The following is a 54,673-nucleotide window of genomic DNA, read 5'->3' on the forward strand; positions in this document are numbered from 1 at the left end:
GATAGCTGGAGACCCACCGGCGCAGCAGACTGACGTCGATACCGAAACGCTGGGCTACTTTTCGGAAGCCATCGCTACCATCTAGGTAGGCTGAGATGGCTGTGAGTTTGAACTGCTCTGTGTATTTGCCCATCGGTCCCCCCAAGGGTTGGATTTTTTGTCCAACTTCTTGGGGGCAGTCCATTTGTTTCGGGCCAGTCCCTTCTGGGAAGTCACCGCTGCCCGCCTTGTTGGTTCCATTTGATATCGAGGGTTACGCAACTGCGGTTCCTCGATTTGCAGCCATGCACCAAGGCTGTAACCCACCTGACACAGAAGTAATTGGCCCGAAACAGATGTGGGAGCGGGCTTGCCCCGCGAAGCGCCGCGCGGGCGGCGCTCGATATCCGCAACACCACAAAAACCAAGGCAGGCACTTGGTCGCCTCAACGCGGCCTTCTGTCAATCAAGGCAACAAGACAGTCGACCCCACAGTCCGCCGCGCCGACAACTCCGCCTGCGCCTTGGCCGCCTCACCCAACGGATACCGTTGCTGGATATCCACAACCACCTTGCCACTCGCGATCACCGCAAACAGGTCATCGGCCATGGCCTGGGTGTTCTCGGCATTGTTGGCATAACTGGCCAAGGTCGGCCGGGTGACATACAGCGAACCCTTCTGCGCCAGGATCCCCAGGTTCACCCCGCTCACCGCGCCGGAGGCATTGCCAAAGCTCACCATCAACCCGCGCGGTTGCAGGCAATCGAGCGAGGTCAGCCAGGTGTCGGCACCCACACCGTCATACACCACCGGGCATTTCTTGCCGTCGGTCAGCTCCAGCACCCGCTTGGCCACGTCTTCACGGCTGTAGTCGATGGTTGCCCATGCCCCCAGCGCCTTGGCCCGCTCGGCTTTCTCGACAGAGCTGACGGTACCGATCAGCTTGGCCCCGAGCGCGTTGGCCCACTGGCAAGCCAGGGAACCCACGCCACCCGCAGCGGCATGGAACAGGATCACGTCGCCCGGCTGCACGGCATAGGTCTGCTTGAGCAAGTATTGCACGGTCAGCCCCTTGAGCATCACCGCCGCCGCCTGCTCGAAACTGATGTTGTCCGGCAGCTTGACCAGGTTGGCCTCCGGCAGCGTATGCACCTCGCTGTAGGCACCCAGCGGCCCGCCGCCATAGGCTACGCGGTCACCCACTTTCAGGCGGGTAACGCCCTCGCCCACCGTCTCGACCACGCCTGCACCCTCGGTGCCCAGGCCTGACGGCAGTGCAGGCGGCGCGTACAGGCCATTGCGGAAATAGGTATCGATGAAGTTCAGGCCGATCGCATGGTTACGCACGCGGACCTGCTGTGGCCCGGGCGGGGCGGGTTCGAACTCTACAAGCTGCAGAACTTCCGGGCCGCCATGCTGGCTGAACTGGATACGCTTGGCCATCTCGCACTCCTGTTGTCGGGATTGGTAACAGCCCTCTATCGGACGCCTTTGCTTGATCGCCGTCAACTGCGGCGCGTCGGCCGCCGGTGGTATGCTACGCGGCGAATTCTTCTCTGCCCGCTCCAGGTGACCCGATGACCAGCCGCACCGAGGCCGTGAAAGCCTACCTGCTCGACCTGCAAGACCGCATCTGCTCCGCCCTCGAAACCGAGGACGGCGGCGCCCGCTTCGTCGAGGATGCCTGGACGCGCGAAGCCGGTGGCGGGGGCCGTACGCGGGTGATCGGTGACGGCAAGTTGATCGAAAAAGGCGGGGTCAACTTCTCTCACGTGTTCGGTACCGGCCTGCCGCCTTCGGCCAGTGCCCACCGCCCGGAACTGGCTGGCCGTGGCTTCGAGGCCCTGGGCGTGTCGCTGGTGATCCACCCGCACAACCCGCACGTGCCCACCTCTCACGCCAATGTGCGGTTCTTCATCGCCGAAAAAGAGGATGAAGAGGCCGTGTGGTGGTTCGGCGGCGGCTTCGACCTGACCCCGTACTATGGCAATGAAGAAGACTGCATCCACTGGCACCGCGTGGCCGAGCAGGCCTGTGCGCCGTTTGGCGCCGACGTTTATCCGCGCTACAAAGCCTGGTGCGACCGCTATTTCCACCTCAAGCACCGTGGCGAACCGCGTGGCATCGGCGGGCTGTTCTTCGATGACCTGAACGAGTGGGACTTCGACACCTGCTTTGCGTTCATCCGCGCCATCGGCGACGCCTACGTCGAGGCCTACCTGCCGATCGTCCAGCGCCGCAAGGACACGCCCTACACCGCCGAGCAGCGTGAGTTCCAGGAGTACCGCCGCGGCCGCTACGTGGAGTTCAACCTGGTCTATGACCGGGGCACCTTGTTCGGCCTGCAATCGGGTGGGCGTACCGAGTCGATCCTCATGTCGCTGCCACCGCAGGTACGCTGGGGCTACGACTGGAAGGCCGCGCCCGGTAGCGAAGAAGCGCGCCTGACCGAGTACTACCTGCAAGATCGCGACTGGCTCGCCCAGTAAGCCTGTGGATAACCGAGGAACCCACCATGGACCAGTACGTCGTTTTCGGTAACCCCATCGGCCACAGCAAGTCGCCGCTGATTCACCGCCTGTTCGCCGAACAGACCGGCCAGGACCTGGAGTACGCCACCCTGTTGGCGCCGCTGGACGAGTTCAGCGATTGTGCCTACGGCTTCTTCAAACAAGGCAGAGGCGGCAACGTCACCGTGCCGTTCAAGGAAGAAGCCTACCGCCTGTGCGACAGCCTGACCCCACGTGCCCAGCGGGCGGGGGCGGTGAATACCCTGAGCAAGCTGGCTGACGGCACGCTGCAGGGTGACAACACCGACGGTGCCGGCCTGGTACGCGACCTGACGGTGAATGCCGGCGTGCAGCTGGCGGGCAAGCGGATTCTCATCCTTGGCGCGGGTGGCGCGGTGCGTGGCGTGCTGGAGCCGATCCTGGCGCACGGCCCCGAGTCGCTGGTGATTGCCAACCGCACGGTGGAAAAGGCCGAGCTGCTGGCCCACGAGTTCGATGAGCTCGGGCCGGTGGTGGCCAGTGGGTTTGCCTGGCTGCAGGAACCGGTGGACGTGATCATCAACGCCACCTCGGCAAGCCTGGCGGGCGAGATGCCGCCGATTGCCGCAAGCCTGGTCGAGGCGGGGCGTACGGTTTGCTATGACATGATGTATGGCAAGGAGCCTACGCCGTTTTGCCAATGGGCCACCGACTTGGGGGCGGCCAAGGTGCTGGACGGGCTGGGGATGCTGGCTGAACAGGCGGCGGAAGCGTTCTTTATCTGGCGTGGCGTGAGGCCGGATACGGCGCCGGTGTTGGCTGAACTGCGCCGGCAGCTTGCTCGGGGTTGACGCCTTCGGGGCCGCTTCGCGGCCCATCGCAGGCAAGCCAGCGCCTACAAGTACAGCGCCGACCTCGGGCCTTGTGATATTCCTGTATGAGCTGGCTTGCCTGCGATGGGCTGCAAAGCAGCCCCAAGATCTCAACCCAACCTCACTCTTCAAACCTGATCGGACACAACTTCACCCCTTCCAGCTTCTGCAATTCCTCGACCACCTGCGGCCGCGCCCGCTGCAAGGTCAAACTGCCCCCCGCTCGCCGCAACCGCCTCGCCTCCCTGTGCAACATATCCACACCCGAATAATCGATAAAATTCACCTGCCGTGCATCGATCACCACATGCGGCCCCTGGCAGCGTTGCAGGCGCACCTGCAGGTAATGCGCCGCGCCGAAGAAGATCGACCCGCCCACCCGCAGCACATCGGCCTGCCCTTCCCGGCTCTGCTGCACCCGTGGCCGTGAAGTGCGCTTGAGGTAGAAGAACAGCGAAGCCAGCACCCCGGCGTAGATCGCCGTCTGCAGTTCCAGCAGCAAGGTCGCGGCGGCGGTCAGGGCCATGACCAGGAATTCCGAGCGGCTGACCCGGAACAGCGCGCGAATACCCCGGTGATCCACCAACCCCCAACAGATCAGCAGAATGCTGCCCGCCATGGCCGGGATCGGCAGATGGGCGATCAGCCCCGCGCCTGCGACGGCAAACACCGCGACCCACAGCGCCGAGAACACCCCCGCCATAGGCGACCTGGCACCTGCGTCGTAGCTCAGGCCCGAGCGGGTGAAAGAGCCTGACGAAAGGTAGCCGGAGAACCACGCACCGACGATGTTCGACAGGCCTTGGGCGCGGATCTCCTGGTCGGCGTCGATCAGCTGTTCGGAGCGCGAAGATAGCGACCTGGCGATCGACAGGCTGGTGACCAGGCCGAGCATACCCACGGCCACTGCGGTCGGCAGCAGCCGCAGCATCAGCTCAAGGTCCAGCAACGGCAGCGGGCTCAAGGGCGGTAACTGGCCGGTGAAGGCCGGCACCCTCGGCACGTGGCCAAAGAAGCCAGGCAGCAACCAGGCCAGCAGGCTGACCAGGATCAGGCTGATCAACAAGCTTGGCCAGCGCGGCCGCCAGAGCTTGAAGCCCACGCCGATGAGCACCGTGGCCAGGCCCAGCATCAGCGATGGCAGGTCAACCTCACCGGCGTGGCTGGCCAGGTCCTGGACTGTTTTCAAGGCCGTGGCCTGGCTGGGCAGGTCCATGCCCAGCAGGTTGGGTAACTGCCCGAGGGCGATGACGATGGCGGCGCCCAAGGTGAAGCCGAGCACCACCGAGTGGGAGACGAAATTGACCAGCGCGCCGAACCGTAGCAGGCCGAGCAAAAGCTGGAAGATGCCAGCAATGAAGGTCAGCAGCAGAACCAGCGTGACGTAGTCGGCACTGCCGGGCACCGCCAAGGGGCTGACACTGGCATACAGGACAATGGAAATGGCGGCAGTCGGGCCGCAGATCAGGTGCCAGGAAGAGCCCCACAGGCAGGCGATGAGCACCGGGACGATGGCGGCGAACAGGCCGTATTCGGCAGGCAGGCCGGCAATCAGGGCGTAGGCGATGGATTGTGGCAAGGCAAGGATGGCACCGCTCAGGCCCACCAGCAGGTCCTGACGCAGACTGCGGCCCGATTGGCGGGGCAGCCAGGTGAGGAAGGGCAGCAGGCGGTGAAGACGGTGCATGACTTATTCAAATCCCCGGGTTGTACCCGCCCTGTCGGAGCGGGTGAGTGTGGTTGTCTGAATTACAATTTGGCTTTGACGGCCTCTTTCGCATCGCCACCGGCCTTGCTGGTTACCCCGGCCAGCCACGCTTCCAGAACCTCGGGATGCGCTTTGACCCACGCCTTGGAAGCCTCATCGAAGCTGACTTTCTTATCCACAGCTTCGGCCATGATGCTGTTTTCCATGTCCAGGGTAAATCTCAGGTTACCCAGCAGCTTCGCGGTATTCGGGCACGCCTGTGCATAACCTTTGCGAGTCAGGGTATAGACCTCGCCTTTGCTGCCAAACCACTGCTCGCCGCCCGTGAGGTAGTGCATCTTCAGCTTCACGTTCATCGGGTGCGGTGTCCAGCCGAGGAAGGTGATGAACTGCTGTTTCTTCACGGCGCGGTCCACCTGCGCGAGCATCGCCTGTTCACTCGACTCCACCAGCTTCCACTGGCCGAGGTTGAACGCATTCTTGTCGATGATCTCCTTGAGCGACAGGTTAGCCGGGGCTCCCGAGCCGATTCCGTAGAGCTTCTTGTCGAACTGTTCGGCATGCGCTTGCAGGTCGGCGAAATTCTTCACCCCGGCATTCCACACATAGTCGGGCACCGCGAGGGTGAACTCGGTACCTTCGAGGTTGCGGGCCAGCTGCTGCACATCACCGGTGGCGACGAACTTGTCATGAAACCCCTGGTGCGCCGGCATCCAGTTGCCAAGGAAGGCATCGACTCGCCCATCCTTGAGGCCACCGTAGATGATCGGCACGGCCAGGCTGTCGATCTTCACCTGGTAGCCGAGGCTTTCCAGCAGCAGGCGGGTGATGGCGTTGGTGGTGGCGATGTCGCTCCAGCCGGGGTCGGCCAGCTTCACGGTGTTGCATTGCGCGTCTTCGGCGTGCGTCGAGGCAGCGCCCAGGCTCAAGGCCAGGGCGAGCACGGCGGTAGAGAACTTTTGCATGGCGGACTCTCTTCTCAATCCCTAGGTGCGGGCTGTGGATAACGGGCCTTGCGCTCGAGGTCGTCGAGATCGATGTGGTTGCGCATGTACTGTTGGCTGGCGTCCACCAGCGGTTGGTGGTCCCAGCTCTTCAGCTTGCCGATGGCCAGGGCCTCGGCCACTAGGCGGCGGCGGCGCTGGCTGGCCAGCACCTGCTGGCGCAGGGTGGGGATGTCCCAACGTTGCCGGGCTTCATCGACAAATGCCTGCAGCAGCACCTGATGGTCCGGGCTGCCGGTGAGGTTCTCCCGCTCGTACGGGTCGCGGCTCAGGTCATAGAGTAGCCATGGGTCGTCTTCGCTGTACACGAACTTGTACGGGCCGCGGCGGATCATCATCAGCGGGCCGACCGTGCCCTCGGCCATGTATTCACCGATCACTTCGTCGTGGCCGCCCTGCCCTTTCAGGTGGCCAAGCAGCGAGCGTCCGTCCAGGTGCAGCGAGTTGTCCACAGTACCGCCGGCCAGTTCGACCAAGGTGGGCAGCAGGTCGCAGGTCGAGACCGAGGCGCTTACCCGTGCCGCTGCAAAGCGTTTGGGCGCGTGAATAAGCAGTGGCACCCGCGCCGACATTTCGAACCAGTGCATCTTGTACCAGAGGCCGCGTTCGCCAAGCATGTCGCCGTGGTCGCCGGAGAACACGATCAACGTGTCCTCTGCCAGGCCGCATTGCTCAAGGGTTTGCAGCAATTGGCCAATGTTGTCGTCGATGTAGCTGCAGGCGCCGAAGTAGGCACGCCGGGCATCGCGGATCTTGTCCACAGGCAGCGGCTTGTCCCACAGGTCGTAGACCTTGAGCAGGCGTTGCGAATGCGGGTCCTGCTCGTGCTGGGCGAACTCGGCGCGGGGCATGGGGATATCCACACCCTCGTAGCGGTCCCAGTAGCGCTTGGGGATGGTGTAGGGGTCGTGGGGGTGGGTCATGGACACGGTCAGGCAGAACGGCCGGCCATCGTTTTCGCGCACATGGTCGTAGAGGTACTGGCGGGCCTTGAACACCACCTCTTCGTCGAAATCCAGTTGGTTGGTGCGCACGCAGGGGCCGGCCTGCAGTACTGAAGACATGTTGTGGTACCAGCTCGGGCGCTCGTCGGGTGCATCCCAGTTCACCGTCCAGCCGTAGTCGGCCGGGTAGATATCGCTGGTCAGCCGTTCTTCATAGCCATGCAACTGGTCCGGGCCGCAGAAGTGCATCTTGCCGGACAACGCGGTGCGGTAGCCCAGACGACGCAGGTAGTGGGCGTAGGTTGGCACATCGGCAGGGAAGTCGGCGGCGTTGTCGTAGGCGCCGATGCGGCTGGGCAACTGGCCGCTGACCAGGGTGAAGCGCGAGGGTGCGCACAGCGGGCTGTTGCAGTAGGCCGAGTCGAACACCACCGCCTGCGCGGCGAGGCGGGCGAGGTGTGGCATCTGGAGGGGCGAAGGGGCGTAGATCGGCAGCAGGGGCGCGGCCATCTGGTCGGCCATGATGAACAGGATATTCGGGCGCGTCATGGTTGGCTTCCATCGTTGAAGGTTATGCGAACCGCTTGCCTATCAAGATGCGACTGTGGATAACATGGGTAAAGCCCATGGCGGGCAATGACTGGGATTAGCTGAGCTTATGTTTGAGCGCCTTGCCGAGCTGTCGCTCGATACCCTGCGCGTGTTCGAGGCTGCGGCACGCTTGCGTGGTTTTACTGCCGCCGCGCTGGAGCTGGGCACCACGCAGCCGGCGGTGAGCCAGCAGGTGAAGCGCCTGGAGGCTCAGCTGGGTACCCGGCTGTTCGACCGGATCTACCGGGGTATCGCGCTGACCGATGCCGGCCAGGTGCTGTTCGAGCAGGTGCACCAAGGGCTGCAGGCCATGGACGACGGCCTTGCCCTGGCCAGTGGCCGGGGCCAGCGTGAGGTGCTGCAAGTGGCCACCGACTTTGCCTTCGCTGCGTTCTGGCTGATGCCCAGGCTGCAACGTTTTCACGAGGCTTATCCACAGGTGGATGTCAGCTTGGTGACGGGTGAGCGCAGCCAGGCGATGTTGCGGCCGGACATTGATGTGGCCGTGCTGTTTGGCGATGGGCGTTTTCATCAGGGCGAGAGCCGGTGGTTGTTCGATGAAGAGGTATTTCCGGTCTGCAGCCCCCGGCTGACTCATGGCAAACCCTTGTCAGCCGTGGCTTTGCAGCGTTTGCCCTTGCTTCACCTGCGCGGCGAACAAGCCAGCCGCTGGTTCGACTGGGCGGGGGTGTTTCGTGGGTTTGGCGTGGACAGCCCGCCACCGCCGGGGCAGCTGCGTTTCGATAACTACACCCTGTTGATCCAGGCGGCGATTGCCGGCCAAGGGGTGGCGATTGGCTGGGGGCACCTGGTCGATGGGCTGGTGGAGCAGGGCCTGCTGTGTCGGCCACTGGAGGGCAGTTTGCGTTCGGCGCGGGGGTATTACGTGGTGTTGCCGCCACGCAAGCGGCGCGGGGCGTTGATCGAGCGGTTTGTGGGTTGGCTGGAAGATGAGCGCAATGCTTGAGGGGCTCTTCGCGGGGCAAGCCCGCTCCCACAGATACTGCACACCAATCTCCGTGGGAGCGGGCTTGACCCGCGAAGAGGCCTCAGGATACGAAGTTCAAATGCTCGCCCCGATGCAAATCCAGGTCGAGCATATCCACCATCCCCGCCGCAACGTTCTCCAAATCTGCCAACTGCTGCGGCGCATTGATCAGCGTCCAGTGCAGCGCACTGCGCTGTAGCGCATCGACCACATGGTCCACACCCTCGCGCTGTTCATCGGTGTAATGGCCTGGCCTGTCCAGCACATCGAAATCGCCCACCAGCAACAGCCGGCGTATAGTCGTACGCGCAAGCCCAGCGATCAGCGCCTCGCTCATCCGCCATTGCGCGGGCAGGTCAGCGGGTGCCAGCGCTGACACCAGCGCAACCACCGCCGAGCCCCCCGCAGCGCCCTGCTCTGCCTGGTCGGCATCGCCCAGCCCGCCTATCTTGAAATGCAGGCCAGGGCGTGGCGCATGGCGGTTGAGGTCGTCGACCACGGCGGTAACCTCATGCTGGCGCGCCAGCAGCTCGGCGATCAGCGCACTGCCAAGGCTAGACTCGGCCCCGAACAGCACCAGCTTGAACACGGGGGTTTCGGCATTTTTCACTGCATCACCTCCTTTGCGGTGGTGATGGTTGGACCGCAATCAGGAGTTATCGTGCAGAGGATCAAGGGCTATCACGCCCACGTGTACTACGACGCATCGACCATCGAGCACGCGCGGGCATTGTGCGAAGAGGCGGCGCGGCTGTTCCCCGTGACCATGGGGCGCATGCACCAGCAACCGGTGGGGCCGCACCCGGACTGGAGCTGCCAGTTGGCGTTCGGGCCGGAGGTGGTGGGGGTGGTGTTGCCGTGGCTGGCGTTGTATCGCAAGGGGTTGGTGGTGTTTCTGCACCCGCTGACCGGGGATGAGCTGGCCGATCACCGTGATCATGCGATCTGGATGGGGGCTGTGCGGCCTTTGAAGCTGTCGATTTTTGGCGGGTAGATGGGGGCCGCCATGCGGCCCATTCGCGGGGCGAGCCCGCTCCCACAGGTCGAGTGCTTTCTGACAGATTGCAGTGAACCTGTGGGAGCGGGCTTGCCCCGCAAAGAAGGCAACGCCAATCAGCGTCGAGCGCCGCGCACACCTTCAGCCAGCGCCGAGCACAAGCTCAATACATCGTTAACAGCCTGATCCGCATCTTTGGCCTGGGCGATCTTGTCGACCAGTGCCGAGCCCACCACCACACCATCGGCCAGGCGCGCAATCGCCGCCGCCTGCTCTGGCGTGCGAATGCCAAACCCTACGCTGATCGGCAGGGCGGTATGCCGACGCAGGCGGGCAATCGCCTCGCTCACGTGCTGGGTTGTCGCAGACCCTGCACCGGTTACACCCGCCACCGACACGTAATAGACAAACCCGGAGCTGCGCTCCAGCACACGCGGCAGGCGCGCGTCGTCGGTGGTCGGTGTGGTCAGGCGGATGAAGTCGATGCCCGAAGCCTGGGCCGGGGTCGCTAGCTCGGCGTCGTGCTCAGGCGGTAGGTCGACGATGATCAGGCCATCGACGCCCGCATCCTTGGCCTCGGCCACGAACTTTTCCACGCCAAAGCGGTGGATCGGGTTGTAGTAACCCATCAGTACGATCGGCGTAGCCTGGTTGCCCACGCGGAATTCGCGAACCATCTGCAGGGTCTTGGCCAAGGTCTGGCCGGCTTCCAGCGCACGCAGGGTGGCCAGCTGGATGGCGACGCCATCGGCCATCGGGTCGGTGAACGGCATGCCCAGTTCGATCACGTCGGCGCCAGCCGCAGGCAGGCCCTTGAGAATCTGCAGCGAGGCGTCGTAGCCGGGGTCACCCGCAGTTACGAAGGTGACCAGTGCCGCACGGCCTTCGGCCGCAAGTTCGGCGAAGCGTTGTTCAAGACGGCTCATGCCTGTTTCTCCTGGGCGGCCATGTGGTTCATCACGGTTTGCATGTCTTTGTCGCCGCGCCCGGACAGGCACACGACCATCAAGTGGTCCTTGGGCAGGTTCGGCGCGCGCTTGATCGCCTCGGCCAATGCGTGGGCGCTTTCCAGGGCCGGGATGATGCCTTCCAGGCGGCAGGTGGCGTGGAACGCATCCAAGGCTTCGTCGTCGGTGATGCTGACGTACTCGACGCGCTTCACTTCGTGCAGGTAGGCGTGCTCGGGGCCGATACCTGGGTAGTCCAGGCCAGCGGAAATCGAGTGGGCGTCGGTGATCTGGCCGTCAGCGTCTTGCAGCAGGTAGGTGCGGTTGCCGTGCAGGACACCCGGTACGCCACCGTTCAGGCTGGCAGCGTGCTTGTCGGTATGCACGCCGTGGCCGCCGGCTTCGACGCCGATGATCTGCACGCTTGGTTCTTCAAGGAATGCGTGGAACAGGCCCATGGCGTTGGAGCCGCCGCCGACGCAGGCGACCAGGCTGTCGGGCAGGCGCCCTTCCTTCTCTTGCAGCTGGACGCGGGTTTCCTTGCCGATGATCGACTGGAAGTCGCGGACCATGGCTGGGTACGGGTGCGGGCCGGCCACGGTGCCGATCAGGTAGAAGGTGTCTTCGACGTTGGTGACCCAGTCGCGCAGGGCTTCGTTCATGGCGTCTTTGAGGGTGCCGGTGCCAGCGGTGACCGGGACGATTTCGGCGCCCAGCAAGCGCATGCGGAACACGTTCGCCTGCTGGCGCTCGATGTCGGTGGCACCCATGTAGATCACGCAAGGCAGGCCGAAACGGGCTGCAACGGTGGCGGTGGCCACGCCGTGCATGCCGGCGCCGGTTTCGGCGATCAGGCGTTTTTTGCCCATGCGCTTGGCCAGCAGCACCTGGCCGATGCAGTTGTTCACCTTGTGCGCGCCGGTGTGGTTGAGCTCTTCACGCTTGAAGAAGATTTTTGCGCCGCCGCAGTGCTCGGTCAGGCGCTCGGCGAAGTACAGCGGGTTCGGGCGGCCGATATAGTCACGCTGGAAGTAGGCCAGCTCTTCGAGAAACGCGGGGTCCGCCTTGGCCGCTTCGTATTCGCGGGCCAGGTCCAGCACCAGCGGCATCAGGGTTTCTGCCACGTAGCGGCCGCCGAACGAGCCGAACAGGCCGTTGGCGTCTGGGCCAGGGCGGTATTGAGTCTGGGTCATGGGGCGCTCCAAGGCGTACTGAATGAGTGATGGGCTTTACTCTAACCACGCAACGCCCGTCTGAAAACCGATAAGATTGCGCAAACCTGTCAGGAAAACTCACAAGACAATGGCCCAGGACCTTCCCCCTCTCAATGCCCTTCGGGCCTTTGAGGCCGCTGCCCGGCTGAACAGTGTCAGCCAGGCTGCCGAGGCGCTGCACGTGACGCACGGGGCAGTCAGCCGGCAGATCAAGGTACTCGAAGAACACTTGGGCGTTGCCCTGTTCGTCAAGGATGGGCGTGGCATCAAACTCACAGATGCCGGCGTGCGCCTGCGCGATGCCAGTGGTGAGGCGTTCGATAGGTTGCGGGGGGTGTGTGCCGAGCTGAGCCGGGATAACCGCGAGGCACCATTCGTGCTCGGGTGCTCCGGCAGCCTGCTGGCGCGTTGGTTTATCCCTCGGCTCGGGCGGCTCAAAGCCGACTTGCCCGAGCTGCGCCTGCACCTCTCCGCCGGGGAAGGCGACCTGGACCCCAGGCGCCCGGGGCTGGATGCCTTGCTGGTGTTTGCCGAACCGCCGTGGCCGGCGGACATGCAAGTACACGTGCTGGCCGAAGAGCGCATCGGGCCTGTGCTAAGCCCGCACTTTACCGGGTTCGAACGCTTGCGCGGGGCAGCGCCCGACGCCTTGCTGGGCGAGGCGTTGCTGCATACCACGTCTCGTCCGCAGGCTTGGCCGGCCTGGGCCGGGCAGCACGGGCTGGATGCGGGGGCCTTGCAGTTCGGCCAGGCATTCGAACACCTGTACTACCTGCTGGAGGCCGCAGTGGCCGGGCTGGGTGTGGCGATCGCGCCGCAACAGCTGGTGGCGGACGATTTACGTGCTGGAAGGTTGGCGGCACCTTGGGGTTTCTCACCCACGCGTGCCGCGCTGGCGCTGTGGGTGCCCCGACGCGCCGCAGATGGGCGCGCCGAGCAACTGGCGCAATGGCTGCGCCAGGAACTGCAGCTGCAAATCGCTTAGTTGCGCTTGTACAGCAGCCAGGCCGCCAGCAGGCCCAGTGCCCCAACGGCTACCCCGGCGGTGGTGATGGGGTGCTCCTGGGCATAGTCACGGGTGGCGATGCCGGTCTGGCGGGTGCGGGTCTTCACTTCCTCGTAGGCGTCGCTCAGCAGGCTGCGCGAATGTTTGAGAGCGCTTTCGGCATTGCTGCGGATGGCCTTTACCGACTTCTGGGACTCCTCCGATGCATCGTGCTTGAGGTTTTCCAGCGACTTCAGAAGGCTTTCGATCTCGGCTTCCATGCTTTCCAGGGATGTTTTACGCAGCGAGTTGCGATGCATGTTGAATCTCCTTCGGGGGTGGGCTGTAAGGATTGCGACTGCGCAGGGCTGCGAAAGTGCGATCGAACTTTTGCCCAAGGCGACGGCTCGCAGGTAAACCAGGCCTGCGCTGCTAGGCTCAAGCAGACTGTCATCCAAGGAGAGTGCACATGTCCGATCATCACACGTACAAGAAGATCGAACTGGTAGGGTCGTCGCCCACCAGCATCGAGGACGCGATCAACAATGCCCTGGCCGAAGCGGCCAAGAGCATCAAGCACCTGGAGTGGTTCGAAGTGATCGATACCCGGGGCCACCTGCGTGACAACAAGGTCGAGCATTTTCAGGTCACGCTCAAAGTCGGCTTCCGTATTGCCAACAGCTGAAACAGTGCCGGGGTAGCTGGCGCTGGCAAGATGGGGTAATACAGAGGGGGCGCCTTAGCCGGCGCCCCCTTTGATTTTCATCTGTACAAGGAAAGCGAACGATGAAGAAAATGATTCTGGCGGCAGGCCTTATGGCGTTGGCGGGTGGTGCGCTGGCGGCGGGCAAGCCGTGTGAAGAGCTCAAGGCAGAGATTGCCGCCAAGCTGGATGCCAAGGGCGTAAATGGCTACACGCTGGAGATCGTCAAGAAAGGCGAGCCGGCGGGCAAGGTAGTTGGCAGCTGTGAAGCTGGCACCAAGGAAATTGTCTACCGGCGTGGTTGAGTGACGGCCTCTTCGCGGGGTTGCCCGCGAAGAGGGTTACTCGGCCTTCAAAGCCTGCGCCAGCAGCTCATAGGACCTGACCCGGTCCGCATGCTCATACAGGTCACAGGTAAAGATCAGTTCATCCGCCCCGGTCTGCTCCAGCAGCACCTCCACCTTGGCCCGTACCTTCTGCGGGCTGCCAATCATCGCCAGGCCCAGGAAGCTCATCACCGCGTCGCGTTCGTGAGGTAGCCACAGCCCCTCCATGCTCTCAACGGGCGGGCGCTGCATCAGGCTCTGCCCGCGAATCAGGGCAAGGATGCGTTGGTACACCGAAGTAGCCAGGTATTCGGCCTTTTCGTCGGTTTCGGCCACCACCATCGGAATGCCGAGCATCACATAGGGTTTGTCGAGCGTGGTGGAGGGCTTGAAGTGGTTGCGGTAGACGCGGATCGCCTCGTGCATGAAGCGCGGCGCGAAATGCGAGGCGAACGCGTAGGGCATGCCGCGCATGCCGGCCAGTTGGGCGCTGAACAGGCTTGAGCCGAGCAGCCACATCGGCACCTCGGTGTCATGCCCAGGCACGGCGATCACTTTTTGATCATCGGTGCGCGGGCCGAGGTAGCGTGACAGTTCCTCGACATCGTCGGGGAAGTCGTCCGCGCTGCCGGAGCGCTCGCGGCGCAGGGCGCGGGCGGTCATCTGGTCGGAGCCGGGGGCGCGGCCCAGGCCCAGGTCGATACGGCCGGGGTAGAGGCTGGCCAAGGTGCCGAACTGCTCGGCGATCACCAGCGGTGCGTGGTTGGGCAGCATCACACCGCCGGAGCCAACGCGGATGCTCGAGGTGCCACCCGCCAGGTAGCCGAGCAGCACGGAAGTCGCGGAACTGGCAATGCCATCCATGTTGTGATGCTCGGCGACCCAGAAGCGGTTGTAGCCGAAGCGTTCTACGTGCTGGGCCAGGTCCAGCGAGTTATGCAGCGACTGAGCCGGCCCGCCGTCGGCGCGCACAGGCACCAGGTCGAGGGTTGAAATTTTCAGGTCACGCAGCTGCGTCATCGGAGCCTCCTTGAACGTGGTTGGCCAGAGGCCTTTTAAACTCTGTATGGGCACATTCGGTGGATTCAATGCTTACGGTCAGATTGATCTGAACTTGCCGTGGGCGGCCGGCCTCTGAACCCATAAGCATGTCACCCCAAGATATGTAAATGCAGCGACCAGGAGGCATCATGAAAAAGACAGCATCGGCGATCTGGCAAGGTGGCCTGAAGGATGGCAAGGGCCTGCTTTCTACTGAAAGCGGCGCGCTCAAGCAGAACCCCTACGGCTTCAACACCCGTTTTGAAGGCTCACCTGGGACCAACCCGGAAGAACTGATCGGCGCAGCCCATGCCGGCTGCTTCTCGATGGCGCTGTCGATGATGCTCGGCGAGGCGGGCCTGACCCCAGAGCGCATCGATACCATTGCCGAGGTGACCCTGGACAAGCAGCCCGATGGTTTCGCCATCACCGCCGTGCACCTGATTCTGAAGGCCAAGGTGCCTGGGGCCAGCGAGGCGCAGTTCCTCGAGATTGCCAACAAGGCCAAGGCCGGGTGCCCGGTATCGAAGGTGCTCAATGCCACCATCAGCCTGGATGCCTCACTGGTGGGCTAGGCGGCGCAACGGGGGCGGTTTGCTGTAGTCTAAACAGCAACGGCAGCACGACTGCCCTTTCAGGAGCCATTCCATGATCCGCGTAGCAATCGCCGTGCTGGCCTCGCTGCTCGCCACGTCCGCCCTGGCGGCAGTGAAGCCGTGCGAAGAATTGAAAACCGAGATCGAGGCCAAGATCCAGGCACAGGGCGTGACGTCCTACACCCTGGAGATCGTGCCCAACAGCGAGGTCAAGGACCAGAACATGGTCGTGGGCAGCTGCGAGGGTGGTACCAAGAAGATCATCTATCAGAAGAATGATCGCTAGGGTTTAATTTGGTTGGGGGCGCAAAGCGCCCCCAACTGTCACGGAATACAAAACACGTTACTTGGCTCGTTAACCACCACCGTGCGGCTGGCGTCGTACAGCAGCACCTGCGGCTCCATCACCGGCGCGCGGGCCTCGAGGCGATAGCGCTCGCCCGCTTTGAAATTGTCATAGCGCACGGTCAGGTAGCAGGTACGGTCCCTTGGCTGGGACATCATGCCGCCGCCATAAATCTCATAATCGAAACGCACCACCAGTTCATGCTTGCCAGGCGTTACCTGAAAGTAGCGGCCATCCTCCAGGCGCTTGCCGTCAAGGCGATCAGCCATGATGACTCTGCCGGGGGTGATGGTAGAAAGCTCGACCCAGGCCTGCTTGGGGTCGACGGGCGGCAAGGGGCTGGCGCAAGCCCCCAGTGCACTGAGGGCGATCAGCATCATGGGCTGGCGCATGGCAAAACTCCCACTTGCGATATACACGTTACAAGCATAGCGCCGATTGCGCGGCTCAGGTGCGTTGACAGCCTGCGGGCAAGCCTTGGCCAAGCAGTTTTTGCTGGTGGTCGTAGAGTTTGACCCAAGGCCGGAAGCCAATGCTGCCCGCCTGCAACTGGTAGCGCTGCCCGGCGCTGAAGTCCTTGAAGGTCAGGTTGAGCTGGCAATCGCGCCACAGCGGCTCGTTTACCGGGCCTATATTGCTCGGGGTGACCGGAAACTGGTAGCGCACCGTCAATTCGTGGCTGCCGGGGGCGACCTCGAAGTAGCGCGTGTCGGCCCAGTCGCGTTCGTCTACCTGCACCGCATGCAGTGACGTTTCGTCCAGGGGTGTGAGGTCGACCCACGCCTGGTTCGGATCGGGGTCCGGCAGGGTCGAGCAAGCGGACAACAGCATGAGTGTGCTGGCGGCAAACAATGGACGCATGGCGAAACTCCCCCCTGGCGAGATAGTCTTGGAGCGAATTGGCCGTGAGCGAGTCAGACAGTCCCAGATGCTTCGACTATTTCTTTTTCAGCGCTCAGGCCCTGGGCCACTCGACCGCGTTTTCACCCGCTTTGTTCCCCTGCTGGTGGCTGTTCTGCTGAACGGTTGTAGCAGTGTTGGCTATTACGGGCAGTTGGCGCAGGGCCAATGGCAGCTGTTGCGCGCGCGCCAGCCGGTGGAACAGGTAATGGCAGATCCGGCCAGCAGCCCGCAACTGCGGGCGCGCTTGCAACATGCCGAACAGGCCCGAGTGTTCGCCAGCCAGCAGCTGAAACTGCCGGACAACCGCAGCTACCGGGTTTACGCCGACCTTGGCCGCCCTTATGTGGTGTGGAACGTGTTTGCCACGCCGGAGTTGTCGTTGCAGCCGGTGACGCATTGTTTCCCGATCGCGGGCTGCGTGGCCTACCGTGGTTACTACCGCCAAGGTGCGGCGCGTGGCGCGGCGGCGTTGATGCGCCAGGCAGGCATGGATGTGTATGTGGGCGGTGTCGAGGCTTACTCGACTCTGGGCTGGTTCGACGACCCACTGTTGTCTTCGATGGCCGGCTGGGGGGACGAACGGCTGGCCTCGCTGATCTTCCACGAGTTGGCCCATCAGCGCTTCTATGTGCAGGACGACACGGCGTTCAACGAGTCGTTTGCCACCTTCGTCGAGCAGGAAGGCGCGCGGCAATGGCGCGCGGCACGCGGGCTTGCAGCGATAGAGGATGATCAGGCCGGGCAGCGTGACCAGTTCATTCGGCTGGTGCTGGCCAGCCGCGAACGGCTTCAGGGGATCTACGCCGGCCCCTTGGATGATGCGCACAAGCGGGCGGCGAAGCAGGCCGAGTTCGAGCGGTTGCGGCGCGAGTACCGGCAGGTGCGTGATGGCCAGTGGGGTGGGGACACGCGTTATGACGCTTGGATGTATGGGCCGATGAACAATGCCAAGCTGCTGCCGTTTGGGCTGTATGACCAGTGGGTGCCGGCGTTTGCGGCGCTGTTCCGGAAGGTTGACGGGGATTGGGCGCGGTTTTATCAGCGGGTCGAGGCGCTGGGGCGGCTGTCGGGTGAGGCGCGCAAAGCCGCGTTGGAGCGGCTTGTCGTTAGCCAATGAGATTTTCGGGCCGCTGCGCGGCCCCATTCCATTTCAGGCCTTGATGAAGGCCTGATGCATCTCGGCCAGGGTGGCGAAATGGAAGGCTGGCGTCTCGGCCTTCAACTCTTCCTCGCTACCAAACCCGTACCCCACCGCCACCGCCTGCAGCCCATTGCTGCGGGCGCCGATCAGGTCATGCTTGCGATCGCCGATCATCAGCGTCTGCGCCGGGTCCAGCCCTTCTTCGTCCAGCAAGTGGCGAATCAGCTCGACCTTGTTGGTGCGGGTGCCATCCAGCTCGCTGCCATAAATCACCTTGAAGTGGTGATCGAAGGCGAAATGCCGGGCGATCTCGCGGGCGAACTCCCAAGGCTTGGACGTTGCCACATACAGCGTGCGCCCCTGGCCAGTGAGGGCTTCGAGCAACGCCGGCACCCCTTCGAACACCTGGTTTTCATAAAGGCCGGTGACGCGGAAGCGCTCGCGATAGAAATTCACCGCCTCCCACGCCTTGGCTTCGTCAAAGCTGTAAAACTGCATGAACGCCTGCAGCAAGGGCGGGCCGATGAAGTGTTCGAGGCGGGTCAGGTCCGGCTCGTCGATACCCAGTTTGGCCAACGCATACTGGATGGAGCGGGTGATGCCCAGCCGTGGGTCGGTCAGGGTGCCGTCGAGGTCGAAGAGGATGTTCTGCTGGTGCATGTAAGCGGTTCCACTCAAGTCATTCGGGTTGGTCGTAGCCTTCGGCCAAGTGCTGGTCCTTGAGCTTGACGTAGTTGCCGGCGCTGTAGGGGAAGAACGCGCGCTCCTTGTCGGTCAGCGGCCGGGCCTGTTTCACCGGGCTGCCAACATACAGGAAGCCGCTGAGCAGGCGCTTGCCGGGCGGTACCAGGCTGCCGGCGCCGATGATCACCTCGTCCTCGACGATGGCGCCATCCATGATTGTGCTGCCCATGCCGACCAGGATGCGATTGCCCAGGGTACAGCCGTGCAGCATCACCTTGTGGCCGATGGTCACCTCATCACCGATGATCAGCGGGAAGCCGTCGGGGTTGAAAGGGCCGGCATGGGTGATGTGCAGCACGCTACCGTCCTGCACGCTGGTGCGGGCGCCGATGCGGATGCGGTGCATGTCGCCGCGTACTACAGTCAAAGGCCAGACCGAGCTGTCTTCACCAATCTCTACATCGCCCAGCACTACCGCCGAGCGGTCGATGAAGGCCCGTGGTCCAACTTTCGGAGTGTGTTGCTGGAAGCTTCGGATGGCCATGATAGGGTCTCTCATCTGTGCCGATAGGCAGGCTGCCTGCTGCGGTCGGCGTCGATTGTAATTAAGATGGTCCAGTGTTTCTTCTGCCAAGGTATCCAAACCGTGAGTGCGAACAACCCGCTTCTGCAGCCCTACGATCTGCCGCCCTTCTCGGCGATCCGTGCCGAACACGTGCTGCCGGCCATCGAAGAGATCCTGGCCGACAACCGCAAAGCCATTGCCGAGATTCTCGAACAGCAAGGCAAGACCCCTTCCTGGGCAGGCCTGGTGCTGGCCATGGACGAACTCAATGACCGCCTGGGCGCTGCCTGGAGCCCGGTCAGCCACCTCAATGCCGTGTGCAACAGCAAGGAACTGCGCGAGGCCTACGAGTCTTGCCTGCCGGCGCTGAGTGCCTACTCTACCGAACTGGGCCAGAACCGTGCGCTGTTCGACGCCTACCAGGCCCTGGCCAACAGCCCGGAGGCGGCTGGCTTCGATGTGGCGCAAAAGACCATCCTCGAACATGCCCTGCGTGATTTCCGCCTTTCGGGCATCGACCTGCCTGCCGACAAGCAGCAGCGCTACGCCGAAGTGCAGAGCAAGCTCAGCGAACTGGGCAGCCGCTTCTCCAACCAGCTGCTCGATGCCACCCAGGCCTGGACCAAGCACGTCACCGACGAAGCCGCGCTGGACGGCTTGACTGACTCGGCCAAGGCGCAGATGGCCGCCGCCGCCCAGGCAAAAGCGCTCGACGGCTGGCTGATCACCCTGGAGTTCCCCAGCTACTACGCGGTGATGACCTACGCCACCGATCGCGCCCTGCGCGAAGAGCTGTATGCCGCCTACTGCACCCGCGCTTCGGACCAAGGCCCCAATGCCGGCCAGTTCGACAATGGCCCGGTGATGCAGGAAATCCTCGACCTGCGCCAAGAGCTGGCCACACTGCTGGGCTACCCGAACTACGCCGAGTTGAGCCTGGCCACCAAGATGGCCGAGTCCAGCGACCAGGTGCTGAGCTTCCTGCGTGACCTGGCCAAGCGTTCCAAGCCGTTCGCTGCCCAGGACCTGGAGCAGCTCAAGGCCTATGCCGCCGAGCAGGGCTGCCCGCAACTGGCCAGCTGGGATGCCGGTTACTTCGGCGAGAAGCTGCGCGAGCAACGCTACAGCGTGTCGCAGGAAGCCCTGCGTGCCTACTTCCCGATCGACAAGGTGTTGTCTGGCCTGTTCAGCATCGTCCAGCGCCTATATGGCATCGAAATCGCCGAACTCAAAGGCTTCGACAGCTGGCACCCGGACGTGCGCCTGTTCGAAATCAAGGAAAACGGCCAGCACGTCGGCCGTTTCTTCTTCGACCTCTATGCCCGCGCCAACAAGCGTGGCGGCGCCTGGATGGACGGTGCGCGCGACCGTCGCCGTACCGTCGATGGCGTGCTGCAGAGCCCGGTGGCCAACCTGGTGTGCAACTTCAACCCGGCCGCGCCAGGCAAGCCTGCGCTGTTGACCCACGATGAAGTCACCACCCTGTTTCACGAGTTCGGCCACGGCCTGCACCACCTGCTGACCCGCATCGAACACGCGGGTGTGTCTGGCATCAACGGCGTAGCCTGGGATGCAGTCGAGCTGCCGAGCCAGTTCATGGAAAACTGGTGCTGGGAGCCGGAAGGCCTGGCGCTGATCTCCGGCCATTACGAAAGCGGCGCTGCCCTGCCCCAGGACCTGCTGGACAAGATGCTGGCCGCCAAGAACTTCCAGTCCGGCATGATGATGGTGCGCCAGCTGGAGTTCTCGCTGTTCGACTTCGAGCTGCACGCCACCCATGGCGATGGCCGCAGCGTGCTGCAGGTGCTCGAAGGCGTGCGCGACGAGGTGACGGTCATGCGCCCACCGGCGTACAACCGCTTCCCCAACAGCTTCGCGCACATCTTCGCGGGCGGTTACGCGGCGGGCTACTACAGCTACAAATGGGCCGAGGTATTGTCGGCTGACGCCTTCTCCCGCTTCGAAGAAGAAGGCGTGCTCAATGCCGACACTGGCCGTGCCTTCCGCGAGGCGATCCTGGCCCGAGGCGGATCGCGTGAGCCTATGGTGCTGTTCGTCGACTTCCGTGGCCGTGAACCTTCCATCGATGCATTGCTGCGCCATTGCGGGCTGAGCGAGGACGCAGCGGCATGAGTGAGGTAGCTGTGAACAAGACCAAGAAACGCTTCATCGCCGGGGCCGTGTGCCCGGCGTGCAGCGAGCCGGACAAGTTGATGATGTGGAACGAGGACGGTGTACCGCACCGTGAGTGCGTGGCCTGTGGTTTCACCGATACCTTGAATGAACAAGGCCTGTCGGTACCGTCGGAGCTCGGTACCCGGGTCAACCACCTGGCGCCCAAGGCGGCGCCGGCCAAGGTGCAGACGGTGCAGTTCTTCCCCAACCCCAAATTGAAGAAACCGTCTGAGTGAAGCCGTCTTGCCACCCGGGCCTTGGCCTGGGTGGCAGGTTCCAGCTCGACCCTGGGTGTTAGATAGTCAGGCCAGCGCCTGCCCGCTGGTGGCGCATGCTCGCTTGCTCCAATCAGAGCAAGGTAAACAGCGATGGACACCCGCAACCCCCTTCTGCAACCCAGCAACGTACCTGTCGATTACGACGCGGTGACGCTGGATAACCTGCGTGCAGCGTTCGACTACGCGCTATCGGCTCATCAACAAGGTATCGCCCAAGCCCTCCTGGCTCAGCAGTCCATGCCGACCTGGGATGACCTGGTCATGGCGATCGATGACCTGGATGCACAACTGCTGGCGGTGCTGTATGCGGCTTCACCGCTGATGTACAAGGGTGCGCCATGGGTCGAACTGGTTGAAGAGTTGTACGGCGCCATGCTTGAGCGCTTCGAGCAGAAGATGGCCGACCCTACCTTGCAAGCGTTGTATGAGCGCCTGGCCAACAGCGCCATTGGCAAGCATTTGGACGCGCACAAGCAAGCGACCCTGCGCTGGTACCGTCACAACTTCGCCTTGCACGGTGCCTTGCTCGATGCCCCAGGCCGCATGCAACTTGCGGCCATCAATGCCCAGGTACGCGAGCTTGCCGGGCGGTTTGCCCAGAACATGGCGCGCCCGGGCACGCTCATCCTCGACGCCGGGCAATTGCAAGGCCTTGCTCCACGGTTGTTGGGCGAGCTGCAAGCCCAAGCGCTGCAGGTTGGGCAAGCCGGCTGGTTGATACCCGCAGACCAATACGTGACCAACACGGTCCTTGAACATGCCGCGAACCGTAGCCTTCGGGAGCAGATCTACCGCCACCAGCACAGCCGTGGGGTCAGCGCCGAGGTGCAGCATGACAATGGTCAGCTCTTGCTGCAGTTGGCCCAGGCGCGTGAACAGAAGGCACATCTGCTGGGCTATGCCGACTACCCGTCACTAAGCCTGCACTCGAAAAGTGCCGGCGGCCTTGCCCAGGTTCTGCGCTTTCTGCACGGCCTGGCAGCGCGCGTCAAACCGGTCATGGAAAAGCACCGTGTGCACGTGCAAGCGCTTGCTGACAAGCACGGCCTGGACACGGCGCAGCCATGGGACAGGCGCTACCTGCATCGGCTCGAAAACCCGGCTGGGCAGGCGCTCTCCATGGACAGCTTGCGAGCGTACTTTGCCCTGGACAACGTGATCGAGGCGTTGCTGACGCTTGCGCAACGGCTGTTTGGCCTGGTCTTGGTCCGCAAGTCACTGGCGACATGGCATGCCAGCGTCCAGGCGTACGAAGTCTGGCTGGACAATGCACTGACTGGCTTCCTTTACTTGGATGTCGTGCAATACCCAGGCAAGCAGCCGGGCCAGGTCGAAACCCGTTACATCCGTAACCGTCGGGTCGATGCCGAAGGGCGTTTCCACCCGGCCACCGTGGCGGTCTTCAGCGATATTCCCTCGACCATTGATGGTACCCCGCCCTTGCTGGACCACATGGCGCTGCGCAAGCTGTTCCATGAGTTCGGGCATGCCTTGCACCATCTGCTGGTGCGCACCAACAATCAGGTGCTTTCCAATGTCAGCGCGCTTGGCGCCGATGGTGTCGAGGTGTTCGGCAAGCTGTTCGAGCGCTGGGCGTGGGATGCTGGCTACCTGGCTGGCATTTCTGCGAACGCAGAGGCTGGACAGCTGGACGCGCAGCAGTTGGCCGCCTGCCTGGATGGCCTTCGCCAAGGGGCTGTCACGGACACTGCCGAGACCCTGGCGATGGCGCTGTTCGATCTGGATTTGCATGCCACGCCGAATGACGGCAGGCGCGTGCGGCAGCGCCTGGAGGATGCCCGGGCGCAGTGTGGGTACTGGCCGCTGGAAGCATACGAGCATCCGGCCCATGCATTCGATTACCTGCTGGATTACTACGACGCTGGCTACTACGCCTACCTGTGGTCTGATGTGCTCGCATTCGATCTGTTCTCGCGTTTTCAAGCCAGCGGCCTGCTAGACCGGGCAACGGGGCGTGATTTGCAAATGGCGTTGCTTGAGCCTGGCGCTTCCCGACCATTGCTTGAAGGTATGCACGCATTTTTGGGCCGCGCGGTGAGTCACGAACCTTTCCTGCGCTGGCATGGCCTGATTTGAGCCTGTACTGACCAGAGGTGCTGGCATGGATGCCCGCTTCTTTGTACTGTGTATAAACACAGTACAGGGGCGCGCCATGTTACCTCCAGCACCGCAAAAAGGCCGTGGTACGGCGCACAATCCGCACAACCGCTTCGCCCCCAACCGCTCGGTGGTGGAGGATGACGGCTGGTACCAGGAGGTGCCGATCAGCCAAGGCACCGAGGTGCGAATCGAGACGGCAAAGACGGTCATCAGCCGCAACACCTCGCCCGATCTGCCATTCGACCGCTCCATCAACCCCTACCGAGGTTGCGAGCATGGCTGCATCTACTGCTACGCCCGCCCCTCACACGCGTATTGGGACCTTTCCCCAGGGCTGGATTTCGAAACCAAGCTGATCGCCAAGACCAACGCGGCCGAAGTGCTCGAACAACAGCTGAGCAAGCCGGGTTACGTCTGCGCGCCCATCAACCTGGGCTCCAATACCGACCCCTACCAGCCCATCGAGCGTGATCACCTGCTGACCCGTCGCTTGCTGGAGGTACTCCTGCGCTTCCGGCACCCGGTGACCATCGTCACCAAGGGTTCGCTGGTACTGCGTGATCTGGACTTGTTGGCCGAGATGGCCAGCCAGCGCCTGGCGTGGGTGATGATCAGCCTGACGACACTGGATGACGACTTGAAGCGGGTGCTGGAACCGCGGGCGGCTTCGCCCAAGGCGCGGTTGCGGGCGATCCGGGTGCTGCGCGAGGCGGGGGTGCCGGTGGGGGTCTTGTGTTCGCCGATGATTCCGATGATCAACGACAGCGAACTGGAGCGCTTGCTCGAGGCCGCCAAGGAAGCGGGTGCCCAGAGCGCAGCCTACATGATGTTGCGCCTGCCGCTGGAAGTGGCGCCGCTGTTCGAGCAATGGTTGCAGGACCATTATCCCCAGCGTGCGGCCCATGTGTTGAGCCTGATTCGCCAGAGCCGCGGCGGTGAGCTGTATGACAGCCGCTTTGGTAAACGGATGCGTGGCGAGGGCATTTTTGCCGAGCTGCTGGCTCAGCGCTTCGCCAAGGCCGCGCGCAAACTGGCATTCGAAGGGCGTGAAGCACAGGCGCTCGATTGCTCCAGGTTCTGCCCGCCTGGTGGCCAGTTGGCATTGTTCTGAAATGTGTTTTGAAGATGCAAAGGTGGCACGGGGTATATCAATATGACATCCAATTGCCATCACTCAGTGATACTTCAGCGCGTGCAGTGAAGTGTCGACGCAGGCAGGGCGAAATACAGGTTTATCCTACTTCCAGCTGCTGGAGTTTAGGTAAGAATACGTCGCGTGCGAGTGTGAACTGTGTCTAATTTTGCGCGCCATTTCATACTGGCAAACATAGTGGCAATTAAATATCAAATTAATATTTCATGGACGATCAAGTGTGGACATTGCAGAAACTGCCAGCCTGAAAGAGCGCGCCAAAAAGAAACTGGAGCGTGATGCCGGCCCCCTCATCATCGATGCGCTTAACGATCTCTTCGGGTGGCGGTTCGTCCGAGTCATCTTCTGGCGGTGAGTCTGCAGGTGCAGCGCCCAGCGGCGCTCAATCTGACTCATCCAGCGGGTCATCCGGTGCAGCGGGTGCCTCAGGTGCCTCTGCAGGAGGTGGTGGTGAGACGGGGTCTGCCGAGACCTCAGCCAGTGGCGGTGGCTCAACCAGCGGCAGTTCGGGTTCGCAGGGTGGCACGGGTGCCAAAGGTGGTAATGCCGAAGGGGCTGGCAACTCAACCTCCAGCAGGGCAGGCACCGCAGGTCGCATAGCCCTGCAAATGGGCGCCAACCTCATGTCGGGGATGGGGCGGGCGGTGCAGTCACGCATCGACAATTCCCTCGCCGGGCGGGTTGCCATGGAAGTTTTCGAACCCGGTTCCACCCGCCGTTCAAACTTGGACACCCGGTCGTCCCGGGTCAGCGGCCTCGCATTGGTCGAGGAAGGACTGGCGGGCGTCCGAGGTCTGGCTCAGTTGATCTTGCCCTTCCTCTTCTTGACGATGCTGAAGTAGTCATTGACCGGGTCGCTGCAGTTATCGACCACACCCGCCCCCTTCAGCTTGCCCCACATGCACAGGACGCAATGACCGCGGCGACTTGTGGACGCGAGTAGCGAATTACCACTCGCGCACTCCCGCCATCAATGCACGCCGCCAACAGATCATGCGCCGCGCCGCCTACTGGGCCGATTGGCTGGACGCACGTTTTGCCACGCAGCAGGTAGCGCAGAGTGCGGTATTCTCCGACGCGCCGGTAAATGCCTCCGTGGTTGCGGTCGAAACTGCGCCGGCGGTGAAGGCGGAAATCGTGCACCAGCCGGTCACACAGCAACCTGCGCCCACGTCAGGCTATGTGCCCCGGGGGCTGGTGATGGGGAGCAAATGATGGATTCGCTGGTCACAGTAGCCGCATCTCGAAACGATACAGGGACCCGCCGCGAGGCGGATGCAAGGAGAGAAAGATTGAACCTACCCCCTCTCGGTATGGGCACTGCCGTTACCGACAAGGCATCGCGCCGCCCCTGCCGCCTCTGGCCGCGGCTGCGCCTTGGCGCGCTCGTACCCCTCGTGCTGGGAGCCTGCATGCTCCTGCCTGCCGCCTCTTCTGAACTTCAAGCCAAGGAGCTTTCCATGCAAGACAATCAAGGCCAGTACCAGCCCTACACCCCGGGCATGAAACTTCCCGAAGGCGTGTTCCCGCCGATGAAGGGTTATACCCATGAGGACTTGATTGGCGCTGCTGCCCTACCCGTAGAAGCGGTGATGAAGGCTGAGGGAATAGACCCCACCCTGATCAAGGAATCGCTCTTCGCCCTGGCCAAACACCTCAATGAGGCACTGGAGGCGCAGAACGTCGAGTATCAGATTTCGACCTGGTACCAGAAGCCTTACGACAATCCCGCTGACCGCACCAAGAGTGTTGCCGCCATGGGCGAGAGCTTTGGTGCTTTGGCGATCCGTGCTGCAGGGCAGTCGCTGCGAGGGTCCCCACTCTTGAACATGGGCGAAGCATTCTTCGAACGCTACACCCGAAGCGCCGGTGATGGTGTGCACGATCTGATCGTGACCCTAAACAAACCGGGTGCCTGATACGGGTTCGAGAATGTCTCGGAGTGTTCGTCCTGTCCTGGCGGCGGGATGATCCATAGGGATATGAAATGAGCGATGCAATGCGTTTTACGGTGTAGGCAGCGACGAGGTGCTGATGCTCTCCGATTACAGCCGCTTGTCGTTTGATGGCCGTTATTTCTGGGCCGTGCCGCAAGGGCAATTGGGCGAAGTGGTCGAACCTTGGCTGGTGGCGAAAAACGCCGTTGTAATCCAGTAGCTCGGTCGGGCCGTTGTAGGGGCAGCACAAGGCTGCTCCTTCAGCTAACCCTAGTACCACTAATCCAAGTGAATAATTACAGTAATGGTACTAGGCAACTGATGTTTTTTTGCTATTATTCAGACCCCGCCTTATCTATCTGGAACGCCTGTTCTAGAGCCTCCGAATTAAGTTTCAGTTAAGTTTTCCCCGTTAGCGTAGGCAATCAGTCAACGAAGACTGTGATTTGTGGCCTGTGCGTGTCATCTAAATCCCTGCATAGCCAGAATCTTTCACCGGTAAAATGGACTTACCTACACACCGCCAAGAGGATGAATCATGCCCGTCAAGGACCCATCCAAGGTCGCTCCGGATGTACCCGCCGAGGGCGCCGATGCCGCTCTGAAGCACATCGTCGACGGCTTCCTGCGCTTTCATCATGACGTCTTCCCCGAGCAGCAAGAGCTGTTCAAGAAGCTCGCCACCGCGCAAACGCCACGCGCGATGTTCATCACCTGCGCCGACTCGCGTATCGTCCCCGAGCTGATTACCCAAAGCTCGCCCGGCGACCTGTTCGTGACCCGTAACGTCGGTAACGTAGTGCCCCCGTATGGCCAGATGAACGGCGGCGTTTCCAGCGCCATCGAATACGCCGTACTGGCTTTGGGCGTGCACCACATCATTGTCTGCGGCCACTCCGACTGCGGCGCGATGCGTGCGGTACTCAACCCGCAATCGCTGACCAAGATGCCGACCGTTTCCGCCTGGCTGCGCCACGCTGAAGTGGCACGCACCGTGGTCGAGAACAACTGCTCTTGCGGCAGCGAGCACGAGACCATGCAGGTGCTGACCAAGGAAAACGTCATCGCCCAGCTGCATCACCTGCGCACGCACCCATCGGTTGCCTCGCGCCTGGCGGCCGGTGAGCTGTACATCCACGGTTGGGTCTACGACATCGAGACCAGCAAGATCGAAGCCTATGATGCTGCCAGCGACAGCTTCCTGCCCCTGGCGGCGGGCGAGCCGGTGCCCTGCGCTACTCCGAGAGGCCGCTACTAAGCGACCCTGACACCGTCAAAACCTTGATAGCCGGCTGCACCCTCTGGGGTGTGGCGCGGCCTTCGGCTGCCTTGAAATCCCTGACTGCCCTGCCGGCATGCTCGCTGGCGGCCCGCGCCTGCGCGCCTTTCAGGGGCCAACGTGCCCACGGCCAGAGGAATGGCCGTGCAACAGAAAATGGAGAAACAGGGTGAACATTACACAGTTGAAAGCGGCCTTGCCGCGAGAGTTGTTAGCGTCGGTGGTGGTATTTCTGGTTGCCCTGCCCTTGTGCATGGGCATCGCCATCGCATCGGGCATGCCGCCCGCCAAAGGCCTGATCACCGGCATCATCGGCGGGCTGGTGGTGGGCTTTCTGGCGGGTTCGCCGCTGCAGGTCAGTGGCCCGGCCGCGGGCCTGGCGGTGCTGGTGTTCGAGCTGGTGCGCCAGCACGGCGTGGCCATGCTCGGGCCGATCCTGCTGCTGGCCGGGCTGCTGCAGTTGTTGGCCGGGCGCTTTCGCCTGGGCTGCTGGTTCCGCGTCACTGCACCGGCAGTGGTGTACGGCATGCTGGCGGGTATCGGCGTGCTGATCGTGTTGTCACAGGTGCATGTGATGTTCGACACATCGCCGCAGCCTTCGGGCCTGCAGAACCTATTGGCGTTTCCTTCGACGCTGGCGGCTGCCCTGCCGATGGAAAGCGCAGGCGCGGGCTGGCAAGCCGGTGCGCTTGGCCTGGGCACCATTGCGGTGATGTGGGGCTGGGAGCGCTTGCGGCCACAGAAGCTGCGCTTTATCCCCGGTGCCTTGCTGGGCGTGGCGGCAATGACGGCCATCAGCATGTGGCTGGCCCTGCCGGTGAATCGGGTGCAGGTACCGGCAGACCTTTCCGAGGCCATCGACTGGATCCGCCTGGATGACCTGATGAAACTGGCCGACCCTACCCTGCTGGTAGCTGCATTCGCCCTGGCCTTCATCGCCAGTGCCGAGACCTTGCTGTCGGCTGCCGCGGTTGACCGCATGCACAGCGGCCAGCGCTCGGACTTCGACCGTGAGCTGTCGGCCCAGGGCATCGGCAACATGCTCTGCGGTGTGCTGGGCGCCTTGCCGATGACCGGGGTGATCGTGCGCAGTTCGGCGAATGTCCAGGCCGGCGCACAAACCCGTGCCTCGGCGATCTTCCACGGCCTGTGGCTGTTGGCGTTCGTCGTGGTGTTGAGCAGCGTGCTGCAGCAGATCCCGGTGGCCAGCCTGGCGGGCGTGTTGGTATTTACCGGCGTCAAGCTGGTGGACTTCAAGGCGTTTCGTGGGTTGGGCAGGTACGGCCGGATGCCGATGTTCACCTATGCAGCGACCGCCTTGGCGATCATTTTTACCGACCTGCTGACCGGCGTGCTGCTGGGCTTTGCCTTGACCCTGCTGAAGCTGGCGTTCAAGGCGGCGCGGCTGAAGATCAACCTGGTGAGCCTGGCCAAGCCTGGGCACATGGAATTGCGCCTGAGTGGCGCAGCAACCTTCCTCAAGGTGCCGGCATTGACCCAGGTGCTGGATACGGTGCCGGCGGGGACCACCTTGCATGTGCCGTTGGGCAACCTCAGCTACATCGACCACTCGTGCCTGGAACTGCTTGAGGACTGGAGCCGCAGCAATGCAGCCAATGGCTCGCGGTTGCTGATCGAGCAGCGGCGGTTGAAGCGGCGCATCGAGGGGCGCTTGCGGACGACGGCGGGGGTGGGCGCTTAGTATTCAGCTGTTGTGTTGCCTGAGCGGGCCTCTTCGCGGGGCAAGCCCGCTCCCACAGTGGGTAGCAATCCACCTTGTGGGAGCGGGCTTGCCCCGCGAAGAGGCCAGATCAGACTGCATCAATGCTGGATTCAGGCCGGCTGGCCCAGCTCCACACCCAGCTGGCGCGACAGGCATGGCCAACGTTTCCAGGCAGCGCCCGTCTCGGCGCTGCACAAGGTATCGCGATAGGCCTCTACCGATTCCTTGGCAAAGCTCGCTTCATTGAGCATTTCGTCAACCGAATGGTGCACCACTTCATCGAGCTGGTTGGCGAACGTCTCGCCGATCAGCTGATGGGCAATCAGGTTGGCCATGGTGGTATCGAACGGAATCAGCGGCTGCTTGAAGTGCTGGATATACAGGTCGTTGACCTCTTCCACCAGGCGATGCGCCAGGTACGCTTCATCCAGCAGGCAGTCCAGGCCCACGTGCCCTTGCATCACGCTGGGCGGCTGCATGAAATAAGCTTCGGCAATTTTCAGCACCGGCTTGATCTGCGATTCGATGCCTGCTTCGCGGGCCACCTCGTGGGCAGCCTCCAGCAGCTCTGGCACCTGGTCGATGTAGGCGCTGACGAAACGCGCCAAAGTACCCTGGGCGTCCTGCTCAGGCAGGTGGATCGAAGGGTGCAAATGCGGCAGTTGTTGCTCGAGGCGCGCTTTCAGTTGGTTGGTCTGGCGCTCGTGTTGATGGGCTTGGCTAATCTGCTCGCGTACAGCAGCGATGTTCATGACAACTCCAGGGACATTACGTTTCAAACGGAAGACACTAAATTAGCTCGGTATACAGAATACCTAAGACGCATTTGTTATAACCCGCGCAAACGTGTGCACGCTGTGGCATATCGGAATGCCATTATTGGGCCACATCCTATCAAGCACGCGGCTTTCAAGGCATTCGGCAAATTCATGAAGTTCATTTCACTGGTGTCATTGCGTGCCATTGGTCGCTGTCTATACTCCCGTTGAACGTGATTCGTTGATGAGGCCCGACTGCTTTTGCAGGGGCTCGGTCGTCGAAGCCAGGCAGTCTTGACCGCCGTTCCCTCTTGCCGCAGGCCACGCCTCCGGGACAACAAGAATTAGAAGGGGAACCCGCAATGATGCGACATCCACCTGTCTGGATGGGCCTCCTGTTGTGGACAGTTTTCGGTCAGGCCAACGCCGCCTGGACCGTGAACATGGCGCCAGGGGCGACGGAAGTCTCCAACGCCGTCTTCGACCTGCACATGACCATTTTCTGGATCTGCGTGATCATCGGCATCGTGGTGTTTGGCGCGATGTTCTGGTCCATGGTCGTGCACCGCCGTTCAACCGGCCAGCAAGCTGCGCATTTTCACGAGCACACCTGGGTCGAAATCATGTGGACCGTGGTGCCGTTCCTGATTCTGGTGGTCATGGCCATCCCCGCCACCAAGACCCTGATCGACATCTACGACGCCAGTGAATCGGACATCGACATACAGGTCACCGGCTACCAGTGGAAGTGGCACTACAAATACCTGGGCCAGGACGTGGAGTTTTTCAGCAACCTGGCCACCCCCGCCGACCAGATCCATAACAAGGCCCCCAAGGACGAGCACTACCTGCTCGAAGTCGACCAGCCGCTGGTGCTGCCGGTGGGTGCGAAAGTGCGCTTTCTGGTGACCGCCGCCGACGTGATCCATTCCTGGTGGGTGCCGGCCTTCGCGGTCAAGCGTGATGCCATCCCCGGCTTCGTCAACGAGGCCTGGACGCGTATCGAGAAGCCCGGCATCTACCGCGGCCAGTGCACCGAGCTGTGTGGCAAGGACCACGGCTTCATGCCGGTGGTGGTCGAGGTCAAGTCCAAGGCCGACTACGACACCTGGCTCGGCGAGCGCCAGGCCGAGGCCGCCAAGCTCAAGGAGCTGACCAGCAAGGAGTGGACCCTCGAAGAGCTGGTCGAGCGTGGCGACAAGGTCTACCACACCACCTGCGTGGCCTGTCACCAGGCCGAAGGCCAGGGCCTGCCGCCGATGTTCCCTGCACTCAAGGGCTCGAAAATCGCTACCGGTCCGAAGGAAGACCACCTCGGCATCGTCTTCCACGGCAAGCCCGGCACGGCCATGGCCGCGTTCGGCAAGCAGCTCTCGGAAGTGGATATCGCCGCCGTGGTCACCTACGAGCGCAACGCCTGGGGCAATAACAAGGGCGACATGGTCACGCCGAAGGATGTGCTGGCGCTCAAGCAGGCAGAAGCGCAATGAACCGGGTTACTCGCGGCAATCAATGGATTGCAGGAGACAGGACATGAGTGCAGTGATCGACGACCACGGCCACGGCCATGAGCACGCCCACGGCCCGGCCAAGGGCCTGATGCGCTGGGTGCTGACCACCAACCACAAAGACATCGGCACGATGTACCTGTGGTTCGCCTTCATCATGTTCCTGCTCGGTGGCTCGTTCGCCATGGTGATCCGCGCCGAGCTGTTCCAGCCCGGGCTGCAGATCGTCGAGCCTGCGTTCTTCAACCAGATGACCACCATGCATGGGCTGATCATGGTGTTCGGCGCCGTGATGCCGGCGTTCGTCGGCCTGGCCAACTGGATGATCCCGCTGATGATCGGCGCGCCAGACATGGCCCTGCCACGGATGAACAACTTCAGCTTCTGGTTGCTGCCGGCGGCCTTCCTGCTGCTGGTCTCGACCCTGTTCAGCCCCGGCGGCGGGCCCAACTTCGGCTGGACGTTCTACGCCCCGCTGTCGACCACCTATGCCCCGGCCAGCGTGACCTTCTTCATCTTTGCCATCCACCTGATGGGCATCAGTTCGATCATGGGCGCGATCAACGTGATCGCCACCATCCTCAACCTGCGTGCGCCGGGCATGACCTTGATGAAAATGCCGCTGTTCGTCTGGACCTGGCTGATCACCGCGTTCCTGCTGATTGCGGTGATGCCGGTACTGGCCGGCGTGGTGACCATGATGCTGATGGACATCCACTTCGGCACCAGCTTCTTCAGCGCCGCCGGCGGTGGCGACCCGGTGCTGTTCCAGCATGTGTTCTGGTTCTTCGGCCACCCCGAGGTGTACATCATGATCCTGCCGGCGTTCGGCGCGGTCAGCTCGATCATCCCGGCGTTCTCGCGCAAGCCGCTGTTTGGCTACACCTCGATGGTGTATGCCACCGGGGCGATCGCCTTCCTGTCGTTCATCGTCTGGGCGCACCACATGTTCGTGGTCGGTATCCCGGTGGTGGGCGAGCTGTTCTTCATGTATGCCACCATGCTCATCGCCGTGCCCACCGGGGTGAAGGTGTTCAACTGGGTCAGCACCATGTGGGAAGGGTCGCTGACCTTCGAAACGCCGATGCTGTTCGCCATCGCCTTCGTCATCCTGTTCACCATCGGCGGTTTCTCGGGGTTGATGCTGGCCATCGCGCCCGCGGACTTCCAGTACCACGACACTTACTTCGTGGTCGCGCACTTCCACTACGTGCTGGTGCCCGGGGCGATCTTCGGCATCTTCGCCTCGGCCTACTACTGGCTGCCGAAATGGACCGGGCACATGTATGACGAAACCCTCGGCAAGCTGCACTTCTGGCTGTCGTTCATCGGCATGAACATGGCCTTCTTCCCCATGCACTTCGTCGGCCTGGCGGGCATGCCGCGGCGCATTCCGGACTACAACCTGCAGTTCGCCGATTTCAACATGGTCTCCTCGATCGGCGCCTTCATGTTCGGCGCCACGCAGATCTTCTTCCTGTTCATCGTCATCAAGTGCATCCGTGGCGGTGCTCCAGCGCCGGCAAAACCCTGGGATGGCGCCGAAGGCCTGGAGTGGTCGGTCCCCTCGCCTGCGCCTTACCACACCTTCCAGACCCCACCGGACGTGAAGTAGAGGAGCGCCCATGAACGGCCTGTCGCTCAAACGCCTGGTCTTGCGCCTGCTGATGCTGACGGTGGTGATGTTCGCCTTCGGTTTCGCCCTGGTGCCGATCTATGACGTGATGTGCAAGGCCTTCGGCATCAATGGCAAGACTGGCGGCCAGTACGAGGGCAGCCAGGTCAGCGACCCCTCGCGCTCGGTGCGGGTGCAGTTCATGTCGACCAACGCCAGTGACATGGTCTGGGACTTCTACTCCACGGCCGACCAGATCGACGTGAACCCCGGTGCGGTCAACCAGATGATCTTCGTGGCGCGCAACCCGACCGACCGGCCCATGAGCGCCCAGGCGATACCCAGCATCACCCCGGCCGAGGCCGCGGCGTATTTCCACAAGACCGAGTGCTTCTGCTTTACCCAGCAGGTGCTGCAGCCCGGCGAACGTATCGAGATGCCGGTGCGCTTCATCGTTGACCGCGACCTGCCGGCCAACGTGAAGCACCTGACACTGGCCTACACCTTGTTCGACATCACCGCTCGCCACCCGCCGGTCGCGCATGTTGCGGCCCAGGACGTCCAGGGCGCCCGTTAAGGGAAGGAGAACAGCAATGGCAAGTCATGAGCACTATTACGTTCCGGCGCAGAGCAAGTGGCCGATCATCGCCACCATCGGCATGTTCATCACGGTGTTCGGCCTGGGTACCTGGTTCAACGACATGAAGGCCGGGCACCCCGACTCGCATGGGCCGCTGATCTTCTTCGTCGGTGCGTTGTTCCTGGCCTACATGCTGTTCGGCTGGTTTGGCGCGGTGGTGAAAGAGAGCCGCGCCGGGCTCTACAGCGCGCAGCTGGACCGCTCGTTCCGCTGGGGCATGAGCTGGTTCATCTTCTCGGAAGTGATGTTCTTCCTGGCCTTCTTCGGTGCGCTGTTCTACGTGCGGGTGCTGGCCGGGCCTTGGCTCGGTGGCGAAGGTGCCAAGGGCGTCGCGCACATGCTGTGGCCGACGTTCGAATTCACCTGGCCGCTGTTGCATACCCCGGACCCGAAACTGTTCCCGCCGCCCAAGGAAGTCATCGACCCTTGGCACCTGCCGCTGATCAACACCATTTTGCTGGTCAGTTCGAGCGTGACCATCACGATTGCTCACCACGCCCTGCGGCGTGACCACCGTGGGCCGCTGAAGCTGTGGATGGCGCTGACCATCGTGCTGGGCCTGAGCTTCATCGCACTGCAGGCCTTCGAGTACCACGAGGCCTATACCGAGCTGGGGCTGACGCTGGGGTCGGGGATCTACGGCGCGACCTTCTTCATGCTCACCGGCTTCCATGGTGCCCACGTGACCTTGGGCACGATCATTCTGATCGTCATGTTCGTGCGCATCCTGCGCGGGCATTTCAATGCCGACAAGCACTTCGGCTTCGAAGCGGCCAGCTGGTACTGGCACTTCGTCGATGTGGTGTGGGTCGGGCTGTTCATCTTTGTGTACGTGCTTTGAAACCTGGCCTGCAACTGCTTTGTGTAGGAGCGGCCTTGCGTCGCGAAAGGGCAGCGAAGCGGCCCCGGCGATTTATGTCACCACATAAAACCTGGGGCCGCTTCGCGCCCCTTTCGCGACGCAAGGCCGCTCCTACAAAAAGCGAGTGTGGGGTGATTCAGAAGGGCGCGTGAGAGACCAGCTGGCCACTGATCAAGCCGTAAGCCACCAGCCCGATGGTCAAGGCGGCCAGGGTCACACGTACGGTCAGCGCTTTCAGTAAGCGCGTCGAGTTTTCATCGTCCTTGACCAGAAACACCAGCCCACTGAACAGGCTGGCAACCGTGGCCAACAGCATCAGGACAATTGCGGCCTTGAGCATGGCGCTTCTCCGGGGGGATGCAGTGATGTGGATAAGTATAGCGAGGCGCCCGTGAGGCCGTTTCGCCCAGGTTGGCTACCGACCCTGGTGGTGCTCGCGCTGCTGCCGGGCTTGATCGCGCTTGGCTGCTGGCAACTGGGCCGCGCCGAGCAAAAGCGCGCGCTGCTGGCGACCTATGCCGAGCGCAGCATTGATGCGCCCCTCTCTACTGCCCAACTGCAGCAACGCGACGATAGCGCTTTTCGCCGCGTGCACCTGTACGGCCGTTTCGATGCCGAACACAGCCTGCTGCTGGACAACCGCATGCGCGACGGCCAGGCCGGTGTCGAGCTGCTGCAGCCCTTCCATGACCAGCCCAGCGGGCTGTGGCTGCTGGTCAATCGTGGCTGGTTAGCCTGGCCGGACCGCCGCGTGCCGGTGCACTTCGAGACCCCGGCGCAGGCGTTGGCGCTGGATGCTTCGGTCTATGTGGCGCCCGGCAGCACCTTCCAACTGCACCCCGACCCGGCCGGGGGCCAATGGCCGCACCTGCTGACCGCCATCGATGCCGCGCAGCTGTGGCAGCAGCTGAGCCGTGAAGGCTTCGCCCATGAACTGCGGATGCAACCCGGCCCGGCCGCCTATCGCCTGGACTGGCCAGTGGTCGCGATGGGCCCGGAAAAGCACCTGGGCTACGCCGTGCAGTGGTTTGCCCTGGCCGCCGCGCTGGTGCTGCTTTACCTCTACTTTGGCTGGCACAACAACAAGAAGGAGAACCACCATGGTCGCCACCACCAGCCCACTGGAAGTGCCTGATCGCCGCAAGCCCAGAGCCCGCGGGCGTTTGCAGCTGGTCCTGATACTGCTGGTTGTGCTCGGCCCGATGATCCTGGCCACCAGCATGTACAAGCTCAAGTTCTGGGTGCCGGAAGGCCGCAGCTATCACGGCGCGATGATCGGCAATGGTGAAAGCCGCACGGATATCGGCGTGGCAGGCCAGGACGAGCGTTGGCAGTTGCTGGTCAGTGCGCCCGAAGCCTGTACCGAGGACTGCCAGCGCCTGGTGTATCTGGCCCGGCAAATCCAGGTCGGCCTGGGCCGCGATGCCAGCCGCGCAAGCCATGCGCTGGCAACCGCCCAACCGCTGACCGCCGACTACCAGGCACTGCTTGGTCGCGAGTACCCGCAGTTGCAACGCTACCCACTGGATGCTCCGCGCTACCTGCAGCAGGTAGGCGAGCCTGGCCCGCAACTGTGGATCGTCGACCCCCACGGCAACCTGGTGCTGCGTTACGACAGCAAGGCCAACGGTAAGCACGTGCTGGACGACCTGCGCCACCTGCTCAAGCTCTCCAACATCGGCTAGGAGCCTGCCATGGCCAGACCCGGATTGCGCCTCGCTGTGTTCGCCACCCTGCTGGCACTGCTGGTCGTGTTGCTCGGTGCCTATACCCGCCTGACCCATGCCGGCCTGGGCTGCCCTGATTGGCCAGGCTGTTATGGGTTTATCAGTGTGCCCAAGACCGACGCTCAGCTGGCCCACGCCGAAGTGCACTTCCCCGAACACCCGGTGGAGGCCGCCAAGGGCTGGGCCGAAATGGTCCATCGCTACTTCGCCGGCACCCTGGCGCTGGTGATCGCCTGGCTGGCCTTGCAGGCCGTACGCCGCCATGCGCGTGATGGCCAGCCCTACCGCTTGCCCGTGCTCTTGCTGGCGGTGGTGCTGGCCCAGGCGGCGTTTGGCATGTGGACAGTGACGCTGAAACTCTGGCCGCAAGTCGTCACCGCGCATCTGCTGGGTGGGTTCACCACCTTGAGCCTGCTGTTTCTGCTGTGCCTGCGGCTGTCCCGGGCCTTTGCGCCGCTGCCTAAGCTACCGCTGAGCCTACGCCGCATTGCGGCTCTGGCGCTGCTGGTGGTGGTCGGCCAGATCGCCCTGGGCGGTTGGGTCAGCGCCAATTATGCGGCGGTCGCCTGTATCGACTTGCCCACTTGCCATGGCCAGTGGTGGCCGGCGGCGGACTTCAGCAACGGCTTCCACCTGACCCAGCACGTCGGCCCCAACTACCTAGGCGGGCAACTGGACAGCGATGCGCGCACGGCCATCCACATCAGCCACCGGTTGGGTGCGTTGCTGGTCAGTGCCGTGCTGCTGATGCTGAGCTTCAAGCTTTACCGCTGTGGCCTCGCTGGCCTGGCGCGGCTGGTGCTGTTGGCCCTGGCGGTACAGGTCGGGCTAGGCATCAGCAACGTGCTGTTCCACCTGCCGCTTGGCGTGGCAGTGGCCCATAACGCCGGCGGGGCCATGCTGTTACTGAGCATGGTGCTGGTGAACTACCGCATCCGCGTGGTCGACAAAGTGCGCGTCGGCCACGGCTGGCGCCTGACGCCGGTGGTGGGCGTGGATATCTCGCACCCAATGAGGAACGATTCGTGGCGACGCTTCTAGGCGCACAACGGGCAGGCTGGCGCGACTATCTGGAGCTGACCAAGCCCAAGGTGGTGGTGCTGATGCTGATCACTTCCCTTGCAGGGATGTTCCTCGCCAGCCGCGCAGGCGTTGCCTGGAGCGTGCTGCTGTTCGGCAACCTGGGCATTGGCTTGTGCGCGGGTGGCGCTGCGGTGGTCAACCATGTGGTGGACCGGCGTATCGACGCCTTGATGGCGCGCACCCACAAAAGGCCATTGGCTGCAGGCCGGGTCGCGCCGCTGCCGGCGCTGGCCTTTGCCTTGGCCCTGGCGTTGCTGGGCATGGCGCTGTTGCTGGTGTTCACCAACGCCCTCACCGCCTGGCTGACCCTGGCTTCGCTGCTGGGCTATGCGGTGCTCTACACCGGCTTTCTGAAGCGTGCAACACCACAGAACATCGTGATTGGTGGCCTGGCCGGCGCGGCGCCGCCGCTGCTTGGCTGGGTGGCGGTCAGCGGCCATGTCAGCGCCGAGCCTTTGTTGCTGGTGCTGATCATCTTCGCCTGGACCCCACCGCACTTCTGGGCCCTGGCCATCCACCGCAAGGAGGAATACGCCAAGGCCGATATCCCGATGCTGCCGGTGACCCACGGCGAGCGCTACACCAAGCTGCACATCCTGCTCTACACCCTGATACTGTTGGCCGTCACCCTGCTGCCCTATGCCATCCACATGAGCGGCCCGTTGTACCTGGCCTGTGCCCTGGCCCTGGGCCTGCGCTTCCTGCATTGGGCCTGGGTGTTGTACCGTGGCAGCCGCCCGCACGCGGCAATCGGCACCTTCAAGTACTCTATCGGCTACCTGTTCGCGCTGTTCGTCGCGTTGCTCCTTGACCACTACCTGTTGCTGAATCTATGACCCGAACCCAGAAAACCGTCTTCATCCTCGTCGCCCTGGTCGCGTTGATCCTGGGCCTGACCGTCAACAAGGTGCTCAATGGCCGCGACCAGCCCAACCCGACGGAGCTGATCGATGCCGGCATCATCCTCTTGCCGCAGAGCCGTACGGTGGCGAACGTGACCATGACCAACCAGGACGGCCAGCCCGTGGCGCTGGATGATCTGAAGGGCAAGTGGTCGTTGCTGTTCTTCGGCTACACCTACTGCCCGGACATCTGCCCAACCACGTTGGCCCAGTTGCGTCAGGTGAAGAGCGAACTGCCCAAGGAGGCCGTGGACCGCTTGCAGGTGGTGCTGGTGAGCGTGGACCCGAACCGCGACACGCCGAACCAGCTCAAGCAGTACCTGGGTTACTTCGACAAGGATTTTGTCGGGGTGGCGGGGTCGATCGAAGACACCCAGAAACTGGCCAATGCCTTGAGCATTCCGTTCATTCCGGCGGATACCAGCAAGCCTGGGTATACCGTGGATCACAGCGGCAACCTGGCGATTGTGGGGCCGGATGGGCGTCAGCGCGGGTTCATTCGTGCGCCGTTCAACAACCAGAAGCTGGTGGCGCAGTTGCCCGGGCTGGTGAAGCGGGATTGAGATTTTGGGCCTGCTGCGCAGGCCTTTCCGACCGGTCCGGCGCCCCGGCAAGGCCGCTCCTACAGGGGAATGCGATCCCTTGTAGAAGCGGCCCCATGGATTTCGGATCAGAAAGCAGGTACTACAGCGCCCTTGTACTTCTCGTTGATGAACTGCTTCACCTCTGGCGAGTGCAGTGCAGCCGCCAGTTTCTTCATGTCATCCGAGTCTTTGTTGTCCGGGCGGGCAACCAGGATGTTCACATAAGGCGAGTCGCTGCCTTCAATGGCCAGCGCGTCCTTCGCAGGGTTCAGCTTGGCTTCCAGCGCGTAATTGGTGTTGATCAGGGCAGCATCGACCTGGGTCAGCACGCGCGGGATGGTGGCCGCTTCCAGCTCACGGAACTTGATGTTCTTCGGGTTCTCGGCAACGTCCTTCACGGTCGACAGGATATTGCTGTTGTCCTTGAGCGTGATCACGCCGGCCTTGGCCAGCAGCAGCAAAGCACGGCCGCCGTTGGTGGCGTCGTTGGGAATGACCACGGTGGCGCCCGAAGGCAGCTCGGCGAGCTTCTTGTACTTGGACGAGTACACGCCCAGCGGCTCGATGTGCACGCCGGCAACGCTGACCAGGGCGGTGCCCTTGGCCTTGTTGAACTCATCCAGGTACGGCTGGTGCTGGAAGAAGTTGGCGTCCAGGCGCTTTTCGGCGACCTGCACGTTCGGCTGGATGTAGTCGGTGAATACCTTGACCTTCAGGTCCACGCCTTCTTTAGCCAGTTGTGGTTTGACGAACTCGAGGATCTCGGCGTGCGGCACCGGGGTGGCGGCAACGGTCAGGGTATCGGCGTGGGCCGAAAAGGCCGCGACAGCGGCAGCGACAGCAAGCAGCTTCTTCATGAATCACTCCTTGTGAGGGCCGCGACGGCCCCCGAACGGGTCGGCCAGGCCGACCCCATTGGGGTTACTTACGGGAAAAATGCACGACCAGTTTGTCGCCCACACTTTGCAGGACTTGAACCAGCACCAGCAGCAGCACCACGGTCACGACCATGACATCGGTCTGGAAGCGCTGGTAGCCGAAGCGGATGGCCAGGTCGCCCAGGCCGCCCGCGCCCACCACACCGGCCATCGCGGTGTACGAAACCAGGGTGATGGCGGTGACAGTGATGGCTGCGAAGATGCCCGGGCGGGCTTCCGGCAGCAAGGCACTGGTGATGATCTGGCGCGTCGTCGCGCCCATCGCCTGGGTGGCCTCGATGATGCCGCGGTCGACCTCGCGCAGGGCGGTTTCGACCAGGCGCGCGAAGAACGGCGTGGCCCCTACCACCAGCGGCGGAATGGCCCCGGCGACGCCCAGCGAGGTGCCGGTGATCAGCACGGTGAACGGGATCATCACGATCAGCAGGATGATGAACGGCAGCGAGCGCAGGATGTTGACCACCAGCGACAGCAGCGCGTACACGCCTTTCTGTTCGAACATCTGGCGTGGGCCGCAAAGGAACAGCAGCACGCCCAGCGGCAGGCCCAGCAGCACGGTGAAGAACAACGAGCCGAACAGCATGACCATGGTGTCGACGGTGGCCAGCCAGATTTCGGCCCAGTCGACGTTGGCGAAGAAATTCAGGGCGTCCATCAACGCAGTACCTCCATATGTACGTCAGCTGCCTTGAAGCGGTCGAACGCCGCTTCCATGTCGCCGCCGGTGACGGCCAGGGTCAGCTGCCCATAGGGGACATCCTTGATGCGGTCGATACGCCCGGCCAGGATGCTGTAGTCGACGCCGGTCTCGCGGGCCACGGTGCCCAGCAGCGGTGCGTAGGTGGCCTCGCCCTGGAAGGTCAGGCGCACGATGCGCCCCGGTACGTGGGCGAAGTCGTCGCGCTGTTCGCCTTCATCGACCTGTTCGTCCTCCTGGACGAAACGCTTGGTGGTCGGGTGCTGCGGGTGCAGGAACACATCGGCCACCGAGCCCTGCTCGACGATCTGCCCGGCGTCCATGACCGCCACGCGGTCGCAGACCCGGCGGATCACGTCCATTTCGTGGGTGATCAGGACGATGGTCAGCTTCAGCTCACGGTTGATCTCGGCCAGCAGTTGCAGCACCGACGCGGTGGTCTGCGGGTCGAGGGCGCTGGTGGCCTCGTCGCACAGCAGTATCTTCGGGTTGGTGGACAGGGCACGGGCGATGCCCACGCGCTGCTTCTGGCCGCCGGACAGCTGCGCCGGGTACTTCTTGGCGTGGTCGGAAAGCCCGACGCGGGCCAGCAGCTCGGTGACGCGCTTGTCGATCTCGCTGCGCGACAGCCCGCCGGCCAGGGTCAGCGGCAGGGCGACGTTGTCGGCCACGGTCTTGGATGCCAGCAAGTTGAAGTGCTGGAAAATCATCCCGACCTGCTGGCGGAAGCCGCGCAGTTGGTTGGCGTTGAACGCGGTGACGTCCTCGCCATCGACGATGATCGTGCCGCCCGAGGGCTCTTCGAGGCGGTTGATCAGGCGCAGCATGGTGCTTTTGCCGGCGCCGGAATGGCCGATCAGGCCGAACACCTGGCCGTCTTCGATGGTCAGGCTGGTCGGGTTGAGGGCGGGGATTTCCCTACCGGCGACGCGGTAGGTCTTATGGACATGTTGGAACTCGATCACGTAGCGAACCTTGTGGGGCGCATGGAATTTTGGGTCAGCGGTTAGCTGGGGTCGCGCATTTTAGCCTTTTCCCATAGCTGTTCTTAGCATTTATTTCGTCATGCACCAACCCAGCGGGCATAACGCGACAACCGGTAAAGCTTATTGAACGTAGCCAATCGGGCTCCAGTCACTACTAGAACAAGCCCACACGGGCAAGCCTGAAGACTGATGAGGAAAGCCGACCATGCCCAGCAAGAAAACGGACGCGCCCAAAGAGAGCCAGGCCGCCGGTACCCAGACGCCCGACAAGGCCAATACCAATGCCAAACTGCAGAGCCTCGAGGCTGTGCGCAGCGATGCGACGGGCCAGGCTTTGCGGACCAACCAAGGCGTGCGCATCGCCGACAACCAGAACACGCTCAAGGCCGGTGACCGCGGGCCTTCGCTGCTCGAAGACTTCATCATGCGCGAGAAGATCACCCACTTCGACCATGAGCGCATCCCGGAGCGGATTGTCCACGCACGCGGCACCGGTGCCCATGGCTACTTCCAGAGCTACGGCAACCATGCTGCCCTGACCAAGGCCGGTTTCCTGCAGGACCCAGAGAAGATCACCCCGGTATTCGTGCGTTTTTCAACCGTGCAGGGCCCACGCGGCTCGGGCGACACCGTGCGAGATGTACGTGGCTTCGCGGTGAAGTTCTACACCGATGAGGGCAATTTCGACTTGGTTGGCAACAACATGCCGGTGTTCTTCATCCAGGACGCGATCAAGTTCCCCGACTTCGTGCATGCGGTCAAACCCGAGCCACACAACGAGATGCCTACGGGCGGCTCGGCCCACGATACGTTCTGGGACTTCGTTTCGCTGGTGCCGGAGTCTGCGCACATGGTCATGTGGGCCATGTCCGACCGTGCCATCCCCCGCAGCCTGCGGATGATGGAAGGCTTTGGCATCCACACCTTCCGCCTGATCAATGCCGAAGGGGTGGCCAGCTTCGTCAAGTTCCATTGGAAACCACGCCAAGGGGTTCACTCGGTATTGTGGGATGAGGCGCAGAAACTGGCGGGTAAGGACACCGACTTCCACCGCCGCGACCTGAGCGAAGCGATTGAGATGGGTGACTACCCAGAGTGGGAGTTGGGCGTGCAGATCGTGCCCGAAGCCGACGAGCATAAGTTCGAATTCGACCTGCTCGACCCCACCAAGATCATCCCCGAAGAACTGGTGCCGGTCACGCCGCTGGGCAAGATGGTGCTCAACCGCAACCCCGACAACTTCTTTGCCGAAGTGGAGCAGGTTGCCTTCTGCCCTGGGCATATCGTGCCTGGAATCGACTTCTCCAACGACCCCCTGCTGCAGGGCCGGTTGTTCTCCTATACCGACACCCAGCTGAGCCGCCTGGGCGGGCCTAACTTCCATGAAATCCCGATCAACCGCCCGGTTGCGCCGAACCATAACAACCAACGTGACGCGCTGCACCGGCAGACTATCCACAAGGGCCGCGCCTCGTACGAGCCGAACTCGATCGATGGCGGCTGGCCGAAAGAAACCCCTGCCGCAGCCCAGGATGGCGGCTTCGAGAGCTACCAGGAGCGTATCGATGCGGTGAAGATACGCCAACGCAGCGAGTCGTTCGGTGATCACTTCTCGCAGGCGCGGTTGTTCTTCCAGAGCATGAGCCCGAATGAGCAGCAGCACATCATCAAGGCCTACAGCTTCGAGCTGGGCAAGGTTGAGCGTGAGCATATCCGGGTGCGTGAGGTAAATGAGATTCTGGCCAACATCGACCTGAAACTGGCTGCGGCCGTGGCGGCAAACCTCGGCCTGCCTGCGCCCAAGGCCGGCACGGTTCAGGTCAAAGGCAGCAAGCTCGCAAAATCGCCCGCCTTGAGCCAGATGAACCACCCCGGCGATGTAGGCATCAAGGGCCGCAAGATTGCCGTGCTGGTGGCTGACGGCGTGGACGGTGCCAGCGTCGATCAACAGGTCAAGGCGCTGGAAGCGCACAGTGCTCGCATCATGGTGCTCGGGCCTACGTCGGCGCCGGTTAAAACCGCCCAAGGCAAGCCACTGCCGGTGGATGCGTCGATGGAGGGCATGCCATCGATCATGTTCGACGGCATTGTGGTGCCGGCTGGCAAGGCGTCGTTGGATGCGTTGGGTGCCAGTGGGCTGGCCAAGCACTTCCTGCTAGAGGGTTACAAGCATCTGAAGGCGATCGCGCTGGCCAAGGAAGGCAAGGCGTTGCTGGATAGCTTGGGGCTCAAGGAAGACAAGGGCCTGCTGCTGGGGGATGACCAGAAGACCGTGGATGCCTTTGTGAAAGCGGTTGAAGGGCATCGGGTGTGGGCGCGGGAGGCGGCTGCTGAAGCAGTACCAGCCTGACAGGGCCGCTTCGCGGGGCAATCCGACTTGCCCCGCGAAGCATTCAGCGCTGGTGCGGGACCAGTACCACCTGCGCCGGCAATTTGCGCTGGATTTCATGCTTCTGCTTCAGCGCAAAGCTGCTGTCGAGCTTGTGAACGCGCTTTTCCAGCAGGGTCTTCAGCCAAGGTGCGTCCTCGGTGCGTGGTACCTGAAACACCACCTCGCACTGGTAATTGACCACGTCCTTGGCAATCTCATCGAGCTGACGGCGCATGGCAGCCATGTCCGTAGTCTTCAGCGCAATCACCGTACTTGGCGCAGTCGGGTCGATGACCCGCGCCTGGGGCTTGGCCTCGGCAGCTTTCAACGCCGCCTCGGCTTTCTCCAGCTCGGCTTTGCGCGCCTGGCTGACGGCATCACCACCGGTTACTGCCGGGGCTTGCGGCATCAGGGCGCGGGCGCGGGCCAGGGCGGTGGCCGCAGCGTTGACATCGCCCTTCTGCAGGACGATCTGGCTACGCTGCAGATACGCCTCGGCCAACTGCCGCTGGTATTGCTCCAGGCGCGGGTCTACCGGCGACTGTGCCTGCAATGCAGCCAGCTGGTCTTCGGCGGTGGCCAGCTCATTGCTGGCAATGTTTTGTTGCAACTGCTGCCAGGCATCGGCTTGAGCAGGTGCATCGGCCTGTTCGACCGGTGCGCTGGAACAGGCAGCCAGGAACAGGGAAAACGCGGCTACAAGCAGATAACGGGAGGCGAACGGCTTCATTCCTGCGACTCTCTATTTGCGCAAAAAGCGAGCAAGTCTACACCCAGGTGCGCACGCTCGAAAACAAGTCTTACAGACCCTTTACCCGTGAAAAGGTTGCAGGGCGCGCCTTCGGGCGCCCTGGCTTTCAGCGTTTCGGCAAGGCCAGGCTCAGCAAGAATAGCACTGCCGCGCAGACCACGATCGAAGGGCCGGCTGGGGTGTCCTTGAACCAGGACATGGCCAGGCCGCCACAAACCGCGGTCACCCCCAGTAGGCTGGCACCCAGGGCCATCTGTTCGGGCGAGCGGGCGTGGCGCTGCGCCGCAGCGGCCGGGATGATCAGCAACGAGGTGATCAGCAGCACGCCGACGATCTTCATCGCCACGGCAATCACCACCGCAATCAACAGCATCAATGCCAGGCGCAGGCCCGCCACGGGCAGGCCCTCGACCATGGCCAGTTCCTCGTGCACGGTCACCGCCAGCAAGGGCCGCCACAGTGCGGCGAGCAACAGCAGCACCAGTGCGCTGCCACCGAGGATCCAGGCAAGGTCCGTGGTGCTGATGGCCAGCAGGTCGCCGAACAGATAGGCCATCAGGTCGATGCGCACGTCGTGCATGAAGCTCAGCACCACCAGGCCCAAGGAAAGCGTGCTGGGGGCAAGGATGCCGAGCAGGGTGTCGGAGGCCAGCGGTTGGCGTTGCTGCAAAGTCACCAGCAGGATCGCCAGCAGCAGGCAGCCCACGGTCACTGCCAGGGCTGGGCTGACGTCCAGGGCGAAACCCAGGGCGACGCCGAGCAAGGCGGCGTGGGACAGGGTGTCGCCAAAATAGGCCATGCGCCGCCACACCACGAAAGACCCTAGTGGGCCGGCCACCAGCGCCAGGGACAGACCGGCAAGCAGGGCGTAGAGAAGAAAATCAGCCATGCTTGCAGTGCTCTCCGTGAACATGGGTGCCAGGGGCGACCACCGAGCCATGCAGGTCGTGGCTGTGGTCGTGATGGTGGTGATAGATGGCCAGGCTTTTCGCGTTCTGGCCGAACAGCTCGACGAAGGCCGGGTCGCCGCTGACTTGCTCCGGGTGGCCGGAACAGCACACGTGGCGGTTGAGGCAGACCACCTGATCGGTGGTGCTCATGACCAGGTGCAGGTCGTGGGAGACCATCAGCACGCCGCAGCCGTGGCGGTCGCGCAGGCGGGTGATGAGGTTGTACAGCTCGGTCTGGCCGACCACATCGACGCCTTGTACCGGTTCGTCGAGCACCAGCAGTTGCGGCTCGCGCAGCAGGGCCCGGGCCAGCAGCACGCGCTGCATTTCGCCGCCGGAAACGGTCTGGATCGGGTTGTCGATAACGTGCTCGGCGCCCACTTCCTGCAATGCCGACAGCGCCGCTGCCCGGTCGACGCCAGGCACCAGGCGCAAGAAACGCAGCACCGACAGCGGCAGCGTGGCGTCGACCTGGATTTTTTGCGGCATGTAGCCGATGCGCAGGCGCGGTTTACGCCATACCTTGCCCCGGTGCGGCTTGAGCAGCCCCAGCACGGCGCGTACCAGGGTAGTCTTGCCTGCCCCGTTGGGGCCGATCAGGGTGACGATCTGGCCCGGCGCCACCGACAAGTCGATGCTGTCGAGCACCGCTTCGCCGGCGAAGGTCACACCGACCTGCTCCAGGCGGATCAGCGCGTCGCTCATGCCGCGCTCCGGCAGCTGCCGCACAGGCCTACCACTTCCACGGTCTGGGTTTCGACGCTGAAGCCGACGCCCTTGGCGCTGTTGATGATGGCGTCGCTGATGCTGGCCTGCTCCAGCTCGATGGCCACATGGCAGGCGCGGCAGATCAGGAACTGGCCCTGGTGCACGTGCTCGGGGTGGCTGCAGCCAATGAACGCATTGAGTGAGGCGATGCGGTGCACCAGGCCGTTGTCGAGTAGGAAGTCCAGAGCGCGGTACACGGTTGGCGGTGCGGCGCGGCGGCCATCCTGCTCGCTGAGCACGGCAAGAATGTCGTAGGCGCCCAGCGGTTTGTGGCTTTGCCATACCAGCTCCAGCACACGGCGGCGCAGCGCGGTCAGGCGCAACCCTTGGCGGGTGCACAAGGCATCGGCTTCGGCCAGTGCGCTGTGTACGCAATGGGAGTGATCGTGGGGGCGGTTGGCCAGCGGCGTGATGGACATGGGCAGCGACGGTTCTGGATGGAGACGTTATTATGTTACCTGTTTCTGGCGAGCCGAGTATTCACCGTGTCCCGATTCCTAGCCCTTTTTGTCGCTTTCATCGCATTTTCAGCCCAGGCCGACGTGCGTGTGCTGACCAGCATCAAACCGCTGCAGCAGATCGCCGCCGCCGTTCAGGACGGGGTCGGCAGCCCGGATGTGCTGCTGCCGCCTGGCGCCTCGCCGCACCATTACGCCCTGCGCCCCTCCGACGTACGGCGCGTCGCGGACGCCGACCTGCTGTACTGGATCGGCCCGGACATGGAGAACTTCCTGCCCAGGGTGCTCAAAGGCCGAGACAAGGCCACCATCGCGGTTCAGTCGCTGACCGGCATGCAGCTGCGCCATTTTGGCGAAGACAGCCACTCGCATGAAGAAACCGACCAGGACGACCATGATCACGACCACCGCCCCGGTAGCCTGGATGCGCATCTGTGGTTGTCGTCGGTCAATGCCCGGGTGATCGCGGCGAAGATGGCGGCGGACCTGGCCGAGGTCGACCCGGCCAATGCCACGCGCTATCAAAGCAACCTGAAGGCATTCGTCGAGCGCCTGGATGCTCTGGATGGGCGCATCAAGGCACGTGTGGCCGGCATCGCCGACAAGCCGTACTTCGTGTTCCACGAAGCCTTTGACTACTTCGAGGCCGCCTATGGCCTGAAGCACGCCGGGGTATTCAGCGTGGCTTCGGAGGTGCAGCCGGGCGCCCAGCATGTGGCGGCCATGCGCAAACGCCTGCAGGAAGTGGGCAAGACCTGTGTGTTCAGCGAACCGCCGCTGCGCCCGCGCTTGGCCGAGACGTTGACCGCCGGGCTGCCGGTGCGCCTGGCCGAGCTGGATGCCCTGGGCGGCACCGACCCAGTGGACGGCAAGGGCTATGAGCGCTTGCTGGAGAAGCTGGGGGGTGATCTGGCCGGGTGCCTGGAGCAGTTGTAACCCTGTAGCGGCTTCTTCGCGGGCTTGCCCCGCGAAGAAGCCGGCGAGGTTCTAGAGCGCGAACGGCAGGTGCAACGCCACTTGCTGGCGCTGCGCCAGGCGCACCTCGAACTCGCTCGGGTCATGGATCATCACATCCATCCCGGCAAACGACTCCGCCGCGATCAGGCGCGACAGCCAGAAGCGCACGCAGCCGACCCGCAACATTTCCGGCCACAATTCGGCCTCGGCTGCGGTGAACGGCCGCAGCGCCGCATAGGCCGCCAGCAGCGCCTGGGCCCGTGGCACATCGAGCGCGCCCTGCTCATCGATGCACCAGTCGTTCACGGTGATGGCGATGTCATACAGCATTGGGCCCGAACAGGCGTTGTAGAAGTCGATCACCCCGCTCAGGTGGGTACCTTCGAACATCACGTTGTCGCGGAACAGGTCGGCGTGCAGGTTGGCCCGTGGCAAGGCCAGGATCTGCGCCTTGTGCGCGTTGATTTCGTCCAGCGCAGGCTGCAGCAGCGCAACCTGTTCGGCCGTGAGGCGCGGCATCAGCTCGGCCCCCGAGGCCAGCATCCAGTCCAGGCCGCGGTCGGTCTTGCGCTCGATGACGTGGTGACGGGTAGCCAGGTGAATGTGCGCGAGCAATTCGCCTACCTGCGCGCAGTGCTGGTTGTTCGGCACCTTGATGTGCTTGCCCGACAAGCGCGGCTGCAGCAGTGCAGGCTTGCCGCACAGTTCGCGCAGGCCATTGCCGTCGCGGTCACGCAGGGCGTAGGGCACCGGCATGTCGGCGGCGTGCAGCACGTCGAGCAGCTCGATGAAGAACGGCATGTCTTCGCTCGGGCCACGTTCGATCAGCGTCAGGACGAACTCACCCTGTTCCAGGCTGACGAAGAAGTTGCTGTTTTCGGTGCCGGCGGCGATGCCCTGGAAATCGAGCAGACGGCCCAGCTGGTACGGCGCCAGAAAGGTTTCCAGCTCAGGCCGGGTCACAGGGGTGAAGACTGACATGATGAAAAAATGCCCATACGGGCACTTCCGCCGGGAAGTGCCGGGTTGATGTGAACGATACGCGTCAGCTTACCACTCGAAGATCTTCCAGGACGGAATCAGCATGTCCGGCTGGTCGGAACGAATGAAATTGGCATCAGTGCCATCGGCGCGTACCAGAAAATAAGGCTTGCCGTTTTTCGGCGTGATCTTGATCGCATACAGGAAGCCGTTCTGGCGGTATTCCTGGATGGTTTTATCGCCTTCCGTGCGAATGGTCACCTCGGGATCGGCCGAGGGGGCGTCGTCCGCCGCCAGGGTGACGACTGGCATGGTTGCCAACAGACCGAGCAGTAACAGGCGATTGAGTGTACGCATGATAACCTTGTCCCTTTGTCGTCATTGATCCGGCTATTCTAGCTCCGGACCCGCCGAAAAGGTTGATTCTGCTCATGAGCCAAGCGCCCCTCGTCCTGGTGGACGGTTCCTCCTACCTCTACCGCGCTTTCCACGCATTGCCGCCGCTGACCACCTCCAAGGGCATGCCTACCGGCGCGGTGAAGGGTGTGCTGAACATGCTCAAGAGCCTGCGCAAGCAATACCCCGACAGCTTGTTTGCGGTGGTGTTCGACGCCAAGGGCGGTACCTTCCGCGATGCCATGTTCGCCGAGTACAAGGCCAACCGCCCGAGCATGCCTGACGACCTGCGGGTGCAGATCGAACCGTTGCATGCCAGCGTCAAGGCCTTGGGCTACCCGCTGCTGTGCGTCGAGGGCGTGGAGGCCGACGATGTGATCGGCACCTTGGCGCGCAGCAGTGCGGCGCAGGGCCGCTCGGTCATCATTTCGACCGGCGACAAGGACATGGCGCAGCTGGTGGACGGGCATGTCACCCTGGTCAACACCATGACCGGTAGCGTGATGGATGTTGCCGGGGTGCACGAAAAGTTTGGTGTCGGCCCTGAGCACATCATCGATTTCCTCGCCCTGATGGGCGACAAGGTCGACAACATCCCCGGCGTGCCGGGCGTGGGCGAGAAGACCGCTGCCGGCCTGCTGACAGGTATTGGTGGCGGCCTGCGCGACGTCTACGACAACCTCGACAAGGTGCCGACCCTGAGCATCCGCGGCGCCAAGACCCTGCCGGCCAAGCTTGAAGAGCACCGTGAGGCGGCGTTCCTGTCCTATGAGCTGGCCACCATCAAGCTCGACGTGCCGCTGGATATCGAAGTCGAGGCGCTGGTCTGCGGCGAGCCAGACCGTGATGCACTGCTGGCCTTGTACACCGAGATGGAATTCAAAAGCTGGGTCGCCGACGTTCAGCGCGAAGCCGCCAGGGCCGGGGCGACCGTGACCGTGCCGGAGGACGCGCCGGCGGCCAAGGTCGAACCCAAGTACGAGACGGTGCTCGACCAGGCCCGTTTCGATGCCTGGCTGGACAAGCTGCGCCAGGCCCCGCTGTTCGCGTTCGACACCGAAACCACCGGCCTCGATGCCCAGCAGGCGCAGCTGGTCGGCCTGTCGTTTGCGGTCGAGCCGCATGAGGCGGCGTATGTACCGCTGACCCACGACTACGAAGGCGCCCCGGTCCAGCTGGACCGCGAGGCCGTGCTGCTGGCGCTCAAACCCCTGCTGGAAGACCCGGCCAAAGCCAAGGTCGGGCAGAACGCCAAGTACGATATCAACATCCTGGCCAACGGCGCCCCGGCCATCCAGATGCGCGGCGTGGCCTACGACACCATGCTCGAGTCCTATGTGCTGGACTCCACGGCCACCCGTCACGACATGGACAGCCTGGCGCAGAAGTACCTCGACCACACCACCATCACCTTCGAGCAGATTGCCGGCAAGGGCGCGAAACAGCTGACCTTCAACCAGATCCCGCTGGACAAGGCCGGCCCGTACGCTGCCGAAGATGCCGACATCACTCTGCGCCTGCACCAGGCACTGCAGCTGCGCCTGGCCAAGACCCCAAGCGTGCAACCGGTGCTGATGGACATCGAGATGCCGCTGGTGCCGGTGCTGGCGAAAATCGAGCGCCAAGGCGCGTTGGTGGATGCCGAACTGCTCCACGTGCAAAGCGGCGAACTGGGCGTGAAAATGGCTGAACTGGAGCGCCAGGCCTATGAGCTGGCTGGCGAGACGTTCAACCTCGGCTCGCCCAAGCAGTTGGGGGCGATCCTCTACGACAAGCTGGGCATGCCGGTGCTGAGCAAGACTGCCAAGGGCCAGCCGTCCACCGCCGAGGCGGTACTCGACGAGCTGGCCGAGCAAGGCTACCCGCTGCCCGAGGTACTGATGCAGTACCGCAGCCTGAGCAAGCTCAAGAGCACCTACACCGACAAGCTGCCGGGGCAGATCAACCCGCGCACCGGGCGCATTCACACCTCTTATCAGCAGGCAGTGGCCGCCACCGGGCGCCTGTCGTCCAGCGACCCGAACCTGCAGAACATCCCGATCCGCACCGCCGAAGGTCGGCGTATCCGTCAGGCCTTCGTGGCCAGCCCCGGTTACAAGCTGCTGGCGGCGGACTATTCGCAGATCGAACTGCGCATCATGGCCCACCTGGCCAAGGACGAAGGTTTGCTGCATGCCTTCCGCAACAACCTCGACGTGCACCGCGCCACTGCTGCCGAAGTGTTCGGTGTGGCGCTGGAAAATGTCACCACCGACCAGCGCCGCAGCGCCAAGGCCATCAACTTCGGCCTGATCTACGGCATGAGTGCCTTTGGCCTGGCCAAGCAGATTGGCGTCGACCGCAAGCAATCCCAGGACTACATCGACCGTTACTTCGCCCGTTACCCAGGCGTGCTGGCTTACATGGAGCGCACCCGCGCCCAGGCGGCCGAGCAAGGTTTCGTCGAAACCCTGTTCGGCCGCCGGCTGTACTTGCCGGATATCAACGCCAAGAACCCGGCCCTGCGCAAAGGCGCCGAGCGGACGGCGATCAACGCCCCGATGCAGGGTACTGCGGCCGATATCATCAAGCGGGCGATGGTCAACGTGGACAACTGGCTGACCGAGAGCGGCCTGGATGCCCGGGTGATCCTTCAGGTGCACGATGAACTGGTGCTGGAGGTGCGTGAGGAGTTGGTCGAGCAGGTGAAAGATGAAATCCGCCTGCACATGAGCCGTGCCGCACAGCTGGATGTGCCGTTGCTGGTCGAAGCAGGAATTGGCGCGAATTGGGACGAAGCTCACTGATTGAGCCTGCAAAGCTGTGTAGGATCTGCGACGTAGTGACGCGGATCCTGGCATAGCTAGATGCCATTAGTGCTGGGGTTTCATGAAACTATCGCAAATAGTTTTCAAGGCTTCGGAACTAAACCGGTGAAGCGGAACTCAGAGTAACTGAATGGCTGGTGAAGCCCTTCGATGCTCCTATGTTGTGTTAAGTGTTGGCAGATATCTGGACCCCGCCCTAGCGGTCCGGACTTGGACCCCGAACTTCCCCCTCCCCATACGAAGTCCGGGGTTTTTTTTGCCTGGGATTTGACCACCCTACGATCCCTGGAGCGGCCTTGCGGCAAGGCTCCAGGATCAGTGATCAGCCTTTATTCCGCAGGCTTGTCTTCCAGTTCCATCCAGCCCGCCAGTACGCGGTAGGCCTCTTCGAGCCCCAGGCGCTTGGGCGCCGAGAACAACTGGATGGTCACCGCGTCGCCCCACCCCTTGCGGATCTCGGACTGCACCTTGAGCAAGGTGTTCTTGCCCGCGCCGTGGGTCAGCTTGTCGGCCTTGGTCAGTAGAATGTGCATCGGCATGCCGCTGGCCTTGGCCCAGTCGAGCATCATCTTGTCGAAGTCGGTCATCGGATGGCGCACGTCCATCATCAAGATCACCCCGCGCAGACACTCGCGGCTGCCCAGGTAGGCTTCCAGGTGGCGCTGCCAGTGCTGCTTGAGCGGAATCGGTACTTTTGCATAACCGTAGCCCGGCAGGTCGACCAAACGCCGTTCATCGTCCAGACTGAAGAAATTCAACAGCTGGGTGCGCCCCGGGGTTTTCGAGGTGCGCGCCAGGCTGGCATGAGTCAGGGTATTGAGGGCGCTGGATTTGCCGGCGTTGGAGCGGCCGGCGAAAGCCACCTCGTAACCCTGGTCGTCCGGGCATTGTTCGACCTTGGCAGCGCTGAGGGCGAATGTGGCTTTCTGGCAGAGGCCGAGGATGGGGTTCTTGACTTGCATGGGATATCCGATGTGGGTGTTGCCTGACTCTGAAGGCTCGAGCCTGGCAAGCGGTGTCGTTTCCGTTTGGATGGCGGAAGTATATAATGCCCCAGTTTTTGTGTGCTCATTCTCCCAGCGAAGGAGAGCGAGCATGGGGTGTCGAACAATAGCTCGCGCATCAGAACGCAGCGCGGCCCCCAACCCTGAAGGTCGTTCCGCATGGCGAAATGGCTGCTTGCTGTCGGTATGTTCCTGCCGTTTTTCAGCGCACAGGCTACACAGGATCCCGAGGTGTTGTACAACCGCACGTGTGCGGCCTGTCACGCCGGGCAGTTGCCCCAGGCCCCCCAGCGGGGTAACCGGGCAGCGTGGGAGCCAAGGCTGGCGCAAGGTGTGGATGTACTCGTGAGGCATGTGACCCAGGGTTTCAAGGCTATGCCGCCGCGTGGATTGTGCATGGACTGCAGTGCCGAGGACTACCGTTTGGTCATCCTTTGGATGAGCGGCAGTCCCGATACATAACATTTCACCCTTAGCCGTGTTGGATTAGCTGATGAACAAACTAGTCGTGAGTCTGCTGTTGACCATGGGTGTCGCAGGTGCGGCCACTGCTGCGCAACCTATCAAAGGCGATGCCGCCGCCGGCCAGGCCAAGACGGCCGTCTGTGGTGCCTGCCACAACCCCGACGGCAATAGCCTGGCACCGAACTTCCCGAAACTGGCAGGCCAGGGCCAGCGCTACCTCGAAAAACAACTGCACGATATCAAGTCCGGCAAGCGCACCGTGCTGGAGATGACCGGCATGCTGGCCGCCTTCAGTGACCAGGACCTGGCCGATATCGCCGCGTACTTTGCCAGCCAGAAGGGCAGCGTCGGGGCGGCCGACCCCAAGCTGGTCGAGCGTGGCCGTGCCCTGTTCAACGGCGGCGACCTGGAAAAAGGCCTGCCTGCCTGTACCGGCTGCCACTCGCCCAACGGCGCAGGTATCGCCTTGGCCGGCTTCCCGCACCTGAGCGGGCAGCACGCGCAGTACGTGACCAAGCAGCTGACCGAGTTCCGTGAAGGCGTGCGTACCAACGATGGCGACGCCACGACCATGCGCACCATCGCGGGCAAGCTGAGCAACCACGATATCGAAGCGTTGGCCAGCTACATCCAGGGCCTGCACTGAGGTGGTTGTCGATTTCTTCGCGGCTGAACCCGCGAAGAAATTGGCGCATTAACATTCGGTTAATGTTGTAAGGCAAAGATGAAAGGGCGGCCGGACCGCCCTTTTTTGCGTCCGCAGCCGTTACACTAC

60 protein-coding genes are annotated in these 54,673 nt (G+C 62.9%); 34 read left to right on the top strand and 26 right to left on the bottom strand.

The genetic code is table 11. The annotated features are described in order from the left end of the window. On the bottom strand, window positions 1-133 hold a 133-nt coding region (locus CKW22_RS25405), incomplete at its 3' end, for a transposase (RefSeq protein WP_160015258.1). A 312-nt stretch (window positions 134-445) separates the two neighbouring features. Next, entirely contained in the window at window positions 446-1,423 is a 978-nt protein-coding gene (locus CKW22_RS25410) for an NADPH:quinone reductase (protein WP_095065473.1), read from the bottom strand. Between the two features lie 134 nt (window positions 1,424-1,557). Here CKW22_RS25410 and hemF point away from each other — a divergent pair, with 134 nt between their 5' ends. Then, the gene (gene hemF, locus CKW22_RS25415) at window positions 1,558-2,469 is read left to right on the top strand and encodes an oxygen-dependent coproporphyrinogen oxidase (protein WP_095065475.1); all 912 of its coding nucleotides are present in this window, start codon (window positions 1,558-1,560) and stop codon (window positions 2,467-2,469) included. A gap of 26 nt (window positions 2,470-2,495) precedes the next feature. Beyond that, entirely contained in the window at window positions 2,496-3,320 is an 825-nt protein-coding gene (gene aroE, locus CKW22_RS25420) for a shikimate dehydrogenase (RefSeq protein WP_033702468.1), read from the top strand. A 142-nt stretch (window positions 3,321-3,462) separates the two neighbouring features. On the opposite strand, the gene CKW22_RS25425 is transcribed toward aroE, so the two are convergent. The 3 genes from CKW22_RS25425 to betC form a co-directional block, all read right to left on the bottom strand. Further along, window positions 3,463-5,028 (bottom strand): SulP family inorganic anion transporter, encoded by a 1,566-nt coding sequence (locus CKW22_RS25425; protein WP_033702469.1) that lies wholly within the window; start codon window positions 5,026-5,028, stop codon window positions 3,463-3,465. A gap of 62 nt (window positions 5,029-5,090) precedes the next feature. Beyond that, window positions 5,091-6,014 carry a choline ABC transporter substrate-binding protein gene (choX, locus tag CKW22_RS25430; RefSeq protein ID WP_047582452.1) on the bottom strand — a complete coding sequence of 308 codons (924 nt, stop codon included), beginning with the start codon at window positions 6,012-6,014 and terminating at the stop codon, window positions 5,091-5,093. A gap of 14 nt (window positions 6,015-6,028) precedes the next feature. Next, a complete protein-coding gene (gene betC, locus CKW22_RS25435; RefSeq protein ID WP_095065477.1) occupies window positions 6,029-7,546 on the bottom strand; it encodes a choline-sulfatase in 1,518 nt (505 codons plus the stop codon). A gap of 109 nt (window positions 7,547-7,655) precedes the next feature. On the opposite strand from betC, the gene CKW22_RS25440 reads away from it, so the two are divergent. Next, window positions 7,656-8,555, top strand: coding sequence for a LysR family transcriptional regulator (locus CKW22_RS25440; RefSeq protein ID WP_033702472.1), 900 nt, complete (start codon window positions 7,656-7,658; stop codon window positions 8,553-8,555). 82 nt (window positions 8,556-8,637) lie between these two features. Here CKW22_RS25440 and CKW22_RS25445 read toward each other — a convergent pair whose 3' ends face one another. Then, a complete protein-coding gene (locus tag CKW22_RS25445) occupies window positions 8,638-9,186 on the bottom strand; it encodes an NAD(P)-dependent oxidoreductase (RefSeq protein WP_095065479.1) in 549 nt (182 codons plus the stop codon). Window positions 9,187-9,237: 51 nt separating this feature from the next. Here CKW22_RS25445 and CKW22_RS25450 point away from each other — a divergent pair, with 51 nt between their 5' ends. After that, entirely contained in the window at window positions 9,238-9,570 is a 333-nt protein-coding gene (locus CKW22_RS25450) for a DOPA 4,5-dioxygenase family protein (RefSeq protein ID WP_033702474.1), read from the top strand. 119 nt (window positions 9,571-9,689) lie between these two features. Here the strand turns inward: CKW22_RS25450 and trpA are convergent, their stop codons facing one another. Next, window positions 9,690-10,499 (bottom strand): tryptophan synthase subunit alpha, encoded by an 810-nt coding sequence (gene trpA / locus CKW22_RS25455; RefSeq protein ID WP_033702475.1) that lies wholly within the window; start codon window positions 10,497-10,499, stop codon window positions 9,690-9,692. Beyond that, window positions 10,496-11,713 carry a tryptophan synthase subunit beta gene (gene trpB / locus CKW22_RS25460; protein ID WP_033702476.1) on the bottom strand — a complete coding sequence of 406 codons (1,218 nt, stop codon included), beginning with the start codon at window positions 11,711-11,713 and terminating at the stop codon, window positions 10,496-10,498. Before trpB ends, trpA begins: the two co-directional genes overlap by 4 nt. Window positions 11,714-11,822: 109 nt before the next feature. Between trpB and CKW22_RS25465 the strand changes: the two genes are divergently transcribed. Next, a complete protein-coding gene (locus CKW22_RS25465; protein WP_095065481.1) occupies window positions 11,823-12,719 on the top strand; it encodes a LysR family transcriptional regulator in 897 nt (298 codons plus the stop codon). Here CKW22_RS25465 and CKW22_RS25470 read toward each other — a convergent pair. After that, the gene (locus CKW22_RS25470) at window positions 12,716-13,039 is read right to left on the bottom strand and encodes a YqjD family protein (RefSeq protein ID WP_027592031.1); all 324 of its coding nucleotides are present in this window, start codon (window positions 13,037-13,039) and stop codon (window positions 12,716-12,718) included. The genes CKW22_RS25465 and CKW22_RS25470 overlap by 4 nt on opposite strands. Before the next feature lie 149 nt (window positions 13,040-13,188). Between CKW22_RS25470 and CKW22_RS25475 the strand changes: the two genes are divergently transcribed. Together CKW22_RS25475 and CKW22_RS25480 are read left to right on the top strand one after the other, a co-directional pair. Continuing rightward, a complete protein-coding gene (locus CKW22_RS25475; protein ID WP_033702479.1) occupies window positions 13,189-13,404 on the top strand; it encodes a dodecin in 216 nt (71 codons plus the stop codon). 101 nt (window positions 13,405-13,505) lie between these two features. Next, window positions 13,506-13,727 carry a DUF1161 domain-containing protein gene (locus CKW22_RS25480; RefSeq protein ID WP_033702480.1) on the top strand — a complete coding sequence of 74 codons (222 nt, stop codon included), beginning with the start codon at window positions 13,506-13,508 and terminating at the stop codon, window positions 13,725-13,727. Between the two features lie 36 nt (window positions 13,728-13,763). On the opposite strand, the gene CKW22_RS25485 is transcribed toward CKW22_RS25480, so the two are convergent. After that, entirely contained in the window at window positions 13,764-14,768 is a 1,005-nt protein-coding gene (locus tag CKW22_RS25485) for an LLM class flavin-dependent oxidoreductase (RefSeq protein WP_033702481.1), read from the bottom strand. A 170-nt stretch (window positions 14,769-14,938) separates the two neighbouring features. Here CKW22_RS25485 and CKW22_RS25490 point away from each other — a divergent pair, with 170 nt between their 5' ends. Together CKW22_RS25490 and CKW22_RS25495 are read left to right on the top strand one after the other, a co-directional pair. Continuing rightward, window positions 14,939-15,364 (top strand): OsmC family protein, encoded by a 426-nt coding sequence (locus CKW22_RS25490; RefSeq protein WP_033702482.1) that lies wholly within the window; start codon window positions 14,939-14,941, stop codon window positions 15,362-15,364. A gap of 73 nt (window positions 15,365-15,437) precedes the next feature. Then, window positions 15,438-15,671: a DUF1161 domain-containing protein gene (locus tag CKW22_RS25495; protein ID WP_033702483.1), complete on the top strand. Its 234-nt coding sequence runs from the start codon at window positions 15,438-15,440 to the stop codon at window positions 15,669-15,671. Window positions 15,672-15,709: 38 nt separating this feature from the next. Here CKW22_RS25495 and CKW22_RS25500 read toward each other — a convergent pair whose 3' ends face one another. After that, window positions 15,710-16,123 carry a hypothetical protein gene (locus CKW22_RS25500; RefSeq protein ID WP_033702484.1) on the bottom strand — a complete coding sequence of 138 codons (414 nt, stop codon included), beginning with the start codon at window positions 16,121-16,123 and terminating at the stop codon, window positions 15,710-15,712. Between the two features lie 55 nt (window positions 16,124-16,178). Next, window positions 16,179-16,592 carry a hypothetical protein gene (locus CKW22_RS25505; protein ID WP_033702485.1) on the bottom strand — a complete coding sequence of 138 codons (414 nt, stop codon included), beginning with the start codon at window positions 16,590-16,592 and terminating at the stop codon, window positions 16,179-16,181. A 67-nt stretch (window positions 16,593-16,659) separates the two neighbouring features. Between CKW22_RS25505 and CKW22_RS25510 the strand changes: the two genes are divergently transcribed. Next, window positions 16,660-17,751 carry an aminopeptidase gene (locus CKW22_RS25510; RefSeq protein WP_095065483.1) on the top strand — a complete coding sequence of 364 codons (1,092 nt, stop codon included), beginning with the start codon at window positions 16,660-16,662 and terminating at the stop codon, window positions 17,749-17,751. Between the two features lie 33 nt (window positions 17,752-17,784). Here CKW22_RS25510 and CKW22_RS25515 read toward each other — a convergent pair whose 3' ends face one another. Continuing rightward, a complete protein-coding gene (locus tag CKW22_RS25515; protein ID WP_033702488.1) occupies window positions 17,785-18,435 on the bottom strand; it encodes an HAD family hydrolase in 651 nt (216 codons plus the stop codon). A 19-nt stretch (window positions 18,436-18,454) separates the two neighbouring features. Beyond that, window positions 18,455-19,003 carry a gamma carbonic anhydrase family protein gene (locus tag CKW22_RS25520; RefSeq protein ID WP_033702489.1) on the bottom strand — a complete coding sequence of 183 codons (549 nt, stop codon included), beginning with the start codon at window positions 19,001-19,003 and terminating at the stop codon, window positions 18,455-18,457. A gap of 66 nt (window positions 19,004-19,069) precedes the next feature. Here CKW22_RS25520 and prlC point away from each other — a divergent pair, with 66 nt between their 5' ends. The 10 genes from prlC to CKW22_RS25565 all read left to right on the top strand — a co-directional run bounded on the left by prlC (window position 19,070) and on the right by CKW22_RS25565 (window position 29,669). Continuing rightward, complete coding sequence (prlC, locus tag CKW22_RS25525; RefSeq protein ID WP_047582441.1) at window positions 19,070-21,157, top strand: oligopeptidase A; 2,088 nt, start codon at window positions 19,070-19,072, stop codon at window positions 21,155-21,157. After that, window positions 21,154-21,435, top strand: coding sequence for a YheV family putative zinc ribbon protein (locus CKW22_RS25530; protein ID WP_033702491.1), 282 nt, complete (start codon window positions 21,154-21,156; stop codon window positions 21,433-21,435). Before prlC ends, CKW22_RS25530 begins: the two co-directional genes overlap by 4 nt. A 132-nt stretch (window positions 21,436-21,567) precedes the next feature. Further along, window positions 21,568-23,574: a M3 family metallopeptidase gene (locus tag CKW22_RS25535; protein WP_033702492.1), complete on the top strand. Its 2,007-nt coding sequence runs from the start codon at window positions 21,568-21,570 to the stop codon at window positions 23,572-23,574. Between the two features lie 76 nt (window positions 23,575-23,650). Next, complete coding sequence (locus CKW22_RS25540) at window positions 23,651-24,709, top strand: PA0069 family radical SAM protein (protein WP_095065485.1); 1,059 nt, start codon at window positions 23,651-23,653, stop codon at window positions 24,707-24,709. A gap of 262 nt (window positions 24,710-24,971) precedes the next feature. Continuing rightward, complete coding sequence (locus CKW22_RS28020) at window positions 24,972-25,106, top strand: hypothetical protein (RefSeq protein ID WP_256577336.1); 135 nt, start codon at window positions 24,972-24,974, stop codon at window positions 25,104-25,106. A 572-nt stretch (window positions 25,107-25,678) separates the two neighbouring features. Next, a complete protein-coding gene (locus CKW22_RS27645) occupies window positions 25,679-25,966 on the top strand; it encodes a hypothetical protein (RefSeq protein WP_177447967.1) in 288 nt (95 codons plus the stop codon). Between the two features lie 197 nt (window positions 25,967-26,163). Further along, window positions 26,164-26,670 carry a hypothetical protein gene (locus CKW22_RS25555; RefSeq protein ID WP_160015260.1) on the top strand — a complete coding sequence of 169 codons (507 nt, stop codon included), beginning with the start codon at window positions 26,164-26,166 and terminating at the stop codon, window positions 26,668-26,670. Between the two features lie 115 nt (window positions 26,671-26,785). Next, window positions 26,786-26,908 carry a hypothetical protein gene (locus CKW22_RS27425; protein ID WP_143500815.1) on the top strand — a complete coding sequence of 41 codons (123 nt, stop codon included), beginning with the start codon at window positions 26,786-26,788 and terminating at the stop codon, window positions 26,906-26,908. Between the two features lie 318 nt (window positions 26,909-27,226). Continuing rightward, entirely contained in the window at window positions 27,227-27,946 is a 720-nt protein-coding gene (locus CKW22_RS25560; RefSeq protein ID WP_033702506.1) for a carbonic anhydrase, read from the top strand. A gap of 190 nt (window positions 27,947-28,136) precedes the next feature. Further along, the gene (locus CKW22_RS25565; RefSeq protein WP_033702507.1) at window positions 28,137-29,669 is read left to right on the top strand and encodes a SulP family inorganic anion transporter; all 1,533 of its coding nucleotides are present in this window, start codon (window positions 28,137-28,139) and stop codon (window positions 29,667-29,669) included. A 131-nt stretch (window positions 29,670-29,800) separates the two neighbouring features. Here CKW22_RS25565 and CKW22_RS25570 read toward each other — a convergent pair whose 3' ends face one another. Beyond that, entirely contained in the window at window positions 29,801-30,442 is a 642-nt protein-coding gene (locus CKW22_RS25570) for a hypothetical protein (RefSeq protein ID WP_033702508.1), read from the bottom strand. A gap of 368 nt (window positions 30,443-30,810) precedes the next feature. On the opposite strand from CKW22_RS25570, the gene coxB reads away from it, so the two are divergent. The 4 genes from coxB to CKW22_RS25590 are packed head-to-tail and all read left to right on the top strand — an operon-like array spanning window position 30,811 to window position 35,052. Beyond that, complete coding sequence (gene coxB / locus CKW22_RS25575; protein WP_095065491.1) at window positions 30,811-31,938, top strand: cytochrome c oxidase subunit II; 1,128 nt, start codon at window positions 30,811-30,813, stop codon at window positions 31,936-31,938. A gap of 43 nt (window positions 31,939-31,981) precedes the next feature. Next, window positions 31,982-33,571 (top strand): cytochrome c oxidase subunit I, encoded by a 1,590-nt coding sequence (gene ctaD / locus CKW22_RS25580; protein WP_033702510.1) that lies wholly within the window; start codon window positions 31,982-31,984, stop codon window positions 33,569-33,571. 10 nt (window positions 33,572-33,581) lie between these two features. Next, window positions 33,582-34,148, top strand: a complete 567-nt coding sequence (locus CKW22_RS25585; RefSeq protein ID WP_033702511.1) for a cytochrome c oxidase assembly protein — start codon at window positions 33,582-33,584, stop codon at window positions 34,146-34,148. Between the two features lie 16 nt (window positions 34,149-34,164). Next, window positions 34,165-35,052: a cytochrome c oxidase subunit 3 gene (locus CKW22_RS25590; RefSeq protein ID WP_033702512.1), complete on the top strand. Its 888-nt coding sequence runs from the start codon at window positions 34,165-34,167 to the stop codon at window positions 35,050-35,052. 157 nt (window positions 35,053-35,209) lie between these two features. On the opposite strand, the gene CKW22_RS25595 is transcribed toward CKW22_RS25590, so the two are convergent. Continuing rightward, window positions 35,210-35,413, bottom strand: coding sequence for a twin transmembrane helix small protein (locus CKW22_RS25595; RefSeq protein WP_033702513.1), 204 nt, complete (start codon window positions 35,411-35,413; stop codon window positions 35,210-35,212). Between the two features lie 51 nt (window positions 35,414-35,464). On the opposite strand from CKW22_RS25595, the gene CKW22_RS25600 reads away from it, so the two are divergent. The 5 genes from CKW22_RS25600 to CKW22_RS25620 are packed head-to-tail and all read left to right on the top strand — an operon-like array spanning window position 35,465 to window position 39,348. Continuing rightward, window positions 35,465-36,208 (top strand): SURF1 family protein, encoded by a 744-nt coding sequence (locus CKW22_RS25600; protein ID WP_033702514.1) that lies wholly within the window; start codon window positions 35,465-35,467, stop codon window positions 36,206-36,208. Next, the gene (locus CKW22_RS25605) at window positions 36,174-36,758 is read left to right on the top strand and encodes a hypothetical protein (RefSeq protein ID WP_047583838.1); all 585 of its coding nucleotides are present in this window, start codon (window positions 36,174-36,176) and stop codon (window positions 36,756-36,758) included. Before CKW22_RS25600 ends, CKW22_RS25605 begins: the two co-directional genes overlap by 35 nt. A 9-nt stretch (window positions 36,759-36,767) precedes the next feature. Beyond that, window positions 36,768-37,841, top strand: a complete 1,074-nt coding sequence (locus CKW22_RS25610; RefSeq protein WP_047583839.1) for a heme A synthase — start codon at window positions 36,768-36,770, stop codon at window positions 37,839-37,841. After that, the gene (cyoE, locus tag CKW22_RS25615) at window positions 37,826-38,719 is read left to right on the top strand and encodes a heme o synthase (RefSeq protein ID WP_033702517.1); all 894 of its coding nucleotides are present in this window, start codon (window positions 37,826-37,828) and stop codon (window positions 38,717-38,719) included. Before CKW22_RS25610 ends, cyoE begins: the two co-directional genes overlap by 16 nt. Then, on the top strand, window positions 38,716-39,348 hold the full coding sequence (locus tag CKW22_RS25620) for an SCO family protein (RefSeq protein ID WP_033702518.1): 633 nt from the start codon (window positions 38,716-38,718) through the stop codon (window positions 39,346-39,348). Before cyoE ends, CKW22_RS25620 begins: the two co-directional genes overlap by 4 nt. Window positions 39,349-39,455: 107 nt before the next feature. Here the strand turns inward: CKW22_RS25620 and CKW22_RS25625 are convergent, their stop codons facing one another. From CKW22_RS25625 to CKW22_RS25635, 3 genes are all read right to left on the bottom strand, one after another. After that, complete coding sequence (locus CKW22_RS25625; protein ID WP_033702519.1) at window positions 39,456-40,226, bottom strand: MetQ/NlpA family ABC transporter substrate-binding protein; 771 nt, start codon at window positions 40,224-40,226, stop codon at window positions 39,456-39,458. Window positions 40,227-40,290: 64 nt separating this feature from the next. Next, entirely contained in the window at window positions 40,291-40,962 is a 672-nt protein-coding gene (locus CKW22_RS25630; protein ID WP_095065493.1) for a methionine ABC transporter permease, read from the bottom strand. Further along, window positions 40,962-41,969: a methionine ABC transporter ATP-binding protein gene (locus CKW22_RS25635; protein ID WP_033702521.1), complete on the bottom strand. Its 1,008-nt coding sequence runs from the start codon at window positions 41,967-41,969 to the stop codon at window positions 40,962-40,964. Before CKW22_RS25635 ends, CKW22_RS25630 begins: the two co-directional genes overlap by 1 nt. Window positions 41,970-42,195: 226 nt before the next feature. Between CKW22_RS25635 and katE the strand changes: the two genes are divergently transcribed. Then, window positions 42,196-44,340, top strand: coding sequence for a catalase HPII (gene katE, locus CKW22_RS25640; protein ID WP_095065495.1), 2,145 nt, complete (start codon window positions 42,196-42,198; stop codon window positions 44,338-44,340). Window positions 44,341-44,383: 43 nt separating this feature from the next. On the opposite strand, the gene CKW22_RS25645 is transcribed toward katE, so the two are convergent. The 4 genes from CKW22_RS25645 to zur form a co-directional block, all read right to left on the bottom strand. Beyond that, window positions 44,384-45,091 (bottom strand): PA5502 family lipoprotein, encoded by a 708-nt coding sequence (locus CKW22_RS25645; protein WP_033702523.1) that lies wholly within the window; start codon window positions 45,089-45,091, stop codon window positions 44,384-44,386. Between the two features lie 127 nt (window positions 45,092-45,218). Beyond that, a complete protein-coding gene (gene znuB / locus CKW22_RS25650; RefSeq protein WP_033702524.1) occupies window positions 45,219-46,001 on the bottom strand; it encodes a zinc ABC transporter permease subunit ZnuB in 783 nt (260 codons plus the stop codon). Beyond that, window positions 45,994-46,767 (bottom strand): zinc ABC transporter ATP-binding protein ZnuC, encoded by a 774-nt coding sequence (gene znuC, locus CKW22_RS25655; protein ID WP_033702525.1) that lies wholly within the window; start codon window positions 46,765-46,767, stop codon window positions 45,994-45,996. The genes znuB and znuC overlap by 8 nt, the downstream gene beginning before the upstream one ends. Next, window positions 46,764-47,249 (bottom strand): zinc uptake transcriptional repressor Zur, encoded by a 486-nt coding sequence (zur, locus tag CKW22_RS25660; RefSeq protein WP_033702526.1) that lies wholly within the window; start codon window positions 47,247-47,249, stop codon window positions 46,764-46,766. The genes znuC and zur overlap by 4 nt, the downstream gene beginning before the upstream one ends. An 18-nt stretch (window positions 47,250-47,267) precedes the next feature. On the opposite strand from zur, the gene CKW22_RS25665 reads away from it, so the two are divergent. After that, a complete protein-coding gene (locus tag CKW22_RS25665; RefSeq protein WP_095065497.1) occupies window positions 47,268-48,224 on the top strand; it encodes a zinc ABC transporter substrate-binding protein in 957 nt (318 codons plus the stop codon). Window positions 48,225-48,275: 51 nt separating this feature from the next. Here the strand turns inward: CKW22_RS25665 and CKW22_RS25670 are convergent, their stop codons facing one another. Together CKW22_RS25670 and CKW22_RS25675 are read right to left on the bottom strand one after the other, a co-directional pair. Beyond that, window positions 48,276-49,226, bottom strand: a complete 951-nt coding sequence (locus CKW22_RS25670; protein ID WP_033702527.1) for a homoserine kinase — start codon at window positions 49,224-49,226, stop codon at window positions 48,276-48,278. Between the two features lie 69 nt (window positions 49,227-49,295). Further along, entirely contained in the window at window positions 49,296-49,583 is a 288-nt protein-coding gene (locus tag CKW22_RS25675) for a DUF2782 domain-containing protein (RefSeq protein ID WP_010951520.1), read from the bottom strand. 74 nt (window positions 49,584-49,657) lie between these two features. Here CKW22_RS25675 and polA point away from each other — a divergent pair, with 74 nt between their 5' ends. Continuing rightward, window positions 49,658-52,408, top strand: coding sequence for a DNA polymerase I (gene polA / locus CKW22_RS25680; protein ID WP_033702528.1), 2,751 nt, complete (start codon window positions 49,658-49,660; stop codon window positions 52,406-52,408). A 350-nt stretch (window positions 52,409-52,758) separates the two neighbouring features. Here polA and yihA read toward each other — a convergent pair whose 3' ends face one another. Next, window positions 52,759-53,391 carry a ribosome biogenesis GTP-binding protein YihA/YsxC gene (yihA, locus tag CKW22_RS25685; protein WP_033702529.1) on the bottom strand — a complete coding sequence of 211 codons (633 nt, stop codon included), beginning with the start codon at window positions 53,389-53,391 and terminating at the stop codon, window positions 52,759-52,761. A 201-nt stretch (window positions 53,392-53,592) separates the two neighbouring features. Here yihA and CKW22_RS25690 point away from each other — a divergent pair, with 201 nt between their 5' ends. Together CKW22_RS25690 and CKW22_RS25695 are read left to right on the top strand one after the other, a co-directional pair. After that, on the top strand, window positions 53,593-53,895 hold the full coding sequence (locus tag CKW22_RS25690; protein WP_033702530.1) for a cytochrome c5 family protein: 303 nt from the start codon (window positions 53,593-53,595) through the stop codon (window positions 53,893-53,895). Window positions 53,896-53,926: 31 nt separating this feature from the next. Continuing rightward, window positions 53,927-54,544 carry a cytochrome c gene (locus CKW22_RS25695; RefSeq protein ID WP_033702531.1) on the top strand — a complete coding sequence of 206 codons (618 nt, stop codon included), beginning with the start codon at window positions 53,927-53,929 and terminating at the stop codon, window positions 54,542-54,544. Window positions 54,545-54,673 lie beyond the last annotated feature (129 nt).

The organism is Pseudomonas sp. Irchel s3f19, from assembly GCF_900187555.1.
GTDB lineage: Bacteria > Pseudomonadota > Gammaproteobacteria > Pseudomonadales > Pseudomonadaceae > Aquipseudomonas > Aquipseudomonas capeferrum.

Coding starts and splice junctions, on each gene's coding strand:
- CKW22_RS25410 (WP_095065473.1), bottom strand. CDS start 1,423: ATGGCCAAGCGTATCCAGTTCAGCCAGCATGGCGGCCCGGAAGTTCTG.
- hemF (WP_095065475.1), top strand. CDS start 1,558: ATGACCAGCCGCACCGAGGCCGTGAAAGCCTACCTGCTCGACCTGCAA.
- aroE (WP_033702468.1), top strand. CDS start 2,496: ATGGACCAGTACGTCGTTTTCGGTAACCCCATCGGCCACAGCAAGTCG.
- CKW22_RS25425 (WP_033702469.1), bottom strand. CDS start 5,028: ATGCACCGTCTTCACCGCCTGCTGCCCTTCCTCACCTGGCTGCCCCGC.
- choX (WP_047582452.1), bottom strand. CDS start 6,014: ATGCAAAAGTTCTCTACCGCCGTGCTCGCCCTGGCCTTGAGCCTGGGC.
- betC (WP_095065477.1), bottom strand. CDS start 7,546: ATGACGCGCCCGAATATCCTGTTCATCATGGCCGACCAGATGGCCGCG.
- CKW22_RS25440 (WP_033702472.1), top strand. CDS start 7,656: ATGTTTGAGCGCCTTGCCGAGCTGTCGCTCGATACCCTGCGCGTGTTC.
- trpA (WP_033702475.1), bottom strand. CDS start 10,499: ATGAGCCGTCTTGAACAACGCTTCGCCGAACTTGCGGCCGAAGGCCGT.
- trpB (WP_033702476.1), bottom strand. CDS start 11,713: ATGACCCAGACTCAATACCGCCCTGGCCCAGACGCCAACGGCCTGTTC.
- CKW22_RS25465 (WP_095065481.1), top strand. CDS start 11,823: ATGGCCCAGGACCTTCCCCCTCTCAATGCCCTTCGGGCCTTTGAGGCC.
- CKW22_RS25470 (WP_027592031.1), bottom strand. CDS start 13,039: ATGCATCGCAACTCGCTGCGTAAAACATCCCTGGAAAGCATGGAAGCC.
- CKW22_RS25475 (WP_033702479.1), top strand. CDS start 13,189: ATGTCCGATCATCACACGTACAAGAAGATCGAACTGGTAGGGTCGTCG.
- CKW22_RS25480 (WP_033702480.1), top strand. CDS start 13,506: ATGAAGAAAATGATTCTGGCGGCAGGCCTTATGGCGTTGGCGGGTGGT.
- CKW22_RS25485 (WP_033702481.1), bottom strand. CDS start 14,768: ATGACGCAGCTGCGTGACCTGAAAATTTCAACCCTCGACCTGGTGCCT.
- CKW22_RS25490 (WP_033702482.1), top strand. CDS start 14,939: ATGAAAAAGACAGCATCGGCGATCTGGCAAGGTGGCCTGAAGGATGGC.
- CKW22_RS25495 (WP_033702483.1), top strand. CDS start 15,438: ATGATCCGCGTAGCAATCGCCGTGCTGGCCTCGCTGCTCGCCACGTCC.
- CKW22_RS25500 (WP_033702484.1), bottom strand. CDS start 16,123: ATGCGCCAGCCCATGATGCTGATCGCCCTCAGTGCACTGGGGGCTTGC.
- CKW22_RS25505 (WP_033702485.1), bottom strand. CDS start 16,592: ATGCGTCCATTGTTTGCCGCCAGCACACTCATGCTGTTGTCCGCTTGC.
- CKW22_RS25510 (WP_095065483.1), top strand. CDS start 16,660: ATGCTTCGACTATTTCTTTTTCAGCGCTCAGGCCCTGGGCCACTCGAC.
- CKW22_RS25515 (WP_033702488.1), bottom strand. CDS start 18,435: ATGCACCAGCAGAACATCCTCTTCGACCTCGACGGCACCCTGACCGAC.
- CKW22_RS25520 (WP_033702489.1), bottom strand. CDS start 19,003: ATGGCCATCCGAAGCTTCCAGCAACACACTCCGAAAGTTGGACCACGG.
- prlC (WP_047582441.1), top strand. CDS start 19,070: ATGGTCCAGTGTTTCTTCTGCCAAGGTATCCAAACCGTGAGTGCGAAC.
- CKW22_RS25530 (WP_033702491.1), top strand. CDS start 21,154: ATGAGTGAGGTAGCTGTGAACAAGACCAAGAAACGCTTCATCGCCGGG.
- CKW22_RS25535 (WP_033702492.1), top strand. CDS start 21,568: ATGGACACCCGCAACCCCCTTCTGCAACCCAGCAACGTACCTGTCGAT.
- CKW22_RS25540 (WP_095065485.1), top strand. CDS start 23,651: ATGTTACCTCCAGCACCGCAAAAAGGCCGTGGTACGGCGCACAATCCG.
- CKW22_RS25555 (WP_160015260.1), top strand. CDS start 26,164: ATGCTCCTGCCTGCCGCCTCTTCTGAACTTCAAGCCAAGGAGCTTTCC.
- CKW22_RS27425 (WP_143500815.1), top strand. CDS start 26,786: ATGCTCTCCGATTACAGCCGCTTGTCGTTTGATGGCCGTTATTTCTGG.
- CKW22_RS25560 (WP_033702506.1), top strand. CDS start 27,227: ATGCCCGTCAAGGACCCATCCAAGGTCGCTCCGGATGTACCCGCCGAG.
- CKW22_RS25570 (WP_033702508.1), bottom strand. CDS start 30,442: ATGAACATCGCTGCTGTACGCGAGCAGATTAGCCAAGCCCATCAACAC.
- coxB (WP_095065491.1), top strand. CDS start 30,811: ATGATGCGACATCCACCTGTCTGGATGGGCCTCCTGTTGTGGACAGTT.
- ctaD (WP_033702510.1), top strand. CDS start 31,982: ATGAGTGCAGTGATCGACGACCACGGCCACGGCCATGAGCACGCCCAC.
- CKW22_RS25585 (WP_033702511.1), top strand. CDS start 33,582: ATGAACGGCCTGTCGCTCAAACGCCTGGTCTTGCGCCTGCTGATGCTG.
- CKW22_RS25590 (WP_033702512.1), top strand. CDS start 34,165: ATGGCAAGTCATGAGCACTATTACGTTCCGGCGCAGAGCAAGTGGCCG.
- CKW22_RS25595 (WP_033702513.1), bottom strand. CDS start 35,413: ATGCTCAAGGCCGCAATTGTCCTGATGCTGTTGGCCACGGTTGCCAGC.
- CKW22_RS25605 (WP_047583838.1), top strand. CDS start 36,174: ATGGTCGCCACCACCAGCCCACTGGAAGTGCCTGATCGCCGCAAGCCC.
- CKW22_RS25610 (WP_047583839.1), top strand. CDS start 36,768: ATGGCCAGACCCGGATTGCGCCTCGCTGTGTTCGCCACCCTGCTGGCA.
- CKW22_RS25620 (WP_033702518.1), top strand. CDS start 38,716: ATGACCCGAACCCAGAAAACCGTCTTCATCCTCGTCGCCCTGGTCGCG.
- CKW22_RS25625 (WP_033702519.1), bottom strand. CDS start 40,226: ATGAAGAAGCTGCTTGCTGTCGCTGCCGCTGTCGCGGCCTTTTCGGCC.
- CKW22_RS25630 (WP_095065493.1), bottom strand. CDS start 40,962: ATGGACGCCCTGAATTTCTTCGCCAACGTCGACTGGGCCGAAATCTGG.
- katE (WP_095065495.1), top strand. CDS start 42,196: ATGCCCAGCAAGAAAACGGACGCGCCCAAAGAGAGCCAGGCCGCCGGT.
- CKW22_RS25645 (WP_033702523.1), bottom strand. CDS start 45,091: ATGAAGCCGTTCGCCTCCCGTTATCTGCTTGTAGCCGCGTTTTCCCTG.
- znuB (WP_033702524.1), bottom strand. CDS start 46,001: ATGGCTGATTTTCTTCTCTACGCCCTGCTTGCCGGTCTGTCCCTGGCG.
- znuC (WP_033702525.1), bottom strand. CDS start 46,767: ATGAGCGACGCGCTGATCCGCCTGGAGCAGGTCGGTGTGACCTTCGCC.
- zur (WP_033702526.1), bottom strand. CDS start 47,249: ATGTCCATCACGCCGCTGGCCAACCGCCCCCACGATCACTCCCATTGC.
- CKW22_RS25665 (WP_095065497.1), top strand. CDS start 47,268: ATGGAGACGTTATTATGTTACCTGTTTCTGGCGAGCCGAGTATTCACC.
- CKW22_RS25670 (WP_033702527.1), bottom strand. CDS start 49,226: ATGTCAGTCTTCACCCCTGTGACCCGGCCTGAGCTGGAAACCTTTCTG.
- CKW22_RS25675 (WP_010951520.1), bottom strand. CDS start 49,583: ATGCGTACACTCAATCGCCTGTTACTGCTCGGTCTGTTGGCAACCATG.
- polA (WP_033702528.1), top strand. CDS start 49,658: ATGAGCCAAGCGCCCCTCGTCCTGGTGGACGGTTCCTCCTACCTCTAC.
- yihA (WP_033702529.1), bottom strand. CDS start 53,391: ATGCAAGTCAAGAACCCCATCCTCGGCCTCTGCCAGAAAGCCACATTC.
- CKW22_RS25690 (WP_033702530.1), top strand. CDS start 53,593: ATGGCGAAATGGCTGCTTGCTGTCGGTATGTTCCTGCCGTTTTTCAGC.
- CKW22_RS25695 (WP_033702531.1), top strand. CDS start 53,927: ATGAACAAACTAGTCGTGAGTCTGCTGTTGACCATGGGTGTCGCAGGT.